The 41903-nt window shown below is 70.6% G+C and carries 13 protein-coding genes and 1 pseudogene; 9 read left to right on the top strand and 5 right to left on the bottom strand.

All coding sequences use genetic code 11. From position 1 onward, the window contains the following. Positions 1 to 583: pseudogene (locus G4D87_RS02450) on the top strand (hypothetical protein); the annotation flags it as partial. Between the two features lie 84 nt (positions 584 to 667). Further along, positions 668 to 1477, top strand: coding sequence for a sigma-70 family RNA polymerase sigma factor (locus G4D87_RS02445; RefSeq protein ID WP_163778129.1), 810 nt, complete (start codon positions 668 to 670; stop codon positions 1475 to 1477). Between the two features lie 40 nt (positions 1478 to 1517). On the opposite strand, the gene G4D87_RS02440 is transcribed toward G4D87_RS02445, so the two are convergent. From G4D87_RS02440 to pigA, 5 genes are all read right to left on the bottom strand, one after another. Beyond that, on the bottom strand, positions 1518 to 4937 hold the full coding sequence (locus G4D87_RS02440; protein ID WP_205507388.1) for a TolB-like translocation protein: 3420 nt from the start codon (positions 4935 to 4937) through the stop codon (positions 1518 to 1520). After that, complete coding sequence (locus G4D87_RS02435; protein ID WP_163778123.1) at positions 4931 to 5470, bottom strand: DUF1318 domain-containing protein; 540 nt, start codon at positions 5468 to 5470, stop codon at positions 4931 to 4933. Before G4D87_RS02435 ends, G4D87_RS02440 begins: the two co-directional genes overlap by 7 nt. After that, a complete protein-coding gene (locus tag G4D87_RS02430) occupies positions 5467 to 9162 on the bottom strand; it encodes a hypothetical protein (protein ID WP_163778121.1) in 3696 nt (1231 codons plus the stop codon). The genes G4D87_RS02435 and G4D87_RS02430 overlap by 4 nt, the downstream gene beginning before the upstream one ends. 135 nt (positions 9163 to 9297) lie before the next feature. Then, positions 9298 to 10812: an amino acid adenylation domain-containing protein gene (locus G4D87_RS02425; RefSeq protein ID WP_163778119.1), complete on the bottom strand. Its 1515-nt coding sequence runs from the start codon at positions 10810 to 10812 to the stop codon at positions 9298 to 9300. After that, complete coding sequence (gene pigA / locus G4D87_RS02420; protein ID WP_163778118.1) at positions 10809 to 11948, bottom strand: prodigiosin MBC biosynthesis dehydrogenase PigA; 1140 nt, start codon at positions 11946 to 11948, stop codon at positions 10809 to 10811. The genes G4D87_RS02425 and pigA overlap by 4 nt, the downstream gene beginning before the upstream one ends. A 564-nt stretch (positions 11949 to 12512) precedes the next feature. Here pigA and G4D87_RS02415 point away from each other — a divergent pair. The 7 genes from G4D87_RS02415 to G4D87_RS02385 form a co-directional block, all read left to right on the top strand. After that, positions 12513 to 13898: an alkaline phosphatase family protein gene (locus G4D87_RS02415; protein ID WP_163778115.1), complete on the top strand. Its 1386-nt coding sequence runs from the start codon at positions 12513 to 12515 to the stop codon at positions 13896 to 13898. 52 nt (positions 13899 to 13950) lie between these two features. After that, the gene (locus G4D87_RS02410; protein WP_163778114.1) at positions 13951 to 16494 is read left to right on the top strand and encodes an NAD(P)/FAD-dependent oxidoreductase; all 2544 of its coding nucleotides are present in this window, start codon (positions 13951 to 13953) and stop codon (positions 16492 to 16494) included. Between the two features lie 78 nt (positions 16495 to 16572). Next, complete coding sequence (locus G4D87_RS02405; RefSeq protein ID WP_163778112.1) at positions 16573 to 18783, top strand: beta-ketoacyl synthase N-terminal-like domain-containing protein; 2211 nt, start codon at positions 16573 to 16575, stop codon at positions 18781 to 18783. Then, on the top strand, positions 18783 to 23003 hold the full coding sequence (locus tag G4D87_RS02400; RefSeq protein ID WP_205507387.1) for a type I polyketide synthase: 4221 nt from the start codon (positions 18783 to 18785) through the stop codon (positions 23001 to 23003). The genes G4D87_RS02405 and G4D87_RS02400 overlap by 1 nt, the downstream gene beginning before the upstream one ends. Further along, entirely contained in the window at positions 23000 to 31918 is an 8919-nt protein-coding gene (locus G4D87_RS02395) for a non-ribosomal peptide synthetase/type I polyketide synthase (RefSeq protein ID WP_163778106.1), read from the top strand. The genes G4D87_RS02400 and G4D87_RS02395 overlap by 4 nt, the downstream gene beginning before the upstream one ends. 10 nt (positions 31919 to 31928) lie before the next feature. Next, on the top strand, positions 31929 to 37490 hold the full coding sequence (locus tag G4D87_RS02390) for a type I polyketide synthase (RefSeq protein WP_163778103.1): 5562 nt from the start codon (positions 31929 to 31931) through the stop codon (positions 37488 to 37490). A 7-nt stretch (positions 37491 to 37497) separates the two neighbouring features. Next, positions 37498 to 41903: type I polyketide synthase (locus G4D87_RS02385; RefSeq protein ID WP_163778099.1), on the top strand; the 4406-nt coding region annotated here is incomplete at its 3' end.

Raw genomic sequence — 41903 nt, 5'->3', positions numbered from 1 at the left:
GGACGTAGGGGGCCTGCTCCAGGGGGAGGGCTGGAGCGTGCGCTATGACTCGGGCCTGGTGGTGTACCGCCCCGGGCCGGAGGGGGCGCGGCGACCGCCGCTGCTCGTGGCCCGCGCCGCGCTCACCCTGGGCGCGCCCGAGGCGGAGGCGTATTCCCTCAGCCTGCCCATGAATGACTTCGGCCTGCGGCCGGGCTTCACCCTGGCGCTACAAGGGAGCACGGAGCCCGGGGGCGACGCGCGCTCCTGGGGCGTGGACGCGCTCCTGCGCCTGCGTCCGCTGGTGCTCTCCGCCGAGCTCCACCAGGTGGCCTCCCCCCAGGGACACGCGCTGCTCGCGCATCTCCGCGCGGGCTTCAACCTGCCAGGACCAGGGGCCACGGTGTTCGAGCCGTGGGCGCTGGTGGCGCGGGTCTCGGGCCGCGCGCTGAAGGACACTCCGGGCGGCGCGCGGCTGGATGCCGGGCTGAGCTGGTATCTCCAGCGGCAGGCGCTGCGCGCCACGTTGGGAGGGAGCTGGCGGCCTCCCGGCCACGGCCCGTCCAGCGGTCAACTCGGCCTGTCGCTTCAGCACCGACGCTAGGTCTGGCGAGATGTAACCTCCTGGCGCCATCCAGGAAGGCATCCTGGTGACTGGGCGTTCTTCCGATGAGGAGGCGAAGGGCGGATGTCGACGCGAACCGATGAGCAGTTGATGGAGGCCGCGCGCGCTGGCGACGACAAGGCCCTGGACGAGATCCTCGCCCGTCACGAGAAGCAGGTGTACCGCTTTGGCCTGCGCATGTGCGGCTCGGAGGAGGACGCCATGGAGGTCCTCCAGGAGACGCTGTTCTCCGCCTTCCGGGGCCTCCACGCGTTCCGGGGGGACGCGGCGCTGTCCACCTGGTTGTACCAGGTGGCCCGCACGCACTGCTTCCGCCTGCGCCGCCGCCGCGTCGGAACACCCGAGGACTTCCAGCCGCTCGACGCGCCGTCGGCCACCCACGTCGCGGCGGAGGAGGCGACGCCGGACATGCTCTCCCACGCGCGGCAGATGGGCGAGGTGTTGCAGGCGGCCATCCTCGCGCTGCCGGAGACGCACCGCGAGGTGCTCATCCTCCGGGACGTGGAGGGGCTCACGGCCGAGGAGGCGGCCGGCGTGGTGGGCATCGAGGTGCGGGCGCTCAAGAGCCGGCTGCACCGCGCGCGGCTGCAGATGCGCGAGCACCTGGCCACCCTCCTGGGGGAGGGCGCCCACGGGCAGAGCGCGGGGTGTCCGGAGCTGGCGCAGGAGCTGTCGGAGTTCGCCGCGGAGGAGGTGGACCAGGCCGCCTGTGTGCGCCTGGAGGACCATCTGTCACGCTGCCCCCGCTGCAGCGAGGCGTGTGACGCGCTCAAGCGCACGGTGTCTCTGTGTCGGCGCATCCCCGGGGATGAGGTCCCCGCGCCCGTGCGCGCGGCGGTGCGGCAGGCGCTGTCACGCGCGCTGCCCTCCTGAAGTCCGCTCGCCTGGCGCCCTGGAGGCCCCGGGGCGCGGTCTACGGGGCCGCGAGCGCCGAGTAGACTTCGAACCACGCCAGGTACGCGCGCCACGCCGGGTCGCGCAGCTCGACGAGGGAGCGTCGTGCCTTGCCCAGGCGCTGGGGCACGTCGAAGGGCAACCCTCCGTCGCCCTTCACATCCAGTTGTGCCGCGAACCAGAGCACGTCCAGTTGCCCCGTATCGACGTCCGCGTGCGTGCGGACAACCAGCGCGTCGGCATGTTTCAGCGCCTCGCCCAGCCACCGCGACGCCTGTGCGGGGGCCCGCTGGTCCACGGCATTCTCCGCCAGCCGCAGCTCCGCCAGCGTCACGGAGCGGAGGTCCTCATCGCGGTCCAGCTGGTCGAACTGCTCGAGGTACAGCTTGCGCTGCGTTTCGAGCGCCCGCGCCGCGGCGTCCAGACGTCCCATCCGGGTCTCCGCGTTCGCGCGCAGGCCCGAGGCGATGAGGCGATACGAGCGCAGGACGTGCTCCGGCGTGGAGTGGGCCCACTTCAGCGCGCTCCGGACAGCGGGCGTCGCCAGGCCGCGCTCGACGTGCTCCAGGTCTTCCAAGGTCCGCTGTGGCTGGCCGGCACCCAGCGCCGCGGCACCCCGCGCCAGCCGCACCACCATCCGGTTGCGCAGGCCCTCTTCGTCCTGGGGGCGCGCTTCCACGAGCGGCAGCTCCCGGTCATAGAGCGTCAGCGCCCGGTCGAAGCGGCCCGCGGCGAGGTGGTAGAGCGCGGCGCGGTCCAGGGCCAGCGGGAGGAACCTGGACAGCCGCTGCGTGGTCTCCACCATGGCCAGCGCCTTGTCCGCCGCCTGCGCCGCGTCGGCTGCACGGTCTACGTGCAGCAGCGCATGCGCCCGCGCCATGGCCACGGCCAGCCCCGCCCAGTTGTCCACATAGGGCAGCTGGTCCCGCTGCTCGAGATACCCCAGGGCGATGTGGAAGTTGCCCACCTGCGTGTGCAGCAGCCCCAGCGCGCCGAGAATCATGGCCCGGTAGCGGACGTTGTTCCGCATCAGGTCCAAGGCCACCATGTAGTAGCGGTTGGCGCGCTCGGCGGCGGCGGGGTCGCGGTTGCGCAGGAATTCCTCGTGATGGATGGAGCCCAGGAGCGCCTGCACCACGCGCTGGTTCTTCAGCTCTGGCCACGCGGCGCGCAGCTCCCTCATGGCCGAGGTGACGGCCTGGGCGTGGGCATCCCCCTCCAGCTTGGAGAGCTGGCGCGCGGTGACGTAGGCCTTCACGAAGTGCGCGAGCGGCTTCGCCCTGTTCGGAGCGGTGGTGGTGACTTCCTTCTCCACCACGTCCGGACTCACGCCGGCGCGCAAGCGCAGGTTCATGGCTTCGACGGCGCTCTCCAGCGAGCCCGTGCGCTGCGTCACCAGGTCGAAGTCCTCACGCGCCCTGTCCTGGCGCTGCCGTGCCAGCCGCCGGTAGGCGCGGCCCATCAGGGCGCGGCGAAAGAGCCGCTCGGCGCGGCGGCGCTCCTCGCTCCCCGGTGGCGTGTCGTCGACGTAGACCATCGCCAGTGATTCCATGATGCCATCGGCGCCGAGCTCCGCCGACCGCTCCACGGCGTCCTGAACCAGGACCCTTCTGCGCAGCGGGTCCTGCTGCTGCCGGTAGAAGCCGAGCAGCGCCTCCCGCACGGCACGAGGCGGCCGGTCGCCGCGGAGCGCATTGATGTGGCGGCCCAGCTCCAGCGCGTACGCGTAGGCCGAACCGGCGGGCGCCGTCGTGAGGGCCTGCGCCATCGCCGCGTCCGCTTCGTCGTAGGGGCGTCCCCGGTACAGGGCGCGAACCGCGGCGCGAGCGAAGTCGAGCTGGTCGTCGGCCGGGAAGATGCGGTGCTCGGAGAGCCGCCGGCCCACTTCGACCAAGGGCTCTCGCTCATTGAGCTCGCGGTACAGCGCGTCGGCTCGCGCGTGGTAGGCCTCCAGCACCGCGCGCGGCGTGGTGTCGGCGATCTCGGCCGCCTCCAATTCGTTCCGGGCCCGCGTGAAGTCACCCGCGTCATCCGCCAGCTCGCTGCGCACCACATGCTGGAAGACCGCGGCCGCGGGGCTGAGCGCGTTCGCGGGCTCCAGCGCGGCCATGCGCTGCTGCGCCGCGACACTCAGCTCCTCCACCATGCGGCCCCGCTCGCGCTCCTTCATGGCGCGGCGGTGGTCGATGAGGACGCGGAGCGGCCCCTCCAGGCCCGCGGTGGTGGGGTCGCTCACCGAGCCCAGGTGACGGGCGTAGAACTCCGCCGCGCCGAAATCCTCGAAGGCCAGGTGCAGCATGCTCATGCGCATCATCAGCACGCGGCGGAGCCTGGGCCGTGTCTCGAGCAGCAGCCGGTGGCGATAGAGCAGCAGCTCATCGGCGCGGCGGCCCACCATCTTCAGCTCGGCGCTGAGCCGGCGCGCATCCCATGCACTGGGGACCTGGCCATCCAGCGGCAGTTGGTACACGTCCAGGGACTGCGAGCGTGAACAGGTCGCGGCCAGGGACGTGGCCGCGGGCGCCGGGTACTGGCAGTCCCAGGACTCGCTGGTGAGCTGGTCCGGATTGGCGGCGGCGGCGCGCTCGGCGGCGTCGTCACGCTCCGTCTCGAAGGGCACCCGGAACAGCACGCCGCTGTCGCTGGCATCGATGACGCCATCCGCGTTCGAGTCCGTGAAGAACTGCACCACGTACAGGTAGCGCCCGTCCTGGGAGAACGCCGGTTGTCCCGTCTGCCCTGGGAGCTCGAGCGGCAGCGGGAGGGGCTTCGCGCCGGGCACATCCAGGCGCAGCGCCTCCAGATGGGGCGCGGCGCGCGCGGCGAAGCCGGGGCCCACCTGCCGCACGGAGCGCTCGATGGGGACGTACACCAGCCAGCGCCCATTGGGGGAGAGGGTCGGGCTGGTCAGGTTCCGCTCGAGCAGGGGCGTCACGCGCCACGCGCCACCCAGCTCGACGCGCGACAGGTGAAGGTCGCCCTGGATGGTGGCCCGGCTCACCAGCGCGATGTGCGAGGCGTCCATCCACTCCGCCTGGAGGGCGTTGGCGTCTCCTTCGAGGCACCGGCGCTCCTTCGCGGTGGGCAGCTCGCGCACGCACAGCTGGCCGCCGGCCTGGTTCCGGAACGAGATGTAGAGCAGGTGCTTCCCGTCGGGACTGATGCGCGGCCAGGTGACATCCGCGCCCTCGTCGAAGAGCCGGCGCTCGCGGCCGCGCTCCAGGTCCTGCGTGTAGATTTCGGTCGCGATGTTACGGTTGGACGCGAAGAGCAACGTGTTGCCATCAGGCGCCAGCTGTCCCAGGAACTGGTCCCCCACGCCCACGGTGAGCCGGGTGGGCATGCGCACGCCGCCGTCGTCCTCATCGTCCTGAGCCCAGGCGCTGCCCGCGAGAAGCACGGACAAGGCCACGCAGCACCGCAGCCACCGCGTCAGCACTGCTTCTCTCCCCAGGTCCCATCCTCGGCCTCGACCCACCCACCGCAGACGACACCCTCCGCGTGCACCTTGTGCCAGTTGCGGCGCAGCGTCTCTTCCGGGACGTCGGGGCGGGCCGACCGCATCCACTTCCACAGCTGCTTGCGCGAGCGGTTCACCCGCTCCACCAGGGCCACGTCATCCGCCGTCATGCGCCCGGCCTGGCAGCGACGCCGGGTAATCGCCAGCAGCCCGTCCCGCCCCTCGCCCACGCAGTGGCGCCGCAGCAGGTCGTCCACGCGGTCCGCTGGCGTCCTGCCGATGTTCTCCACCAGCGGCGTGGGCTGGATGCCCAACGCCTCCAGTTGATTGGGCGTGAACGGCACCGGCGTGGGGTTCATGCCCGCGCGCGCCAGCCGCTGCTCCACGTCGTTGAACGAGCCCGAGGCCTGCTCCTCGAGCGCCGTCGCGCGGTCGACCATGACAATCTCCGGCGCGCTGATGCACCCGGACGTGGCGAGGGCGGCCCACAGCAGCAACCCACGGTGTTTCATGGCGTCGTCTCCAGAAGCGTCATGGACTTGATGAGCTGGTCGACGATGGGGCCCATGGGGATGCCCCGGATTTCGTCGATGCTGAGCAGCTTCGCCAGGCCGCCCATGGTGATGCGCAGGCTGCCGAAGCCGCGGTTGAAGCTCACCCGCACGTGCTCCGGGTAGCCCAGCCGCAAGGCATAGCGGACCCGGTTGGTGGCGGGGTCGACATGGCGGGGGTCCTCGATGTCGAGCAGGTCCAGCAGGTGGCGGTTGCCAATGCGCAGAATCTCCGCGCGGCCATCGATGCTGCGGTCCTTCGCGGAGATGACCACCGCGGCGTTGCCGTCGAAGGGCTCACCTCGGGACGACTGGACGCCGGTGGCTCGCACGCGGGCCTCCAGGGTGGAGCGCTTGCCTTGCCAGTCCAGGAGCCACTGCCCGGTGATGCGCCCACCGCGCACCCCCATCTCCAACTGCGTCATGGAGACGACGTGCTGGTCGATGGACAGGTTCCCCGCCAGGGGCGCGACGGTGGCGAACGGCGTGCGGATGCGTTTGGCGGACACGTACCCGCTGCGGGAGAGCAGGGGATGCTGGTCGGCGAAGCGAAGCATCGGGTACGGGTTCACGTCGATGTCGCTCAGCAGCCGCAGGTGTCCCTGGCTGAACTCGAGGTTCTCGGCGAGCGGGACGTTGCCATCCATCCCTTCAACCTCGAACCCTTGCTCGGGCAGGCGCAGGTTCAAATCCTGGAGGAGCAGGTTGGAGACGGTCCGGAAGACGACGAGGTCGGGCGAGCTCACGCGGAAGCCGACGGTGACCTTGCCGCTTCCCTCCAGCATTCCGGGCTGCGCGAGCCGGGCCATGTCCTGCGCCAGCTCGCCCCGGAGCCCCATGCGGCGTCGGTCGTCGCTGAGGTCGAGCCGCCCCCGGACCTTCAACTGGGTGCCGGTCCCCGCGTGCGTCAATTGGAGCTGGGGGACGTGGATGACGCCCGTGGGCTTGCGCCGCGCGGTGAACGTCGCCTCCAGGTCCTGGACTGGGTAGGGCAGCGCCGGGTTCTGTTCGAGCGCGCGGAGCTTCAGGTGCTGCTTCAGCTCGATGTCGCCGGCTTCCAGCGCCTCGGTGAAGCTGGCGGTGGTGTCACTGGTCAGCTCCGAGAAGGCCAGCCGCCGGTCGCTCATCCCGACGGTGAGCTTCTCCACGCGCAGGTCACTGTGGACGGTTCGCTTGGGACCGTCGACGCGAGACGCCAGCGCCCAATGCAGCGAGGGAGCGTTGACCAACAGGGCGTCCTGTCTCCAGCGCAGGCCCCGCGCGCTCACGGCCGCCGTTCCATCGAAGCTGGCGGTACGCGCCGGGTCCGGGGCCAGTCGCGGCGTGCCATCGGCTGAGACACCCGTGAGCACGCCGCGCAGCGTGCCATGCAACTCGATGCCCACCGCGAGCCGCCCGGTGTTCAGCTCCGGGGGCACCCGCGCCAGGGCCAGCAAGGGCGCCAGGGTCCCCAGCGGCGGAATGTCGCCCTTCACGTCGATGCGAAGGGCGCGGGCCTTCCGGTCGAACGCCGCCGCGGCGTCCAGCATGACCTTGGGCCCTTCGTGGCTGGTGAGGCCCAACCGGAGCGCGGGCTTCCGGCGGTTGAGGTCCAGGGTCAGCGTCTGGTGCTGGAGCCCCAGGTCCTTCACACCGGCCTTGAGCCCTTCGACGCGCACGTCCACGTCGCCCTGGTGGCGCCAGGCGTCACCCCGCGAGCGCACCACGACGGCGACGTTGCTGGCCGTCACGTCGTCCCACGCGGGCCGTTGCAGCTTCAGCTCCGTGCGGTGCTCCAGCCGTGGCGCGGAGGCGAAGAGCGCCTTCACGCTGCCCTGGGAGGCCAGGCTCACGCCCAGGTGCCGCCACGGAATGCGCGCCGCGACCGGGTCGGGAATGAAGGGGCGGGCGGCGGCGAGGTCCGGTGTCCGCGCGGCCAGGGTGTAGGCCACCGCGTCGGTGTCCTTGGTGGCATCCAGGGACACCTGCACGTCGCCGACGTCGAGCACGAGCCGCGCGCGGCCTCGGCTGAGCTGGGGCTCGTCGAGCCGCGGGAACGCGTCCGACGCATCGAGCTTCACGCGCACGGGGCCCTGCAGCAGCGTGCGCCCATCCGGCGAGGACACGTGGAGCGCCCCGACGGGCACGTCCGCGCTCAGGGCGAAGGGAGGCGCTGCCGCCAGCGGCGCGCTGAGCTGGAAGCCCAGCCGTTCGGCCTTCGCTCGGAGGCCGGGGGTCCGGAGGTCCAGGGACTCCACCATGCCCGAGAGGCTCGCGTCTCCGGCGACCTGGAGCGGGGATGAGGGCTCCGGGCGGAGCTGATGTCCCTTCACTTCACCGTGGGCCTTCGGAATCCGCAGCGCGGTGGAGCCTCTCACGTCGAGCCCATCGACTCCGAACGTCAGCTGCGCGGAGAGCCCCTGCCGCGGATCCGGCGTCGCCACCAGGGTGACGCGCCCACCGCCGAGCGCCAACTGGACCGGCTCCCCCGTCATCCGGAGCGCCGCGACGTCCACGTCCAGGCCCAGCTTTCCACGGGGCCCCAGTTGAGGCATCGCGCTCAGGGTGACGTCTTGTGCGTCCAGCTTCACGTGGCCGCGCTCAAGCGTGAACGGACGCCATTCGGAGGGGATTGCCGCCAGCAGCTTCCCAAGCTCGACGTCCACCAGGGCGCGTGTCACGACCGGGGGCTCGCCCGCGGCGTCCGGGAGCACGGCCTGCGCCCGAAGCTCGGCGCTGTCTGTCAGGTGGGTTCGCTCCAGCTCCACGGCGATGTGGCGCTGCTCGACCTCGAACCGCGCGGCCACCGCGCCGTGAAGCAGCGAGCGGAGCGAGAAGCGTGGGTCGAAGGTCTGCCGGGTGACATCGAGGTCCACCTGCGCGCGAGCGGCCGACGCGCCGGCCTCCATCGAAAGGGCGAACGCCAGCTCCGCGAGGGCCGGGGGCGTGGCGGAGCCTTCGTGGCGCAGCTCCAGCGGCAGCGGGGCACCCGGCTGGCCCAGGTTCGCGAAGACCTTCCATTCCCCGTCGTGTTGCTTCGCGTCGACTCGCACCGCCAGCCCACGCAGGGACCACCGCTCGGCGACCTCGCCACGCTGGACGCGGACGTAGCTCAGCGACACGCCCGACACGTCGACGTGCCCGACGGGGAGCGGCGCTCGCAGGAGGTCCGCGACCTGCTGGGAGGCCCCCACCGGCGGCGCTTCTTCAACGGGCGGCGGCGCTGGGGCTTCAGGCTCCGTCAGCTTCGCGAGGGAGGTGGCGCCTGACTCGTCAGCGACCAGGGCGAACGCCACGTCCCTCGCCACCACCCGCTCAATCCGGAGGGGGCCCGTCACCAGCGCACCGGGCGACCAGTGCGCCTCCAAGGCGCCGACGCGAAGCAGCTCGGGCGCGGCGCCGTCGAACGGAGCGGGTGTCCGGACCACCAGGCCTTCCAGCTTCAACCCCGAGAGCAGCTCGACCTGGGCGACCTGGTAGTCCACCTGGAGCCCGGTGGCCGCCTCCACCTCGGAGACAAGGCGCTGCTTCAGCCAGGGACTGTCGAGGTTGCGCGACACCACCACGGCAGCGACCAGCGCCAGCGCGGGGAGCACGACCAGGATGGAGAAAACCACGCCCGCGATGATTCGGGCCCACCGCCGGCGAGGCCGTTCAGCTGTGGTGGAATCCATGGGGCTCGGTTGACGCGAGCGGCCATCATGGTCGGGGGCCTGTACGAAGTCGAGGAGCCGTTGCGGGCGGGCGCGGGGCGGTTGCTCGGACGGTATGAGGACGGCCGCCAGGCGCCCTGGCGGCCGATGTCCGGCTCAGGGCGCCTGCGTCAGCTCCCGCAGCGCGCGCCGGTTGAGCTTGCCGTTCGGAGTCCGGGGCAGCTCGGGCAGGACGCGGACCTCGTCCACAATCATGTAGCGAGGCAGCCGCTCCGCGCAGTGCTTCTTCACCTTGAGCAGGGAAGGGGGCTTGCTGGCGTCGCTGACCACGAAGGCCACCAGCCGCGTTTCCAGGCCGGAGCCGGTGGCAATCACGCCGGCCTCGCGGATGTCCGGGTGCGTGAGCAGCGCCGCTTCGATTTCGCCCGCTTCGATGCGGCGCCCGCGCACCTTCAGCATGTTGTCGCGTCTGCCCAGGTATTCGAACGTGCCGTCCGGCAGCTCGCGGCAGCGGTCCCCCGTGGCATAGGGCCCGCTCCCGTGGCGAGGCTGGCCCCAGTAGCCCAGCATCACCGTGGGGCCTTCCACCATCAGCTCGCCCACGCCGTCGCCTTCCTCCCGGGCTTCCTCCGAGTCCGGCGGCGGCCGGGCCAGCCACACGCGGTTGCCGCAGCTCGCGCGGCCGATGGGCACCGGCTCGGTGCGGTGAGGCGAGACCTCCGTCACCTCATGGAAGGTGCAGACGTTCGTCTCCGTGGGGCCATAGAGGTTGAAGAACCGCGCGTGCCCCAGGTGCTCCCGGAGCGGGCGCAGGTGCCGGATGGGAAAGGGCTCGCCCGCGAAGAGCACGGCGCGGAAGGGCAGCGGGCCATGCTTCAGCAGCCCCCCTTCCTGCATCATCAGCATCAGCGCCGAAGGCACCGAGTACCAGCAGGTGAACCGCTCGCGGAGGACCAGCTCCACCAGCTTCTCCGGCGCGAAGGCCAGCGCCTCCGGGATGAGCGTGACGGACGCGCCGCCCCTGAAGGCCGCGTACAGGTCCAGCACCGAGAGGTCGAAGAAGAACGGCGCGTGGTTGCTGAAGCGGTCCTCCGGCGTGGTGCCGAGCAGCTCGTGGCACCACTCGATGAAGGCCATCGCGTTCCGCTGACTGATGCACACGCCCTTGGGCGCTCCCGTGGAGCCCGACGTGTAGAGGATGTACGCCAGGTCGTCGTCACCCGCGCCGTGCGGTGGCAGCGGCGCGGAGGAGAAGCCGCTCAGCCGGTTCCAGCAGATCTCCGGCCCCTTGTCGTCCACCAGCAGGTAGCGCATCCGGCTCACGCCCGCGTTGTGGAGCTCGGCCGCGCGCGTGGTGGTGGTCACCATCACGTCGATGCCGCAGTCATCGAGGATGAGCCGCGTCCGCATCGCGGGGTTCAGCGGATCCATGGGGACGTAGGCGGCGCCCAGCCGGGCAATGCCCTGCATCGCGGCGACGGCGCGCACGGACTTCTCCGTCCACAGCCCCACGCGGTCTCCCCGCTTCACGCCCAGCTCCTGGAGCGCGCGGGCGATGCGGTTGGCGTGCGCGTCCAACTGGCCGTAGGTGAGTGTCCCGTCGGGACCCTTGATGGCGATGGATTCAGGAGCCTTCGCCGCTGCGCGGCTGACGATTTGGTCGAGTGTCATAGGCCGAGCTGGTTGGCGATGATGTCGCGTTGGATTTCGGAGGTACCGGAGAAGATGGCGCTGGGAATGGCGTCACGCAGCACGCGCTCGATGCCCGTTTCAGCCACGTAGCCCATGCCGCCGTGAATCTGGATGGCGTCCAGGCCGCTCTGGATGGCGGCCTCGCTGATGGCCAGCTTCGCCAGGGACACCTCCATGACGGCGTCCTGGCCCTGGTCCATCTTCCAGCAGGCCTGGTACAGCAGCAGCCGGGACGCCTCCATCCGCTGCTTCATGTCCGCCAGCTTGTGGGAGATGGCCTGGTTCTTCCCCAGCGCCTTCTTGAACTGCTTGCGGGTCCGGGCGAAGTCCGCCGTCTGTTCGAGCACCCGCTCCATCACGCCCACGTAGGCGGCGAAGAGGCACGCGCGCTCCCACTGCATGGAGCGCTTGAACATCGCCGCGCCCTGGCCCTCCGCACCCAGCCTCGCGGACGCCGGGACGCGGCACCCCTCCAGGTAGATGGGGGCGATGGGCGACGTGGACAGCCCCATCTTCTCGAACGCGCGCCCGACGGAGAGCCCCGGCGTGTCCTTCTCCACGAGGAAGGCGCTCAGGCCCATGTACCCGTGGGCCGGCTGCGTGGCGGCGTAGACGAGGAAGACGTCCGCGGACGGGCCATTGGTGACGTAGCTCTTGCCACCGTCGAGCACGTAGTCGTCGCCGTCCCGCACCGCGCGCGTCTTCAGGGCGAACACATCCGAGCCCGCCTCCGGTTCGGAGATGGCGTTGGCGCCCACCCACTCCCCCGAGCACAGCCGGGGCAGGTACCGGGCCTTCTGCGTGTCATCCCCGCTCTCCAGGATGGGCATCACGCAGGCGAAGAGGTGCGCACCCACGGAGAACACCAGCCCGGTGTCCACGCAGCCACGCCCCAGCGCTTCCATCACCCGCGCCGTGGTCAGCGTGTCCAGCCCCAGCCCGCCATGGGCCGAGGGCACGGGGAGCCCCAGGAAGCCGAACGCACCACAGCGCTGCCACAACTCGCGTGGCAGGACTTCCTTGGAGGGCCTGGTGGCCTCGGGCAACTGCGCTCGCGCGAAGGCGAGGGCACGGTCATAGAGCTCCACCTGCTCGTGAGTCCAACTGAAGTCCATGTTTTCCTGACGTTCCAACGGGTGACAGCAACGAGGGAGCGCGCTTCGAACGCCTTGCGCTCGCGCTGCATGGCCCTCGGAGATGGATGGTGAGACGTATGAGGAGTCAGGTGAAGTCTCGCGTGCGCGGGAACGAGCCGTCAAGAACCTCCGGGATGGTTGTCGGCAAGTGTGTCTTTTGAGGTGATGCTGGATGGGATTGAAGCGCGGGGTCCGGCAATTCCTATCTAATGGGTCTGGCCCGAGGTGGACTCAGTGAGTTACAAATGGGCCAGGACGCGGTTTTCCGCCGCCGCGGAGGACCGGGGCTCGGAGGCCCGCCGAGCGCGCCTGATCCGCCCCTCCAGACCCTGTATTCCGTTTCGTCTCACTACCCATGGCACTGGGTGCGGTGTCACTCATTCCCGCCGCGAACGCGCGCGTCAGCGCTTCTCAGCCTATGGCCGCGGTAAAATTCTACACGCGGCGACCTGGCCAGACTGGCTGAACACGCCTCTCAGACCTGGGTATGGGACAACCTGGTCGGTGATTGACTGGTTTGCCCGTGAGCAGTTTGCTTCGGGCATGGAACGTTGCGTCGTTTTGGATTTGCCTGGATTGAGCGCGAGGTATGTCGGCCCCTCGACGCCAAACATGCAGGCATTCGTGGAGCGGGGGCGCATGGTGCCGCTCCAGCCCGTCCTGCCGGCGCTGAACTGCACGATGCAGGCGACGTTCCTGACCGGAAGATACCCCAGCGAGCACGGAATCGTCGGAGATGGATGGCTCCACCGGGAGCTGGGAGAGGTCCGCTTCTGGCCCCAGTCCGACGGGCTCGTGCAGACGCCGCAGCTCTGGGATGCCGCCCGCGCGCTCGACCCCAGCTTCACCTGCGCCCGCGTGTGCTGGTTCATGAACATGTATTCGAAGGCGGACTACGCCATCACCCCGCAGCCGTCCTTCACCGCGGACGGGCGGGTGCTGCCTGACGTGTTCACGGAGCCGCTCCACCTGCGCAATCCGCTCGTCGAGGCGCTGGGGAACTTCCCCGCGTATGACTACTGGGGGCCCCGCTACAGCATCCGCTCCTCGGAGTGGATCGCCGACGTCGCCATGTGGCTGGAGCGGCGGCACAGCCCCACGCTCTCGCTCGTCTTCCTGCCGCACCTGGACTACACGCCGCACACCTTCGGACCGGACGCGAAGGAGATCCACCAGAGCCTCCGGGAGATCGACGACGTCGTCGGGAAGCTGATCGGCTTCTACGAGTCGCGCGGCGTGCGCGTCATCATCCTCTCGGAGTTCGGCGCGGTCCCCGTGTCCCGGGCCGTCCACCTGAACCGCCTCTTCCGCCGCCGTGGGTGGCTGGCGATTCGGGAAGAGGGCGGCCGTGACGTCGTCTATCCCAGCGGCAGCGAGGCGTTCGCCGTCGCGGACATGCAGATCGCGCACATCTACGTCCGGAACCCGGCGCTGCTGGATGAGGTCAAGGCCCTGGTCGAGGCGGAGCCCGGCGTCGCCCAGGTGCTCGACGCCGAGGGCAAGCGCACCCACCACCTGGACCACCCACGCTCCGGCGAGCTGGTGGCCCTGGCCGAACCGGACGCCTGGTTCACGTACTTCTACTGGCTCGACGATGCGCGCGCGCCGGACTACGCGCGCACCGTCGATATCTACCGCAAGCCGGGCTACGACCCGCTGGAGATGTTCGTGGACCCGAAGCTGGGTCTGCGCGTGCTGGAACTGGGGGGCAGCGTCTTGAAGGAGAAGCTGGGCGTGCGCGCCCGGCTGGAGGTCGTCTCGATGGACGGCACGCTCCTCAAGGGGGCGCATGGCCTGCCCACCCGCCCGGAGAACGGGCCGGTGCTGATGACACGACAAGCAGAGCTGATCGAGGCAGAGACACTCCACGCCACGCAAGTCCACGACCTCATCCTGGCGCACCTGACCGGACAGCAGGCGGCGGCCTGAGGGCCTTCCGCGAGCAACCCGAGCGTTGACGCTGCAAGAGGCGGGACACGGCATGAATAAACTTCCTGGAAGCGCCATTGTCATTGGCGCCAGCATGGGTGGGCTCAGCGCCGCGCGTGTGCTGGCGGACCACTTCGAGCGCGTCACCGTCATTGAACGGGACGCGCTCCACGACGGCCCGCGCCAGGGGGCGCCGCAGGCCCATCACATCCACGTCCTGCTGCGAAAGGGCGTGGACCTGCTGGAGCAGTACTTCCCCGGCCTCGTCGAGCAGATGAAGGCGGACGGTATCGAGCCCTTCGACTTCACCCAGGACCTGCGGTGGTTGCAGTTCGGTGACTGGATGCCGCGCTACCGCAGCGGCATCGTCCTGTACCCGCAGACGCGCTTCTCCCTGGAGCGCTACCTGAGAGAGCGGCTCCGCGCCTATCCCAACGTGGAGATCCTGGAGTCGACCGCGGTGCGGGCGCTGCTGGCCACGCCGGATGGGCGGCGGATCCTCGGTGTCCAGACGCATGACCGTCACGGGGACGGCGGCGCGGTGACCAACCGGCTCGCCAACCTCGTCGTCGACGCGAGCGGGCGCGGTTCGCAGCTGGGCAAGTGGTTGTCGGAGTTGGGGTTCAGCCCGCCAGAGGAGAGCCGGCTGCCCATCAACCTCTGCTACGTGTCACGCCTCTTCGAGCAGCCCGAGGGCGCCAGGGACTGGCGGGGGCTGTGGATCACCCCGCTACCGCCCGACGAGCCGCGCGGCGGCGCGATGCAGGGCGTGGAAGGCAAGCGCTGGATCGTGTCCTTGTTCGGCTACGAAGGACACCACCCGCCCCGCGACGAGGACGGGTTCCTGGAGTTCGCCCGGGGCCTCCGCGAGCCGGACATCTACGAGGCCATCAAGGACGCGAAGCCCGTCTCCGACGTCCAGGTGTACCGGGTGCCGGACGTGAAGTGGCGCCACTTCGAGCGCGTCCGGGACTTCCCCGCGGGGCTGCTCGTCCTGGGGGACGCGTGGTGCTACTTCGACCCCGTCTTCGGCCAGGGCATGTCGGTGGCGATGCTGGAGGCGAACCTCCTCAACGAGGCGCTGCACCAGCTCGACAGCCTGGAGGCTGTGACGCAGGCCTGGACGGCGTCCTACCTGCGCACGGGCGCGCAGTGGCTCCAGGGGCTGTGGTTCTTCGTGACGGCGGAGGCCATGCGGCATCCCCACGTCCCCGGCGAGCGGACGCGGCTCATCAAGCTGGCGCAATGGTACGTGGAGGAGCTCTACGCGCTGAACCACGAGCACCCGGAGATCTACCAGGAGTTCCTCAAGCTGATGCACGTCCAGGCGGGGCCGGAGTTCCTCCTGCGCCCGGACATCGCCTTGCGGCTCGCGCAGCGCGCCTGGCGGAAGCAGTCCGTGGAGGGCCCGGGCAACGGGGCGCTGTGGCCCGCCAGCCGGGTGGCGCTGGGTGCGCGCTACGTGGGGCGGGTGCTGGCCAACCTGGTGGCGCCTGGAATGGTGGGACCGCGGGATCGCATCTGCCACTTCGACACGGAAAGGCTGAGGAAGCTGGACAAGACGTTGGGGTGGTTCGTCCGCGATGCCCTGCGTGCCCAGGGGTTGCTGAGCGAGGCCGCCGAGGCGCGGCGGTTCCTGGAGTACTGGCTCCCGGTGCAGGGCCTGGGCGTCGCGAAGCGGGCGTTGATTGAGTTCTCCTACAACGTGGACGAGCCCGGCCTGGGCTTCATGCTCTACAGCGACAACGGGACGGTCACGCGGGCCTTCCGGGAGTACATGCGTCAGCTCGGCATCTCCAACGAGGGCGTCGAGCGGTCCGTGGCCATCTGCGAGACGTTCCGCTCATCGGACCTGGGCCTGGTGCGCGCGGAGTTCAAGCCCGGAGGCCCCACCCGGTATTCCATTGCCGCCAGCTGGCACTTCGACCCCATGCGCGGGCACTCCGGCTTCGATGAGGCGATGAGCCGCCTGCCGGAGCGCTTCCGGGCAGGGACCTTCACGGAGCGGGTGAAGCGCCATGCTTCCGCGCTGCGGACCGAGTACTACCCGCTGTTCCTGGGACTGAGCTTCCTGGAGGACGGGACGCTCGAATCCAAGATGTACCTGGTGCGCTTCGATCACAAGCAGCCCCCGTTCCAGCCCGGCTCGGAGCTGTGGCGCTTCCTCCAGGACATGGGCGTGTCCGCCCCGGAGCTGGAGCGGGTCCGCCAGCTCAACGCGCTGCTCTGGGAGAACTCCGCGGACAAGATGACCCAGGTCGCCATCGAGACCTCCGAGTCCCAAGCCCAGCCCAAGCGCATCAACCTCATCTACAGCGGGATCCAGACCTCCGCGGTTCTGGAAGCCATCTCCCGGTTCGGGTATCCAGAGTCCTCGAAGCAATCCGTCCGGGACTTCGAGCGGATGCTGCAGACCGACCGCGCGAAGTTCGTCGCGGTGCGGGTGGGCCCCGAAGGATTGAGCCCACGCCTCAAGCTGTACAAGCACGCCCTCTTCGATTTCGACGAGCTGTCCGTGGTGGAGGACGGAGGCCTGGGGCCGCGTGATGCCACGCCGGCCGCGGTAAGAGATGTTCCGGATGTATGTCTTTATTGATTCTTGTTGGTCGAGAATGAAGTTCAAACAGGTGATGAGTCTGAGCGGCTTTCAGGCCGCCAGCGGAGCCGTGCCCTGATGTGGTGTGAACCCATTGCTGTGATTGGACTGGGGCTGCGTCTCCCCATGTCGGACTGCCCACGTACGCTCTGGCAAATGCTATGTGATGGGATTGATGCGACGGGAGACATCCCGTCCGGGCGCTGGCCATCGGCCTCGCTCTTCGACGCGGCGCCTGATCGCCCCGGGACGATTCGCAACCGCAAGGCCGGGCTGATTGACGGCGTGGAGCTGGCCGACCCCGCGGCGTTCCGGCTGTCGAAGCGGGAGCTGCGGCAGATGGACCCGCAGCACCGGCTCCTCTTCGAGTGCGCATGGCATGCGCTGGAGGACGCGGGCCTGCCCTTCGACGCCGTGCGAGGGAGCCGCACGGGCGTCTTCATGGGCGTCAACTTCAGCGACTTCCAGCGGATGCTGGCGCGGGACTGGGCCGCGCTGGATGGCTACTCCGTCCTGGGGACGACGGCGTCCTTCGCGGCCAACCGGCTCTCCTACGCGTTTGATTTCCGAGGGCCCAGCACCGTGTCGAGCGTGGGGTGCGCCTCCTCGACGGTGGCCCTTCATGAGGCCTGCCGCAGCCTGATGCTGGGCGAGGTGGAGATGGCCCTGGCCGGGGGCGTCGAGCTGATGTTGTCACCGGACAGCAGCATCATGCTGTCCCAGGCCGGCGTGTTCTCCGAGCAGGGGCAGTGCCGGACCCTGGATGCCCAGGCGGACGGCTACGTGCGCGGGGAGGGGGCTGGCGTTGTCGTCCTCAAGCGCCTGTCCCAGGTTGACCCCAGCGAGCGCGTGTACGCGGTGATTCGGGGCAGCGCCGTCAACCACAACGGCCGGAACGAGTGGATCATGGCGCCCAGCGCCTCGGCGCAGGCGGACGTCATCCGGCAGGCGTGTGCGCAGGGCGGGGTGGCTCCGGCGAGCATCGACTACATCGAGCTGCACGGCTCGGCGTTCCTCAAGGGGGACGCGGCCGAGGCGGAGGCCATCGGCGAGGCGCTTGGACCGCGGCGGAGGGTGCCTTGCAGGCTCGGCGCCATCAGCAACAACGTGGGTTACCTGGGTGCCGCGGCGGGCATCGCGCAGTTCATCAAGGTGTGCCTGTCACTGCACCACCGCACCTTGCCGCCGACGATTCACGTGGATGCGCCCAACCCGCTGGTGGCGTTCGACGCGCTCGGGCTGAGCATCCAGACGGAGCTGGAGCCCTGGGCCGCGCGGGAGCCTGGCGTGCCTCCGCGGGCGGGCATCGTGTCCACCTCCCTGGGCGGTGCCAACGGCTTCGTGGTCCTGGAGGCCGCTCCGGCGGCGGTGCTGGAGCGGACGCCGGCGCCGGTCCATTTCCTGGCGCTCTCGGCGCTCTCTCAGGATGCGCTCCGTCAGCGGGCGCTCCAGCTTCGGGCCTTCCTCGCCGCGACGCCGGACTCGGTGGCGACGCTGGAGGACATCTGCTTCACCGCCGCGCTCAAGCGTCAGCACCACCGTCACCGGGCCGCAATAGTCGCGGGAGACCGGGCTGGGCTCGTGGCGCTCCTGGACTCGCTGGCGACGTCGAGCGGGACGACGCTGCTGGCGCAGGAGGGCGTGCCGCTGGAGCAGGTGGAGGCCGGGCGTGTCTTCGTCGCGGATGGGGCCGTGCCGCCCGAGGCGTTTCCGGTGCGTGCGGGCCGCTGCGTGAGCCTGCCGGTCTACCCCTTCCAGCGTCAGCGCCTGTGGCCTGAGTGGCTTTCGCCCGATGAAGTCTGCCGCTCACCCAAGGACGCGCGGCCGGAGGCCTCCTCGCTGCTTCAGGCCGCTGCCGTCGCCGCCGGGGATGCTTCCCGCGTGCCCGATGTGCACGGAGAAGCCCAGATGCGGGCGTTCCTGCGTGGGCACCTCGCGGACGTGTTGGAGGTCGAGCCCGCGACGCTCGACGTGCAAGGGCGGACCTTCTTCGAGCTGGGCCTGAACTCCATTGGGGCCACGCTGCTGAAGGAGCGCATCTCGCGGGAGCTCGAGCTCCCGCTGTCGACGACGCTCTTCTTCGAGCTGCCTCGGCTGGAGCCGCTGGCGAAGCGGCTGGTGTCCCTGCTGGAGGCGCGGCGTGGCCGCCTGCCGTCGGACTCGGGCGACGTGAGCACGCCCGAGCAGGAGGAGCAGGGCCTGATGGAGCGCATCGCCGGGCTGTCCGAGGACGAAGCGCGCGAGCAGATCGCCCGGACGCTGGCGGAACTCAGCCTAGAGGTCGCGTGATGAACCGGAAAGACGGATTCATGGCGGAGTTGTCGCCGCTCCAGCAGGCGCTGCTGACCATCGAGAAGCTGCAGAAGAAGCTGGCCGCGGCCTCGAATGGTGAGCGGGAGCCGATTGCCATCATCGGCATGGCCTGCCGCTTTCCGGGGGGCGCCACCAGCCCCGCGAGGTTCCGCGACCTGCTGTGGGGGGCGGGGGAGGCGCTGACGGAAACGCCCAGCGACCGGCGCGCGCTCCAGGGGGAGATGGCCATGCGCCGCGCGGGCTTCGTCGACGAGGTGGACCGTTTCGACGCGGACTTCTTCCACATCTCCCGGCGTGAAGCCGAGGGGATGGACCCGCAGCAGCGCTTCTTCCTGGAGGTGAGTTGGGAGGCCCTGGAGGACGCGGGCCTTCCCCCGCACCAGCTCCTGGGGACGCGGACCGGTGTCTTCGCGGGCGTCCACGCGAAGGACTACGCGTTCGTCACGGGGGGCGGGCTGGAGAAGGTGAGCGCCCACTACTCCACGGGTGTGGACGCCAGCTATGTGGCGGGCCGGCTGTCGTATCTCCTCGGGCTGGAAGGGCCGAGCATGGCGGTGGACACCGCGTGCTCGTCCTCGCTGTCCGCCGTGCACCTGGCGTGTCAGAGCCTGCGGACGGAGGAGTCGACGCTGGCCATCGCCGGTGGCGTGAAGCTCATCCTGGCGCCGCAGCTCAGCGTGTTCCTGTCCAAGGCGGGAGCCCTGTCCCCCAGCGGCCACTGCCGCACGTTCGACCGGGACGCGGACGGGATGGTGCAGGGAGAAGGCTGCGGCGTGGTCATCCTGAAGCGGCTGCGGGACGCCGTTCGGGATGGCGACCGCATCCTGGCGACCTTGCGCGGCACGGGCATGAACCACGACGGCGCGAGCGGTGGTCTCACGGTGCCGAACGTCGGGGCGCAGGAGGCGCTGTACCGGCGCGTGTTGCAGCGCGCGGGCATCGAGCCCGGACAGGTGGACTACCTGGAAGCGCACGGGACGGGGACGCGGCTGGGAGACCCCATCGAGCTGGACGGCGTGTCGCGCGTCTACGGCGCGTCGCGGCCTTCGGAGCGCCCGCTGTGGATTGGCTCCGTCAAGCCGAACATCGGTCACACGGAGGCCGCGGCCGGCATCGCGGGGCTCATCAAGGCCGTCCTGGTGCTCCAGACGGGCGAGGTGCCTCCCTCCATCAACTTCGAACACCCGACACCGGAGTTCACGTGGGAGGGCTCGGGGCTCGCGGTGCCTCGGGCGCGCACGCCCCTGGCGGCGAAGGACGGCCCGCATCGCGTCGCCGTGAGCTCGTTCGGGATGAGCGGCGTGAATGCGCACGCGCTCGTCGAGGCCTACGCGGAGGCCCCCCATGCCGCCGTGGAGGCCGGGCCGTATGTGTTGCCCCTCTCCGCGCGCTCGGAGCCCGCGCTGCGCACGCTGGCGGCGTCGTGGCTCAAGTACGTGTCAGCGGCTGGAGCTGGGACGCACCTCCAGGATGCGTGCTTCACGGCGGGCGCTGGACGCTCACACCATGCGCATCGTGCGGTGCTCGTGGCGAGGACGCCCGAGGCGCTTCGTGCGGGCCTTCACGCTGTCGCGGAGGGGCGCGATGCGCCGGGCGTCACCCGCGGTTCCCGCGAGGGCGAGCCTGTCTTCCTCTTCGGGGGCGCTGAGCCCGAGGCCGGCCGGCTGCTGCGTGAGCTGCTGGGCCGGGACCTCTTCCGGGTCCACGCGGAGCGAGTGGATGCGGTCGTCCAGCAGGTCGCGGGCTGGTCTGTCATCGAGCAGCCGGGCGAAGGACACCCGGTGGGCGTGCTCCTCGTGCTCCAGCTCGCGTTGGCGGAGCTCTGGCGCTCGTGTGGGCTGATTCCCGCTGTTGTTTCGGGTTCCGGCGTGGGCGCGCTCTCCGCGGGGGTGGTCGCGGGAGCACTCAGCGTGGAAGACGCCGTGCGGCTCGCCTTGCAGCTTGCTCCGGCGCAGCCCGTGCGTCCTCAACCCGTGAAGTCCCCGTTCTTCTCCACCGTCGATGGCACCTGGGTCGAAGCGGGCGCCACGGTGCCAGCCGCGTACTGGGAGAGACAGCGCACCGCCGTGAGCGACCTGACGTCGTCCGTGGCGCAGCTGTGCGCGCGGAACGCCTCGGCTTTCATCCTGGTCTCGTGTGACGCCTCCGTGGGGGAGGCGTTGGAGGCCGCTGCACGAAGCCGTGGAAGCAACGCCGCGGTCCTGCGCGCGAGCTTGCCCGGTGATGACGCCTGGACGGGTGTCCTGGGAGTCATCGCGGGTGGGTACTCCTCCGGAAGCTCGATTCGCTTCGAGGGGCTCTACACCGGGGCGCGCAGGACGGTGGTTCCGACATACCCGTGGCAGCGTGAGCGCTACTGGTGGGACGGAGAGGTGGCTCCTGCGCCGAGCAGCGTGCGGACCGTCCGGGATGTTTCCCCTCGGGACCTCTACTGCGAGCTCGCGTGGCATGCGCGCGCGGTGGGGCAGGGGCCCGTGGAGGCGGAGGGGCGCTGGCTCATCGTGAGCATGCAGCCGGCTGCCGCGGAGGCGCTTCGGCAGGCCCTGTCCTCCGCTGGAGGCACGGTGCGCGTGGCCAGCGTGGGCTCCGAGCAGGCGCCGGTGCTGCGGGAGTGGCTGTCAGAGAGCCCGGCGCCTCGAGGCATCATCTACCTGGCGGGTTCGGAGCACCCTGAGTCACTGGAAGGGCTGCACACCTCGGTCCAGCGAGAGGTCCACGCGGCGGCGTCGCTCGTGCAGACCCTGGCGCGGCAGTCGGTGCCCACGCTGCCTCGGTTGTTCCTGGTCACCCAGGGCGCGCAAGTCGCTGGCGAAGCGGCTGGACCCACGGCGATTGCTGCCGCGCCACTGTGGGGCCTGGGGCGCGTCGTCGCCTACGAGCACCCGGAGCTTGCCTGCAAGCGCATCGACGTCGAGCCCGCGGACTTCGGCGCGCTGGTGACAGAGCTGGCGCGCAAGGCTCCTGGTGCCGCTGACGATGACGAGGTCGTGCTGCGCGGCGAGCGGCGGCTGGTGCCCTCGCTCACGCAGGCGCAAACGATTCCGGAAGGCGTGGGCGCGTTTCGTCCCCGGGGAGACCGCACGTACCTGATTACGGGTGGGCTGGGTGGAATCGGGCTGCGGCTCGCCTCCTGGTTGGTGGAGCGCGGCGCGCGGCACCTTGCCCTGTGTGGACGAAAGGGTGAGACCGATGAGGCCCGGCAGGCCCTGGCGCCGCTGCGCGCGGCGGGCGCGAAGGTGGAGACCTTCCGCGTCGATGTGAGCCGCCCGGAGTCAGTGGCGGAGCTGTTGGCTGCCGTCCGCGGAGGCGGGGCGCCGCTGGGGGGCATCTTCCACAGCGCGGGCGTGCTGGCGGACAGCTCGTTGTTGCAGTGGGAGCCCCAGGACTTCGAGACGGTCATGGGCCCCAAGGTCGACGGTGCCTGGAACCTCCATGCGTTGGCCACCGACGCCACCCTTGAGCACTTCGTCCTGTTCTCCTCGACGGCGTCGTTGATCGGCTCGCCGGGGCAGGCCAGCTACGCCGCGGCCAACGCGTTCCTCGATGCGCTGGCGCACTTCCGTCGCGCACGGGGCCTGCCGGCCATCAGCCTCAACTGGGGAAGCTGGGGCGAGGTCGGCATGGCCGTCGCGGACGCGCGGCGTGGGGACCGGCTGGCGGAGCGAGGCATGTCGCCCATGTCCGTGGAGGAAGCCCTGGCGGCCATGGCGCTGGTGCTCGCGGAGAACCGCGTCACCCGGGGCATCGCGCGCTTCGATGTGGCGCGATGGACCGCCAGCCATCCCTCCATCGTGGCGTCGTCGCTGTTCCGGCCCGCGTCTGCCACCGTTGACGTCCCTGACGTCGCGGAGGCGCCTCGCAAGCTGCGCGAGGTGTTGCTCGCGCTGGAAGGCTCCGCGCGCCGTGGTGTCCTGGAGGCGCGGCTCAAGGAGATGGTCAGCGAGGTCGGAAAGATTCCGACGACGAAGCTCTCGTCCACGGACTCGTTCGACGCGCTGGGGTTCGACTCCATCATGGCGCTCGAGCTGCGGGACATGGTGTTGGGCGAGCTCGACGTGAGCATGCCGCTCAAGAGTTTCGTCGATGAACATTCCATCGAGCAGGTGACGGCGGAGCTTCTCGAAAAGCTCGCCGTGGCCAGCGTGCTCGGCGCTGCCTCCTCGGAGCGCAATGACTCGAAGCGGGTCCTGCTATGACATTGAATGAGCTTCTTCAGGCCCTGGCTGGGCACGGCATCAAGCTGTCGGTGGAGGGGGACCGCCTGGCGGTGGACTCGCCCACGGGCGAGATTCCGGGAGCGCTGCGCGAGCAGCTCGTGGCGAACAAGGCGGCGCTGCTGACCCTGCTGTCAGAGCAGCGCGTGCCCCAGGCGGAGACCCTGCCGCAAATCACGCCCCGGCCCGAGGAGCGGCATGAGCCGTTCCCGATGACGGAGATTCAGCAGGCCTACAGCGTGGGCCGGCAGGCCGAGCTCGAGATGAACGCGGCGATGCACGCGTACAACGAGATTGACTGCCACGCGCTCGACCTGCCCCGCTTCGAGGAGGCGTGGAACCTGCTCATCGCCCGCCACGAGATGCTCCGGGTGGTGGCGCTCCCGGGCTTCCAGCAGCGCATCCTCCCGGACGTGCCGCGCTACGTCCTCCCCGTGGAGGACCTGCGCGGTCGCGAGCAGGAGGAGACCGAGGCTCGCTTCCAGGCCATCCGGGAGCGGCTGTCGCAGCAGGTGCTGGCGCTCGACCAGTGGCCGTTGTTCGAGCTCCGCGTGTGCCAGCTCGACGGGGGGCGTTCGCGCCTCTTCATGAGCATCGATGGGACCTTCATCGACGGCTACAGCTTCCAGATTCTCTACCGGGAGCTCGTCCACCTCTACAAACACCTGGGTGGGGCGCCCGCGCTTCCCGCGCTGGACCTGTCCTTCCGGGACTATGCGCTGGCGGTGCAGCATGCGCGCGGTGCTCGCCACGCGCGCTCGCTCGAATACTGGCGCTCCCGCCTCCCGAGTCTCCCGCCCGCGCCGGACCTTCCGCTCGACAAGGACCCGGCTTCGCTCCGGCGTCCTCGCTTCGGGCGCGTGTTCGAACGGCTGGGGCCGGAGGTCTGGCAGCCGCTCAAGCAGCGAGCCCGCGCGCGAAAGCTGACGGAGCCGGAGCTGCTGCTGGCGGCGTACGCGGAGGTCATGGCGCGCTGGAGCCGCAGCCCTCGCTTCACGCTCAACGTCCCGCACTTCAACCGGCTGCCCCTGCATCCCCAGGTCAACGAGCTTGTCGGCACCTTCGCCAGCTTCACGTTGATTGAAGTGGACCACCGGCCGGAGCGGACCTTTACGGAGCGGGCCCTGGCCATCCGGGACCAGCTCTTCCTGGCGCTGGAGCACCGGGAGGTCAGCGGCGTGGAGCTGCTGCGCGAGCTGTTCCGGGCCCAGGGGCGCATCGCGGGCGCCATCATGCCCGTGGTGATGACGAGCTTCGCGTCTCACTCCAAGAGCAAGGACTCGCACTGGGTCGACTTCCTGGCGGAGGAGTTCGGCGAGCTCATCGAGGCGCTGACGCAGACGCCGCAGGTGTGGATTGACCTGCAGATTGTCTACCAGCGGGGCGGCGTCTTCCTGAACTGGGACGTGGCGGAGGAGCTGTTCCCGCCCGGCATGATTGAGGACATGTTCTCCAGCTTCTGCGCGCTGCTGCGGCGCCTGGCGGAGGACGACGCGGCGTGGGACCAGCAGGGGCTGGACACCCGTCCCGTCCGGCAGGTGGAGCTGCTGGCCCGCGTCAACGACACGGCGCGCCCGCGGAGCGGGGAGTTGCTCCACACGGGCTTCTACCGCCACGCCGCCGCGCGCCCGGATGCCCTGGCGCTGGCCTCGTCGAGCGTGAGCCTGAGTTATGGCGAGCTCGCTCGGCGCTCCAGCCGGCTTGGGCATGCGCTGCGCGAACGTGGCGCCGCGCCTGGCCGCATCGTCGCGATTGTGATGGAGAAGGGGTGGGAGCAGGTCGTGGCCGCGCTGGGCGTCCTTGGCTCGGGGGCGGCGTACCTGCCCATCGACGCGGGACTGCCGCACGAGCGGCGCGTCTACATGATGCGCAACGGCGGGGCCGAGCTGGCGGTGACGCAGCCGAAGTTCGCCCAGGAGCCCTGGCCCGAAGGGGTGCAGGTGCTCGTCGTCACGCCGGACGCCTTCAGCGAGTACAGCGAGGCGCCGCTGGCGCCCGTGCAGAAGCCCGAGGACCTGGCGCACATCCTCTACACCTCCGGCTCCACCGGCCAGCCCAACGGGGCCATGCTCACCCACGCGGGGATGGTCAACGGCGTGGAGTGGACGAACCGGAAGTTCGGCGTCGGGCCGGATGACCGCGTCATCGCGCTCAGCGCGCTCCACCACGACTTCTCCGTCTACGACGTCTTCGGCACCTTGAGCGCGGGCGCGGCCCTGGTCATGCCGGACGCCTCGTCGCGCAGGGACCCCTCCCACTGGGCCGAGCTGATGTCCCGTCATGGCGTCTCCATCTGGAGCACCGTGCCGGCGATGATGGAGATGCTGCTGACGTACCTTGAAGGCAGCAACGCCCGGCTGACCTGTCCGCTGCGCCTGGTGATGCTCGGCGGCGACTGGCTCCCCGTCACCATGCCCGCACGGCTGCGGGCGAAGTTCGGTGACGTGAAGCTGATGAGCGTCGGTGGGCCGACGGAGACGTCCCTGTGGAACATCTCCCACCCTGTCGTCGAAGCCGACGAGCGGCGCCGCAGCATCCCGTACGGCAAGCCCATCTCGAACACGAAGTACTACGTGCTGGACGAGCACCTGGACGAGCGCCCCATCTGGGTGCCCGGCGAGCTGTGCTGCGCGGGCGTGGGCGTGGCGCTGGGCTACGTGGGCGCGGGGGCGGGGTCGAAGAAGTTCACCGTGCATCCGCGGACGGGCGAGCGCCTCTACCGCACCGGCGACCTCGGCCGGTATCTGCCGGATGGCACCATCGAGTTCCTCGGCCGCGTCGACTTCCAGCTCTCCATCCGTGGACAGCGCATCGAGCCGGGTGAAATCGAGGCCGCGCTGCTCCAGGAGCCGAGCATCAGCGCGGCGGTGGTCGGGGCCGTCGGCGAGCACCACGAGAAGCGGCTGGTCGCCTACGTCGTCCCCTCGGACACGAAGCGGGGCGTGGACACCCGGCACGTCCGCGAGTTCCTTTCGCGCAAGCTGCCCGAGCACCTGGTCCCAGCGACCTATGTCGTGCTGGAGGCGCTGCCGCTGACTCGCAACGCCAAGGTGGACCGCAAGGCGCTGCCGCACCCCGACGACGTCGCGCGGCCCACGCAGCGCGAGGAGCGCAAGCTCGCAGCGGTCCGTCCCAGTCGTGAGGCTCAGGCGCTACAGCAGTCCATCGCGAAGGCCGTGGCGGAGGTGCTGGGGGTTCCAGAGGTCCACCCGGACCGGAACTTCTTCGAGCTGGGCGCCAACTCGGTGCACCTCATCAAGCTCCACCTCGAGCTCAAGGAGAAGCTGGGGCTCGAGGTTCCCGTCACGGACCTGTTCGGCAGGCCCACCGTCAAGGTGCTCGCGGCCCGGCTCGCGGCGGCGGGAGGAGAGGCGAAGCCCGAGGTGGCACTCGCGCCGCGCGAAGAGGCGGCGCGGACGCAGGATGCGCGGGACATCGCCATCATCGGCCTGAGCTGCCGCTTCCCTGGGGCGTCGACGCCCGAGCAGTTCTGGCAGAACCTGATGCAGGGCGTGGAGTCGGTGGGCACCTTCACCGATGACGAGCTGCTGGCCGCGGGGGTCAGTCCGGAGGCGTTCCGGAACCCCGGGTACGTCCGCGCGTCAGCGGTGATGGAGGGCTTCGACACCTTCGACGCGGAGTTCTTCTCGCTGACGCCTCGCGAGGCGCGCGCGTTGGATCCGCAGCAGCGGGTGTTCCTGGAGTGCGCCTGGGAGGCGCTGGAGCACGCGGGCTATCCGCCGTCGGAGCGCAACGGGCTCGTGGGCGTGTATGCCGGGAAGAGCGTCAGCCACTACCGCTATCCCTACCCGGACCTGACGCGGCCCATCGGCTTCTTCCAGGACCTGATGGCGCAGGACAAGGACTTCCTGGCCACGCAGGTGTCCTACAAGTTGGACCTGCGCGGGCCCAGCATCAACGTCCAGACGGCGTGCTCCACGTCCCTGGTCGCGGTGTCCGCGGCGTGCGCGGCGCTGAATGAGGGCAGCTGCGACCTGGCGCTCGCGGGCGGCGTGGCCATCAAGGTCCCCCACCGCGTGGGCTACCTGTACGAGGAAGGCAGCGTCTTCTCGCGCGACGGCCACTGCCGTCCCTTCGACGCCGGGGCCAACGGAACCATCCCGGGGAGCGGCGCCGGCATCGTGGTCCTCAAGCGCCTGAGTCAGGCAGTGGCGGATGGGGACCGGGTGCTCGCCGTCATCAAGGGCTCCGCCATCAACAACGACGGGCACCGCAAGGTGGGCTTCATGGCCCCCGGCGTCGAGGGCCAGACGGACGTGGTGCGCCGCGCGCATCAGCACGCGAAGGTAGACCCGCGGACCATCTCCTACGTCGAAGCCCATGGCACCGGAACGTCCATTGGCGACCCCATTGAAGTCTCCGCGCTGACGGAGGCGTTTGGGGGACAGGTCCAGGCGCAGTCGTGCGGCCTGGGCTCGGTGAAGGGCAACATCGGCCACCTCGACAGCGCGGCGGGCATCGCGGGGCTCATCAAGGTCGTGCTGGCGCTTCAGCACCGCACGTTGCCGCCCACGCTCCACTACCAGTCGCCCAACCCGCGGCTGGAGCTCCACAAGACGCCCTTCTACGTGGTGGACCAGGCCCGGCCGTGGACCGCGACGCAGGGTGTCCTGCGCGCGGGGCTCAGCTCCTTTGGCATCGGCGGAACCAACGCCCACATGGTCCTCGAAGAGGCACCACCTCAGGCGACGCCAGCGCAGGACGCGCAGCGGCTGGACCGCTCGCGGCACCTCCTGGCGTTGTCCGCGCGGAGCCCGGAGGCGCTGCGGGAGCTCGCGGGCCGCTACCGGGCGGTGCTCGAGGCGCCGGACGCATCGCTCGCGGACGTGTGCTTCTCCGCGAACACCGGCCGTGCCGCCTTCGACCACCGGCTCGCGGTGGTGGGCGCGGACGCCGCGCAGGTGGCCGCCGTCCTGGGCGCGGCGGAGCGGAAGGAAGAGCACCCGGGGTTCGTGCGGGGAGAGGCCGACGCGAAGCAGGCGGTGAAGGTCGCGTTCCTGTTCTCCGGTCAGGGCTCGCAGTACGTCGGGGCAGCGCGCGAGCTGTACCAGACGCACCCGGGCTTCCGCCGGCGCATCGACGCGTTCGACGAGCTGCTCCGCGCGTACTGGGACCGCTCCCTGCTCTCCGTCCTCTACGCGGAGCCGGGGACGCCATCGCCCATCGACGAGCTCGACTACGCCCAGCCGGTGGTCTTCGTGCTGGAGTACGCGCTGGCCGAGCTGTGGATGTCGTGGGGCATCCAGCCGGACGTGCTGCTGGGCCACAGCACGGGCGAGCTGGCCGCGGCCTGCATCGCGGGCGTGTTCAGCGTCGAGGATGGCCTGAAGCTGGCCGTCCACCGGGGCCGGTTGATTCAGCAGCTTCCGGAGGGCAGCAACATCGCGGTCGCCGCAGCGGAGCCGGAGTTGCGCCAGTTCCTCGCGGAGGGCGGTTGGGCCAGCTCCATCGCGGCCGTCAACGGGCCGGACAACGTCGTCATCTCCGGCATCCCCGCGGAGATTGTGGAGATTGGCCGGGCGCTGGACGCGAAGGGCTACAAGGTCAAGCGGCTGAACATCCCGCGCGCGGCGCACTCGGTGATGATGGAGGCCATCCTCCCGGAATTCCGGGCCGTCGCCGCGACCCTGCGTTACGCGCCGCCGTCCATTCCCATGGTCTCCGGGATGACGGGCGAGCTCATCACCGACGGGCTCTGCACGCCGGACTACTGGTGCAGCCAGCTTCGCAACCCGGTGCAGTTCGGCCGGGGCGTGGAGGCGCTGTACCGCGACGGCATGCGCGTCTTCGTCGAGGTCGGCCCGAAGGCGACCCTGCTTGGCATGGCGGCGCGCTCGGTGCCCGAGGGCGCGGGGACCTGGCTGCCAAGCCTGCGCGTCGATGACGGGGGCTGGCGGCAGATGCTGGAGAGCCTGGCGGCGCTGTACGTGCGCGGCGCTCCGGTGGACTGGGCGGCGGTGGATGCCGGCTACCCACGGCGGAAGGTGGAAGTCCCCACCTATGCCTTCCAGCGTCAGCGCTACTGGGAGGAAGGCGCGGGCCTCCAGCGGCCCAATGGGCGAAGCGTGTCTCGCGCCGAGCACCCGCTGATTGGCGAGCGCGTGCCCCTGGCCGTCCTGGAGTCCGGTGAGCTGTTGTTCGAGGCCACGCTGGGGCCCGCCTCGCAGGCGTTCCTGGGCCAGCACCGCGTCTTCGGAACGCCCACGCTGCCCGCGACGGGCTACGTCGAGATGGCGCTGGCCGCCGGGGCCCGGTTGTTGGGAACGACCGCGCTGGAGCTGACGGACCTGGCCATCCTCAACGCGATGACCTTCCCGAAGGACGCCGAGCGGAAGGTGCAGTGCGCCGTGCGCCGCGACGGAGAGGGCAGGGCCGCTGTTCGCATCTTCAGCCGGACCGGTGAGGGCTCGGAGCGCGCGTGGAGCCTTCATGCGACGGGCACGCTCGCGGTGCTGGGGGATGGCGCACCGGCCACCGAGGCGCACGACCTCGACAGCGTGTTGAGGGACCTGCAGACCCCGCTCCCCGTCGAGGACTACTACCAGCGGGCACGGAGCGCGGGCGTCGACTTCGGGCCGGAGTTCCAGGGCATCACCGAGCTGCGCCGGGAAGGCGAGCAGGTCCTGGCGCGCATCGAGCGCCCGGCGGGCCTCGGGAGCGGCGGTGGCTACCTCGCGCATCCCGCGCTGATGGATGCCTGCCTCCAGGTGGTGGGCGGCGCCTATCCGGACATGGATGGCACCGAGCTGTACGTACCGGTGCACATCGAGCGGCTTCACGTCCTGGGCAGCATCGATGACGGCGTGTGGAGCCATGCCGTGGTTCGGCCGGTGGATGAAGCGGGGAAGCGGCTGCGTGCGGACGTCCGCATCTTCGGAAGAGATGGCGCGCTGCGGGCCTGGGTACTCGGCCTGGAGCTCCAGCGCACGAGCCAGGAGGCGCTGCGCGCCGCGCTCTCCACCTCGCTGGATGAGTGGCTCTACGAGCGGCAGTGGGAGCCCCTCGCCTTGGAGGGGACTCGTCCAGAGACGCGGGCGCCCGCGAGTGGCGCATGCCTGATTCTCTCGGAGCGCGAAGGGGCGGGGCAACAGCTCGCGCAGTCGCTGACGCGCGATGGCCGCACCTGCTTTGTCGCCATCCGAGGCACGGAGCCGCGCCAGATTGATGAGACCACCTTCGAGGTCCCGGATGCGCCCGACGCGCTCGTGGAGGCCTTGCGAGGACTGCCGCTTCCGGCGTCCCTGTCGGACGTCATCCTGTTGTGGGGCTCCACCAGCCCGGAGGCGGAGTCGCTGGATGCGGAGGCGCTGGGGCAGGCCGCACGCGTGACGGGTGGTGGCGCGCTGGGGCTGCTCCAGTTCCTGCTGGACCGCGGGTACTCCGGCACGGTGTGGCTGGTGTCGCATGGCGCGCAGCCCGTGAAGCCGGGCGTCCCGTTGCCTGGGCTCGCGCAGTCGTTGCTGTGGGGCATGGCGCGGCCTCTGGCCATCGAGGCGTCGGAGCTGGATTGCCGGTGTGTCGACCTCGATGCCCACGGCGAACCGAGCGCACAGGTGGCGTTGCTCGCGCAGGAGCTCCGCCACCGCGCGGAGGTGGCGGAGGACCAGGTGGCCTACCGCGATGGCCGCTACGTCGCGCGACTCCGGAGGATCGAGTCACGCAAGCTGGTCGACGCGTCCGCGGAGCGCGTCGACGGCTTCCGGGCGGACCGCAGCTATCTGGTGGCGGGCGGGCTCGGACGCCTGGGCCTGCTGACGGCGGAGCTGCTGGCGAGCCGGGGGGCACGCAACCTGGTGCTGACGGGACGGAGCGTCCCGGGTCCACAGGCGGAGGAGCGTCTGGAGCACCTGCGTCAGCAGGGTGTCCGTGTCGAGTACCGGCAGGTCGACATCGCGGAGGCGGAGCCGCTGGCCGCGCTGCTGGACGAGGTGGCGCGGGACATGGCCCCGCTGGGCGGCGTGTTCCACTCGGCCGGGGTGCTGGATGACGGCGTGCTGCGGCAGCAGCGGTGGGAGCGTTTTGAGACCGTGCTGCGGCCGAAGCTGCGCGGTGCCTGGAACCTGCATCGTCTGACGGCGGGCCTGCCGTTGGACTTCTTCGTGCTGTTCTCCTCCGTCGCGTCGCTCGTCGGCTCGGCGGGACAGGCGAATCACTGCGCGGCGAACGCCTTCGAGGACGCGCTGGCGCACCACCGCCGTGCCCTGGGCTTGCCTGCCCTGAGCATCAACTGGGGCATCTGGGCCGGTGACGCGGGCGCCCAGGTGTCGGTGAGCGAGGAGGCCCGGACGCCTGGCCTCGGCGTCATTCCGAAGGCGCAGGGCCTGCGCGCGCTGGAGCTGCTCCTCACGTCGCGCGTTCCCCAGGTGGGCGTGGCCGCCATCGACTGGGCTGTCTTCGGAAGCGGCCGGTCCACGCCCTACGTCGCGGAGCTGCGCGAGCGGGCAGGGGGCGAGCGGCCGGTGGAGCGCGCGTCGTTCCTGGACACGCTCACGGCGGCGCCCATCGAGAAGCGCTGGCGGTTGTTGATGGACTACGTGCGCGAGCAAGTGGCGTGGATGCGCGGCGCGGGCTCCAGCGAGTCCATCGACCCGGCGCGTGGGTTCCATGAGCTGGGCATCGACTCGCTGGCGGCGCTCCAGCTCAAGAACCGGCTTCAGGGCGGGCTCGGCGTGTCGCTGCCGGCGACGCTCGTCTTCAACTACCCGACGGCGGAGAAGCTCGCGACGCAGCTCATGGACGCGTTCATCCCCCTGGAGTTCACGGAGGAAGCGGGCGTCACGTCGAAGGCAGACGCCCCGGTCGAGAGCCCACTGGAAGGGCTTGCTGAAGCGAACCTCGCGCACCTGCTCTCCGAGCAGCTGTCGAAGATGAACTAGGGACGGATTGATGTCAGCGCAAGGAAGCGACACGAGCTACGGCGAGCTGATGAAGCGCGCGCTCCTGAAGTTGCAGGAGGCGCAGTCGAAGCTCGATTCCCATGAGCAGGAGAAGCACGGGGCCATTGCCATTGTCGGCATCGGCTGCCGGTTCCCGGGGGGCGTCACCAGCCCTTCCGAATACTGGCGCCTGCTCTCCGACGGCGTGGACACCGTCACCGAGATTCCGTCCGACCGGTGGAACGCGGACAGCTTCTTCCACGCCGACCCGGACCATCCCGGCGGCATCTACACGCGCCAGGGGAGCTTCCTGCGGGACATCGACCAGTTCGAGCCGCGCTTCTTCGGCATCTCCCCGCGTGAGGCGGCGCGGATGGACCCGCAGCACCGGTTGTTGCTGGAGGTCGCGTGGGAGGCCGTGGAGCGCGCCGGCCGGAATCCAACGAGCCTGAGCGGGACGCGGACCGGCGTGTTCGTCGGGATGATGGGGCAGGACTACACGCAGATTGCCACCCAGTCCCCGGAGCTCATCGACGCCCACACCGGCGCGGGGAATGGCGCGAGCGTCGCCGCGGGACGCCTGTCGTATTCCTTCGGGCTCGAAGGGCCCAGCCTCACGGTTGATACCGCGTGCTCCTCGTCGTTGGTCGCGGTGCACCTGGCCATCCGCAGCCTGCGCCAGCGGGAGAGCGACTTCGCGCTGGCGGGCGGGGTGAACCTGGTCCTCTCTCCCATCGCGACGCTGATTGAGTCGCGCACGCACATGCTGTCGCCCGATGGCCGGTGCAAGACGTTCGATGCCTCGGCGAACGGCATCGGACGAGGGGAGGGCTGTGGGCTCGTCTTCCTGCGGCGCCTGTCGGACGCGCTCGCGGACGGGGACCCCATCGTCGCGGTGATTCGCGGCTCGGCGGTGAACCAGGATGGCCGGACCAGCGGGCTCACGGTGCCCAACGGGCTCGCCCAGCAGCGCGTCATCCGGGACGCCCTGCGGGACGGACAGGTGGAGCCCGCGAAGGTGGGCTACGTCGAGGCGCATGGGACGGGGACGTCGCTGGGTGACCCCATCGAGCTGGAGGCGCTCGCGTCCGTCTACTGCGCCAGGCCGGGGCGGCAGCAGCCGCTGATGGCCGGCTCGGTGAAGACGAACATGGGGCACCTCGAAGGTGCGTCCGGCATCGCGGGGTTGATCAAATCCGCGCTGTGCCTGGCGAACGAGGAGGTCCCGCCGCACCTCCACCTGCGCACGCCCACGCCGCATGTGGACTGGAAGCAGCTGTCCATCGAAGTGCCGACCGCGCGTCGCCAGTGGCAGGGAACGGATTCGCGCTTCGCGGCGGTGAGCTCGTTTGGCTTCTCGGGGACGAACGCGCACGTCGTCCTGGAGTCCGCGCCTCGGCCGAAGGCTCCGGCCCGGGAGGTGGAACGCCCGCGTCACGTCCTGGCGCTCTCCGCGCGCTCGAACGCCAGCCTTCGCAAGCTGGCCGGGTCCATCGCGGAGGAGCTGTCGCTGCGTCCCGCGGAAGGGCTCGCGGATGTCTGCCACACGGCGAACACCGGCCGCGGCGCCATGGAAGAGCGCGCGGCCTTCACGGGCTCGACCCCCGAGGAGCTGACGGAGTCGCTGCGCGCGTTCAGCCGAGGCGCGCCCACCGTCCCCGGAACCTGCGTGGAGGGCCGTCGCGACGGCGAGGCACCGCGCGTCGCGTTCCTCTTCACGGGCCAGGGTTCCCAGTACGTGGGCATGGGGCGGGAGTTGTTCGACACGCAGCCCGAGTTCCGCCGGGAGCTCCTGCGCTTCGAGGGCATCCTGAAGCCGCACCTGGAACGGCCGCTCACCGAGGTGCTCTTCCGGGACACGGAAGGGGCGCTGGACGAGACGCGCTACACCCAGCCCGCGCTGGTGGCGCTGGAGTTGGCGTTGGCGCACCTGCTGCGCGCGTGGGGCCTGCGCGCCGACGCGGTCCTGGGCCACAGCGTGGGCGAGTACGCGGCGGCCATGTTCGCGGGCGTCCTGGAGCCCGAGGCCGGCCTGCCCCTGGTGGCCGAGCGCGCGCGGCTGATGCAGGCGCTGCCCGAGCGCGGCGCGATGCTGGCCGTGTTCGCGGCGCCGGCGAGCGTGCTGCCATTCATCGCCGGGCATCCCCGGGTGACGGTGGCGGCCATCAACGGTCCGCGGAACACCGTCATCTCAGGGGACAGCACGGCCATCGGCGCCGTGGTCCAGGCGCTCGGGGAGGCGGGCATCGAGAGCCGGCGACTGAAGGTGTCACACGCGTTCCACTCCCCGCTGATGCAGCCCATGCTGGCGGAGTTCGAGCGAGCCGCGAGCCGCGCCTCCTTCCAGAAGCCGCGCCTTCCCCTCATCTCGAACCTCGACGGACGCGAGGCAGGCGAGGCCATCACCCAGCCGGCCTACTGGTCCCGGCATGTCCTCCAGCCCGTGCGCTTCGAGGAGGGCATCCGGACGCTCCTCCAGCGCGGGGTGCGGGTGTTCCTGGAGGTGGGTCCCAAGCCTTCGCTGTCCAACTTCGCGCGGGACGTGGTGGCGGGTGAAGAGGCGCTGTGGCTGGAGACGCTTCACCCGCGCCGCTCCGACTGGGTCGGCCTGCTCCGGGCGATGTCCGAGCTGTATGTGCGCGGCGCCAGGCCGGACTGGGAGCGCTTCGATGCGGGCTATGGGCGGACCCGCCGGGCGCTGCCGACCTATCCGTTCGAGCGGCAGCGCTACTGGCTGGATGTGCCCGCGCCGTGGACGCGCACGTCGCGCCGGGCGGCGACCCATCCGCTGCTGGGAGCGCGTCTGGAGTCCGCCGCCTTGAAGGAGGGGACAACCGTCTTCTCCAGTGAGCTGTCGGCGGGAACCGTGCCTTTCGTGGCGGACCATCGGGTGTACGGCAAGGCGGTGGTGCCCGCGGCGGCCTACGTGGAGATGGTGGCCTCGGCGGCGACGCAGGTGCTCGGAACGGAGTCGCTGCGGCTGGAGGACATCTCCCTGCTTCAACCGTTGGTGCTCCCCGAACAGCAGGCGCGGATCGTCCAGACGTTGCTGGAGGACCAGGGCGAGGCGGGCCTTGCGTGCAAGGTGGTGAGCCGTGGGGACGAGGGCTCGGAGGAGGGCGGCGGCGGCGCGCGCGCGGCCTGGGTCACCCATGTGACGTGCCGGGTGTCGGCGCTGCGCGCCGTGGCCCCATCGGTGGAGCGGGAGGCGTGGGGCCGCGACTGCTCGACGCCTGTTTCGATTGATGAGCTCTCCGCCGTCTTCACGCACCACGGGCTCGACTATGGGCCGTCCCTGCGCGTGCTGACGTCGTTGCATCGGGGAACTGGGGCCGCGCTGTCGTTGGGGCAGGTGGAGGACCGGAGCGGGCACTACCGCGTCCACCCGGCGCTGTTCGACGGCTGCTTGCGCACGGCGGCGGCGGTGTCGCGGCTCACGGCGGAAGACGCACTGCACCTCCCGGTGGCCTTGCAGACGCTCGACCTGTACCGGTCGCTGCCGGAGCGGGTCTGGACGTACGCGACGCAGCCTCCCCGGGAGGGCCAGGAGGGCTTCTCCGCGACGGACCTGACCCTGTGTGACGACGATGGCGCGGTGGTGGCCGTCGTGTCGGGGTTCTCGGTGCGCAAGGCCGAGCGCGACGTGTTGCTGCGCGGGCTCGACAACGACTTCCAGGACTGGCTGTACCGCCTCAACTGGGTGCCGCGTGACGTCACGGAGGAAGGCCGCTCCGCGAATCAACACTGGGCCGTCTTCACCAGCGAGGGCGACTTTGCCTCGGAGTTGGTGCAGGTGCTGTCGCAGCGGGGCGAGCGCTGCACGTTGGTTCGAAAGGGTGCGTCGTTCAGCAGCACGTCAGAGGGCTTCCGTATCAACCCCGCCGACCCGGAGGACCACGCACGGCTGGTCCAGGCGTGGGCGGCTCAACCTCCGACGGGGCTGCTGTACCTCTGGGGGCTCGAAGCGGGGGACCCGGCGGGTGACGCAGGCGTCTGGCTCGACGCGGCTCAGGAGTCGGGGTGTCTGGGCGCGCTGCGGCTGACGCAGGCCCTGGCGCATGGGCAGGGAGCGCCGCCCCGGCTGGTGCTGGTGACGCGGGGCACGCAAAGCCTGCCCACCGAGACGCACGGCGCGCGCGTCGCGCAGGCGCCGCTGTGGGGCTTCGGACAGGCCGTGGCCACGGAGTTGCCCGAGCTGCGATGCCTCCGCATCGACCTGCCGGCGGAGCCCCGGTCCGAAGACCCGGGCACGTTCGTGCGGGCGCTCGCGCTGCCGGATGGGGAGTCCGGCGCGGCCATTCGTGGCGGCGGTCTCTACACCCCCCGGCTCGAGCGGGCCCGCTCACGGACAGTCGCCGCGAAGAAGGTGTCCATCGTCGCGGAGGCCACCTACCTCGTCGCGGGAGGCCTGGGCGGACTTGGCCTGCGTGCCGCCACCTGGCTGGCGGCCCAGGGCGCGCGGCACCTGGTCCTGATGGGACGCAGCGCGCCGTCTCCCGAAGCTCGCGCCCAGCTCGACGCGCTCGAGGCTCAAGGCGTGCAGGTGCGGGTCGCGCGGGTGGACATCGCGTCGCACGACGCCATGGCGGACCTCTTCGCGAGCCTGCGCGGAGCCCCGCCGGTGCGCGGCATCATCCATTCGGCGGGCGTCCTCCGCGACGCAACGCTCGCGAATCAGACGTCCGAGCAGTTCCGGGAGGTGCTGGCCCCCAAGCTTCAGGGGGCGTGGAACCTCCATGCGCTCAGCCAGGGCATGGCGCTGGATTTCTTCGTCTGCTTCTCGTCGGCCGCCTCGCTTATCGGCTCGCCGGGTCAGTCGAACTACGTCGCCGCGAATGCCTTCCTCGATGCGCTGGTCCACCTGCGCCACGCGGAGGGGCTGCCCGCGCTGACGCTCAACTGGGGCTCGTGGGCGGAGACGGGCATGGCGGCGCGGCTGGAGCGGGCGGCCTCCTCGCGGCCGGGGGCGCAGGGCTTCGGCGCCATTCCCGTCCAGCAGGGCTTCAGCGTGCTGGAGCGGCTCATGGGGACCCCACAGGTCCAGTGGGGCGTCTTCCCCGTGGACTGGACGCGGCTGGCGGAGCAGCTGCCAGGGCTCGCGCGGCAGGGGCTCATCCAGGGCTTGCTGGGGAGCGAGCCACAGCGGGTGCAAGCGCCGGCCTTCCGCGCGCAGTTGGACGCGGCGCCGACGAATCGCAAGCTGGAGCTGCTGCGTCAGCACGTCGCGGGGCAGGTGTCCGCGACGCTGGGCATGCCGGAGTCGGAGCGGCTGTCTGGCAACGAGCGCCTGTTCGAACTGGGCGTCGATTCGCTGCTGGCCATCGAAATCAAGAACCGGCTCGCGAGCAGCCTCGGGCGAGGCCTGCGTTCGACGCTGATTTTCGACTTCCCCACCGTGAACGGGCTCGTCGCGCATCTGACCGAGGAGCTGGGGCTGGGGGCCGAGGTTCATAAGAAGCAGGAAGCATCGCGGGAGGCGCAGGGCGCGCTCTCCGCGGAGATTCAAGGGCTGTCGGAGCAGGAGCTGACGTCCCTCATCGACCAGGAGCTGGAGAGCGCGCTCACCAGATGAGACCCTGATGGCGAAACTATCCTCACGCATTTCTGAATTGCCTGTCGTCAAGCTCGCGTACCTCGCGAGCCAGCTGCGCTCGAAGAAGGAGCTGCTGGCGGCCGAGCCCATCGCCGTGGTGGGCATGTCCTGCCGCTTCCCCGGCGGAGGTGACCTGCCAGAGACGTTCTGGGAGCTGCTCGCCGCGGGCCGCGACGCGACACGGGACGTGCCGGCCTCGCGCTGGGACGTCGACGCGTTCTACGACCCGACGCCCGGTGTCCCGGGGAAGATGTACACGCGCCGAGGCGCCTTCATCGACGGCGTCGATCTGTTCGACCCTGGCTTCTTCGGCATCACGCCGCGTGACGCCAAGGGCATGGACCCGCAGCAGCGCATGCTGCTGGAGGAGTGCTGGCGAGCCCTGGAGCGCGCCGGCATCCCGCCCGCCGGCCTCACCGGGAGCCGCACCGGCATCTTCCTGGGGCTGATGCACAACGACTACAACCTGCTGGGCATCGCCGAGGAGCTGGAGTTCCACTCGGCGTCGCTCAACTACCCGTCCGTCGCCGCGGGACGCATCTCCCACACGCTGGGCCTCCAGGGTCCCGCGGTCTCCGTGGACACGGCGTGCTCGTCGTCCGCCGTCGCCATCCACCTGGCCTGTCAGAGCCTCCGCAATGACGAGAGCGACCTCGCGCTCGCCGCGGGCGTGAACCTGAACCTCTCTCCCGTCACGGTGATGGTGGAGTGCCAGAACCGCATGCTGGCGGCGGACGGCCGCTGCAAGACGTTCGACGCCTCGGCGGACGGCTTCGGGCGCGGCGAGGGCTGCGGCGTCGTCGTCCTCAGGCGTCTGTCGGACGCGCTGGCCCAGGGGGATGCCATCCTCGGCGTCATCCGGGGCTCGGCGGTCACCCATGACGGCCGCAGCAGCGGGCTGATGGTGCCGAACGGGCGCTCGCAGGAGCGCGTCATCCGGGCGGCGCTGGACAGCTGTGGCGTGGAGCCGGAACAGGTGGGCTACATCGAGGCCCACGGTACGGGGACGCTGCTCGGTGACCCCATTGAGATGGAGGCGCTGCGGTCCGTCTTCGGGCGCAAGGGCGCTCGCGGTGAGCCGCTGTACGTCGGCTCGGTGAAGACGAACATCGGGCACCTGGAGGCCGCCGCCGGCATCGCGGGGCTCATCAAGGTCCTGCTCGCGTTGCAGAACGAGGCCATCCCCGCGCACCTGAACTTCGAGCGGCCCAATCCCAACATCCGCTGGGACGACCTGCCCGTCACCATCCCCACCGCCACCCGGCCCTGGCCGCGCGGTGACAAGCGCCGCATCGCCGGCGTCAGCAGCTTCGGCTTCAGCGGCACCAACGTGCACATGGTGGTGGAGGAGGCCCCCGTGCTGGCGCGCCCCCGCGTGGAGGCGGAGCGCCCGGTCCATGTGCTGACGCTGTCGGCGAAGAGTGAAGCCGCGCTCGAAGCGCTCATGGAAGCGCAGGAGCGCGCCTTGCCGGAGGACCCGGCGGTGCTGGGAGACTGGTGCTACACGGCGAACACGGGCCGCTCCCAGTTCGAGCACCGCGCCGCCGTCTCGGGTGCCACCGCCGCGGAGCTGCGCGCGAACCTGACGCGGCTGCGCGAAGAGAAGCTGCGCCCGGAGCGCGAACCCCTTCGCGGCACGGAGCGCCCCCGGCCCGTCTTCCTCTTCACGGGGCAGGGCGCGCTTCGTCCTGGCGTGGGCCGGGAGCTCTTCGAGACACAGCCGGTGTTCCGTGCCGCGGTGGAGCGGTGCTCGAAGGCGCTGGAGGGCCTGCTCGATTGCAGCCTCGAAGCGCTCCTCTTCGGTGAGTCTTCCTCGACGTACCTGGAGGACACGCGCCATGCGCAGCCCGCGCTGGTGGCCCTGGAGTATGCGCTGGCGGAGCTGTGGGGGGCCTGGGGCGTCACGCCAGCGGCGCTCATCGGGCACAGCCTGGGAGAGTATGCCGCGGCGGCCGTCGCGGGGGTGTTCAGCATCGAGGAGGCGCTGCGCCTGGTCGTGACGCGCGCGCGGCTCATTGGCGAGCAGGTGGGCGCGGGCGCGATGCTGGCGGTCTCCGCTTCAGTCGACACGGTGAGCCGAGCCATTGCGTCGCACGTCGGCACGGTCTCCCTGGCGGCGGTCAACGGCCCCGATGACGTGGTCATCTCCGGGACACCCGACGCCGTCACCGAGGTGGAGCAGGCCCTGACGCGCCAGGGCGTCCAGACGAAGCGCCTGCGGATGTCCTACGCGTTCCACTCCACGCAGATGGAGCCCGTGCTGAAGCCGTTCGCGGAGGCCTTCCGAGGGCTCACGCTGGCGCCGCCGCGCATCCCGCTGGTGTCCACGCTGGAGGGCCGGCGTGTCGGCGACGAAATCACCCGGCCAGACTACTGGTGCCGTCAAATCCGAGAGCCCGTCGCCTTCGCCAAGGCGCTGGAGGCGTCGCGCGCGGAGGGGCACCGGACCTATCTGGAGCTGGGGCCCGCGCCCATCCTGGCTGGCATCGGCCGCAGGACCTTCCAGTCGGAAGCGCTGTGCTGGCTTCCCAGCCTGCGTCCGTCCACTGGAGAGACGGCGCAGTTGCTCGCCAGCCTGTCGGAGCTGTACATGCGCGGCTTCGACGTGGATTGGGCCGCGTTCGATGCGCCGTTCGAGCGGCGCCCGCGCTGCCTGCCGACGCATCCCTTCCAGCGTGAGCGCTACTGGCTGGAGCAGCGAAGCCCCGCGAAACAGCCCGGCTATGCGGCGCGTGACGACGCCGCGCGAGGCGAGGCGCACGCCCACGCCCTGCCGGGGACACCGCTGTCGCTCGCGGGCGCCAGGGAGTCACGGTTCGAGGCCCGGCTGAGCAGGCACGCCCCCGCCTTCATCGAGGAGCATCGGGTGCTGGGCAACCCGGTGCTACCGGCCGCCTGCTACGTCGAGATGGCGCTCGGCGCCGCGCACCACGCGACCTCGGGCGGGAGGCCCCTGGAGCTCACGGCCATCGAGCTGGAGCGGGCGTTGGTCTTCGCGGAGGGGCAGGCACAAAACGTCCAGACGGTCCTGACGCCCGAGGAGCAGGGCTCCCGCTTCGAAATCTACGGGCAGGGGACAGGGACGGCGGACCGGAGCTGGGCCCGGCTGGCGCAAGGTCGCATCACCGAAGGCCGCGCGCACCCGGAGAACGTGGCCCTGGCGTCGGAGCTGTTGCCGGCGTTCTCCCAACAGGGCTCCGTCAGCGCGCACTACGACATGATGGCGCGCGGCGGGTTGGAGTACGGCCCCTCGTTCCGAGGCATCGATGCGCTGCGGTTCGGTGGAGAGGGGTGCCTCGCTCACGTGCGGCTGCCCGATGCGCTCGTCCTCGGTCTGGGGGACTACTGGCTGCATCCGTTGCTGCTCGACGCGTGCTTCCAGACGGCGGCGGCGGCGTTCACGGACGGCGGCGCGCAGGTGGCGGGTGACGGGCAGGGGCGCATTCCGGTCGCCATCGAGCGGCTGCGTTGGTTCAAGCGGCCCGGGAGCAGCATCTGGGTGCATGCCCGAACCGGGGCGCGCACCGCGCTCGCGGAGGGACTGGTGAGCGCCGACCTCCGCATCCTGGACGAAGACGGCGCCGTCGTCGCCGAGGTGGAGGGCCTGCTGCTGAAGCAGGTCGACCGCCGCGCGTTCCAGGCCGCCTTCTCGGGCGCGACGCAGGAGCTCCTCTTCGAGCTGGCGTGGCGGGAGCAGTCCATGCCCACCGCGCGCGACCAGGTGGCTTCCCAGTCCGGGGCCTGGCTGCTGCTGGTGGACTCGGACCGCGTCGCGGACGAAGTCAGGGTGTTGGCGCGGCAACGGGGCTGGACCTGCGTGGTGGCCACGCCCGGTGCGTCCTACGAGCGCATCGACGCGACCCACCATCAGCTCGACCCCCATGACGCGGCCGGCTTCGACCGGCTGCTCCAGGACGTCTCCGCCACGGGCTTGGCTCCGGCGGCGGTGGCCTACCTGTGGGGGCTCGGTGACCGTTCCCCCGAAGCCCTCTCCGGCGCGGTGACGGCGAGCACCGTGGGTGCGCTTCACCTCGTGAAAGCGATGGCGCGTGCCAGCTGGGCGCAGCCGCCCGCCCTGTGGGTGGTGACGGAGCGCGCGGTGGCCGCCACGCCCACGGATGCGGTGGAGGGCTTTGCCCAGGCCGCGCTCTGGGGATTTGGCCGCGCGGTGGCCATCGAGCACACGGAGCTCGCGTGCCGCATGGTGGACCTGGAGCCGGGCTCCGAGTCGCTGGAGCGGTTGTTCCACCTCATGGCGCAGCCGCCGCAGGAGAACGTCATGGCCCTGCGCGGCGGCCGGCTCCTGGGCGCGCGCCTCGTGCGCCCTGGCAAGCCACCTGAACGCGCTGCACCCGTGCGAATCCGCCCGGATGGCGTCTACCTCGTCACGGG

This window comes from Myxococcus vastator (assembly GCF_010894475.1).
Classification (GTDB): Bacteria; Myxococcota; Myxococcia; order Myxococcales; family Myxococcaceae; genus Myxococcus; species Myxococcus vastator.
Note: the sequence above shows the minus strand (reverse complement) of the source record. Positions and strands in the feature narration are given on the sequence as shown.

What these genes read in the sequence shown, in the direction of transcription:
- G4D87_RS02410 (WP_163778114.1), top strand. Translation starts at nt 13,951, where the DNA reads ATGAATAAACTTCCTGGAAGCGCCATTGTCATTGGCGCCAGCATGGGT.
- pigA (WP_163778118.1), bottom strand. Translation starts at nt 11,948, where the DNA reads ATGGACTTCAGTTGGACTCACGAGCAGGTGGAGCTCTATGACCGTGCC.
- G4D87_RS02430 (WP_163778121.1), bottom strand. Translation starts at nt 9,162, where the DNA reads ATGGATTCCACCACAGCTGAACGGCCTCGCCGGCGGTGGGCCCGAATC.
- G4D87_RS02400 (WP_205507387.1), top strand. Translation starts at nt 18,783, where the DNA reads ATGAACCGGAAAGACGGATTCATGGCGGAGTTGTCGCCGCTCCAGCAG.
- G4D87_RS02390 (WP_163778103.1), top strand. Translation starts at nt 31,929, where the DNA reads ATGTCAGCGCAAGGAAGCGACACGAGCTACGGCGAGCTGATGAAGCGC.
- G4D87_RS02425 (WP_163778119.1), bottom strand. Translation starts at nt 10,812, where the DNA reads ATGACACTCGACCAAATCGTCAGCCGCGCAGCGGCGAAGGCTCCTGAA.
- G4D87_RS02445 (WP_163778129.1), top strand. Translation starts at nt 668, where the DNA reads ATGTCGACGCGAACCGATGAGCAGTTGATGGAGGCCGCGCGCGCTGGC.
- G4D87_RS02415 (WP_163778115.1), top strand. Translation starts at nt 12,513, where the DNA reads ATGGAACGTTGCGTCGTTTTGGATTTGCCTGGATTGAGCGCGAGGTAT.
- G4D87_RS02405 (WP_163778112.1), top strand. Translation starts at nt 16,573, where the DNA reads ATGTGGTGTGAACCCATTGCTGTGATTGGACTGGGGCTGCGTCTCCCC.
- G4D87_RS02435 (WP_163778123.1), bottom strand. Translation starts at nt 5,470, where the DNA reads ATGAAACACCGTGGGTTGCTGCTGTGGGCCGCCCTCGCCACGTCCGGG.
- G4D87_RS02395 (WP_163778106.1), top strand. Translation starts at nt 23,000, where the DNA reads ATGACATTGAATGAGCTTCTTCAGGCCCTGGCTGGGCACGGCATCAAG.